Origin of the sequence: Cyanobacterium stanieri LEGE 03274 (genome assembly GCF_015207825.1) — a bacterium.
In the GTDB taxonomy this organism is placed as follows: Bacteria; Cyanobacteriota; Cyanobacteriia; order Cyanobacteriales; family Cyanobacteriaceae; genus Cyanobacterium; species Cyanobacterium stanieri_B.
On record NZ_JADEWC010000019.1, the window covers coordinates 1 to 57671 of the forward strand.

The 57671-nt window shown below is 37.4% G+C and carries 50 protein-coding genes, 4 tRNA genes and 2 pseudogenes (1 of these 56 running past the window's edge); 27 read left to right on the plus strand and 29 right to left on the minus strand.

The genetic code is table 11. The annotated features are described in order from the left end of the window. From IQ215_RS09225 to IQ215_RS09240, 4 genes and pseudogenes are all read left to right on the plus strand, one after another. Window positions 1-470: pseudogene (locus tag IQ215_RS09225) on the plus strand (hypothetical protein); the annotation flags it as partial. Window positions 471-553: 83 nt separating this feature from the next. Further along, window positions 554-925, plus strand: a complete 372-nt coding sequence (locus IQ215_RS09230) for a PilZ domain-containing protein (protein ID WP_193801024.1) — start codon at window positions 554-556, stop codon at window positions 923-925. 16 nt (window positions 926-941) lie between these two features. Then, the gene (locus tag IQ215_RS09235) at window positions 942-1982 is read left to right on the plus strand and encodes a bifunctional heptose 7-phosphate kinase/heptose 1-phosphate adenyltransferase (protein ID WP_241735295.1); all 1041 of its coding nucleotides are present in this window, start codon (window positions 942-944) and stop codon (window positions 1980-1982) included. Between the two features lie 61 nt (window positions 1983-2043). Further along, entirely contained in the window at window positions 2044-3474 is a 1431-nt protein-coding gene (locus tag IQ215_RS09240) for a Ycf66 family protein (RefSeq protein WP_193801025.1), read from the plus strand. 50 nt (window positions 3475-3524) lie between these two features. Here IQ215_RS09240 and IQ215_RS09245 read toward each other — a convergent pair whose 3' ends face one another. Next, a complete protein-coding gene (locus IQ215_RS09245; protein WP_193801026.1) occupies window positions 3525-5675 on the minus strand; it encodes a ComEC/Rec2 family competence protein in 2151 nt (716 codons plus the stop codon). 197 nt (window positions 5676-5872) lie between these two features. Between IQ215_RS09245 and IQ215_RS09250 the strand changes: the two genes are divergently transcribed. After that, window positions 5873-6694: an SWIM zinc finger family protein gene (locus tag IQ215_RS09250; protein ID WP_193801076.1), complete on the plus strand. Its 822-nt coding sequence runs from the start codon at window positions 5873-5875 to the stop codon at window positions 6692-6694. Between the two features lie 27 nt (window positions 6695-6721). Here IQ215_RS09250 and IQ215_RS09255 read toward each other — a convergent pair whose 3' ends face one another. Together IQ215_RS09255 and IQ215_RS09260 are read right to left on the minus strand one after the other, a co-directional pair. Further along, the gene (locus IQ215_RS09255) at window positions 6722-9634 is read right to left on the minus strand and encodes a DEAD/DEAH box helicase (RefSeq protein ID WP_193801027.1); all 2913 of its coding nucleotides are present in this window, start codon (window positions 9632-9634) and stop codon (window positions 6722-6724) included. Between the two features lie 203 nt (window positions 9635-9837). Beyond that, on the minus strand, window positions 9838-10131 hold the full coding sequence (locus IQ215_RS09260; protein WP_193801028.1) for a ferredoxin: 294 nt from the start codon (window positions 10129-10131) through the stop codon (window positions 9838-9840). A gap of 494 nt (window positions 10132-10625) precedes the next feature. Here IQ215_RS09260 and IQ215_RS09265 point away from each other — a divergent pair, with 494 nt between their 5' ends. Then, window positions 10626-11276 (plus strand): phosphatase PAP2 family protein, encoded by a 651-nt coding sequence (locus IQ215_RS09265; protein ID WP_193801029.1) that lies wholly within the window; start codon window positions 10626-10628, stop codon window positions 11274-11276. 52 nt (window positions 11277-11328) lie between these two features. After that, entirely contained in the window at window positions 11329-12330 is a 1002-nt protein-coding gene (locus IQ215_RS09270; protein ID WP_193801030.1) for a DMT family transporter, read from the plus strand. A gap of 409 nt (window positions 12331-12739) precedes the next feature. On the opposite strand, the gene IQ215_RS09275 is transcribed toward IQ215_RS09270, so the two are convergent. The 8 genes from IQ215_RS09275 to IQ215_RS09310 all read right to left on the minus strand — a co-directional run bounded on the left by IQ215_RS09275 (window position 12740) and on the right by IQ215_RS09310 (window position 19755). Continuing rightward, window positions 12740-12812: transfer RNA gene (locus tag IQ215_RS09275), tRNA-Phe, on the minus strand. Window positions 12813-12905: 93 nt separating this feature from the next. Further along, window positions 12906-13361, minus strand: a complete 456-nt coding sequence (locus IQ215_RS09280; RefSeq protein WP_193801031.1) for a J domain-containing protein — start codon at window positions 13359-13361, stop codon at window positions 12906-12908. A gap of 9 nt (window positions 13362-13370) precedes the next feature. Next, window positions 13371-16028, minus strand: a complete 2658-nt coding sequence (locus tag IQ215_RS09285) for a methyl-accepting chemotaxis protein (protein WP_193801032.1) — start codon at window positions 16026-16028, stop codon at window positions 13371-13373. Window positions 16029-16101: 73 nt separating this feature from the next. After that, window positions 16102-16614, minus strand: a complete 513-nt coding sequence (locus tag IQ215_RS09290) for a chemotaxis protein CheW (protein ID WP_193801077.1) — start codon at window positions 16612-16614, stop codon at window positions 16102-16104. A gap of 166 nt (window positions 16615-16780) precedes the next feature. Next, a complete protein-coding gene (locus IQ215_RS09295) occupies window positions 16781-17146 on the minus strand; it encodes a response regulator transcription factor (protein WP_193801033.1) in 366 nt (121 codons plus the stop codon). 118 nt (window positions 17147-17264) lie between these two features. Then, window positions 17265-18485 carry an acetate/propionate family kinase gene (locus IQ215_RS09300; protein WP_193801034.1) on the minus strand — a complete coding sequence of 407 codons (1221 nt, stop codon included), beginning with the start codon at window positions 18483-18485 and terminating at the stop codon, window positions 17265-17267. Between the two features lie 9 nt (window positions 18486-18494). Next, window positions 18495-18866, minus strand: a complete 372-nt coding sequence (locus IQ215_RS09305) for a cyclic nucleotide-binding domain-containing protein (protein WP_193801035.1) — start codon at window positions 18864-18866, stop codon at window positions 18495-18497. Window positions 18867-19266: 400 nt separating this feature from the next. Then, window positions 19267-19755, minus strand: coding sequence for a hypothetical protein (locus tag IQ215_RS09310; protein WP_193801036.1), 489 nt, complete (start codon window positions 19753-19755; stop codon window positions 19267-19269). Between the two features lie 135 nt (window positions 19756-19890). Here IQ215_RS09310 and IQ215_RS09315 point away from each other — a divergent pair. Next, a tRNA-Asn gene (locus IQ215_RS09315) sits at window positions 19891-19962 on the plus strand. 83 nt (window positions 19963-20045) lie between these two features. Continuing rightward, window positions 20046-21182 carry an anhydro-N-acetylmuramic acid kinase gene (locus IQ215_RS09320; RefSeq protein WP_193801037.1) on the plus strand — a complete coding sequence of 379 codons (1137 nt, stop codon included), beginning with the start codon at window positions 20046-20048 and terminating at the stop codon, window positions 21180-21182. Window positions 21183-21187: 5 nt separating this feature from the next. Here IQ215_RS09320 and IQ215_RS09325 read toward each other — a convergent pair whose 3' ends face one another. The 3 genes from IQ215_RS09325 to pyrE all read right to left on the minus strand — a co-directional run bounded on the left by IQ215_RS09325 (window position 21188) and on the right by pyrE (window position 23072). Continuing rightward, the gene (locus tag IQ215_RS09325) at window positions 21188-21406 is read right to left on the minus strand and encodes a DUF4327 family protein (RefSeq protein WP_193801038.1); all 219 of its coding nucleotides are present in this window, start codon (window positions 21404-21406) and stop codon (window positions 21188-21190) included. Window positions 21407-21821: 415 nt separating this feature from the next. Continuing rightward, window positions 21822-22235, minus strand: a complete 414-nt coding sequence (speD, locus tag IQ215_RS09330; protein ID WP_193801039.1) for an adenosylmethionine decarboxylase — start codon at window positions 22233-22235, stop codon at window positions 21822-21824. 267 nt (window positions 22236-22502) lie between these two features. Next, entirely contained in the window at window positions 22503-23072 is a 570-nt protein-coding gene (gene pyrE, locus IQ215_RS09335; RefSeq protein ID WP_193801040.1) for an orotate phosphoribosyltransferase, read from the minus strand. Window positions 23073-23142: 70 nt separating this feature from the next. Here pyrE and IQ215_RS09340 point away from each other — a divergent pair, with 70 nt between their 5' ends. Then, a complete protein-coding gene (locus tag IQ215_RS09340; RefSeq protein ID WP_193801041.1) occupies window positions 23143-23601 on the plus strand; it encodes a hypothetical protein in 459 nt (152 codons plus the stop codon). Between the two features lie 13 nt (window positions 23602-23614). On the opposite strand, the gene IQ215_RS09345 is transcribed toward IQ215_RS09340, so the two are convergent. Further along, a tRNA-Ile gene (locus IQ215_RS09345) sits at window positions 23615-23687 on the minus strand. Window positions 23688-23892: 205 nt separating this feature from the next. On the opposite strand from IQ215_RS09345, the gene IQ215_RS09350 reads away from it, so the two are divergent. From IQ215_RS09350 to IQ215_RS09380, 7 genes and pseudogenes are all read left to right on the plus strand, one after another. Next, the gene (locus IQ215_RS09350) at window positions 23893-24144 is read left to right on the plus strand and encodes a hypothetical protein (RefSeq protein ID WP_193801042.1); all 252 of its coding nucleotides are present in this window, start codon (window positions 23893-23895) and stop codon (window positions 24142-24144) included. A gap of 29 nt (window positions 24145-24173) precedes the next feature. Continuing rightward, window positions 24174-25175: a hypothetical protein gene (locus tag IQ215_RS09355; protein WP_193801043.1), complete on the plus strand. Its 1002-nt coding sequence runs from the start codon at window positions 24174-24176 to the stop codon at window positions 25173-25175. Between the two features lie 6 nt (window positions 25176-25181). Continuing rightward, on the plus strand, window positions 25182-25430 hold the full coding sequence (locus IQ215_RS09360; protein WP_193801044.1) for a 2Fe-2S iron-sulfur cluster-binding protein: 249 nt from the start codon (window positions 25182-25184) through the stop codon (window positions 25428-25430). Between the two features lie 24 nt (window positions 25431-25454). Beyond that, window positions 25455-25910 carry a tRNA (cytidine(34)-2'-O)-methyltransferase gene (locus IQ215_RS09365; protein ID WP_193801045.1) on the plus strand — a complete coding sequence of 152 codons (456 nt, stop codon included), beginning with the start codon at window positions 25455-25457 and terminating at the stop codon, window positions 25908-25910. A gap of 1224 nt (window positions 25911-27134) precedes the next feature. Further along, a pseudogene (locus IQ215_RS14555) lies at window positions 27135-27512 on the plus strand (M23 family metallopeptidase); the annotation flags it as partial. Between the two features lie 206 nt (window positions 27513-27718). Beyond that, window positions 27719-29545 (plus strand): PP2C family protein-serine/threonine phosphatase, encoded by a 1827-nt coding sequence (locus tag IQ215_RS09375; RefSeq protein WP_193801047.1) that lies wholly within the window; start codon window positions 27719-27721, stop codon window positions 29543-29545. Then, window positions 29535-30974, plus strand: a complete 1440-nt coding sequence (locus tag IQ215_RS09380; protein ID WP_193801048.1) for a RecQ family ATP-dependent DNA helicase — start codon at window positions 29535-29537, stop codon at window positions 30972-30974. Before IQ215_RS09375 ends, IQ215_RS09380 begins: the two co-directional genes overlap by 11 nt. Before the next feature lie 70 nt (window positions 30975-31044). Here IQ215_RS09380 and IQ215_RS09385 read toward each other — a convergent pair whose 3' ends face one another. After that, window positions 31045-35106, minus strand: coding sequence for a CBS domain-containing protein (locus tag IQ215_RS09385; RefSeq protein ID WP_193801049.1), 4062 nt, complete (start codon window positions 35104-35106; stop codon window positions 31045-31047). Between the two features lie 144 nt (window positions 35107-35250). Between IQ215_RS09385 and IQ215_RS09390 the strand changes: the two genes are divergently transcribed. Next, window positions 35251-36813, plus strand: a complete 1563-nt coding sequence (locus IQ215_RS09390; RefSeq protein WP_193801050.1) for a cryptochrome/photolyase family protein — start codon at window positions 35251-35253, stop codon at window positions 36811-36813. 466 nt (window positions 36814-37279) lie between these two features. Here IQ215_RS09390 and mtnA read toward each other — a convergent pair whose 3' ends face one another. Further along, the gene (gene mtnA, locus IQ215_RS09395; protein ID WP_193801051.1) at window positions 37280-38419 is read right to left on the minus strand and encodes an S-methyl-5-thioribose-1-phosphate isomerase; all 1140 of its coding nucleotides are present in this window, start codon (window positions 38417-38419) and stop codon (window positions 37280-37282) included. 193 nt (window positions 38420-38612) lie between these two features. On the opposite strand from mtnA, the gene IQ215_RS09400 reads away from it, so the two are divergent. The 3 genes from IQ215_RS09400 to IQ215_RS09410 all read left to right on the plus strand — a co-directional run bounded on the left by IQ215_RS09400 (window position 38613) and on the right by IQ215_RS09410 (window position 41149). Further along, entirely contained in the window at window positions 38613-39932 is a 1320-nt protein-coding gene (locus IQ215_RS09400) for a TIGR03279 family radical SAM protein (protein ID WP_193801052.1), read from the plus strand. 167 nt (window positions 39933-40099) lie between these two features. Then, window positions 40100-40603, plus strand: a complete 504-nt coding sequence (locus IQ215_RS09405) for a TIGR02652 family protein (protein ID WP_193801053.1) — start codon at window positions 40100-40102, stop codon at window positions 40601-40603. Between the two features lie 111 nt (window positions 40604-40714). Next, window positions 40715-41149 carry a VOC family protein gene (locus tag IQ215_RS09410; protein ID WP_206688567.1) on the plus strand — a complete coding sequence of 145 codons (435 nt, stop codon included), beginning with the start codon at window positions 40715-40717 and terminating at the stop codon, window positions 41147-41149. A gap of 287 nt (window positions 41150-41436) precedes the next feature. On the opposite strand, the gene dnaJ is transcribed toward IQ215_RS09410, so the two are convergent. The 3 genes from dnaJ to IQ215_RS09425 form a co-directional block, all read right to left on the minus strand. Next, the gene (gene dnaJ, locus IQ215_RS09415) at window positions 41437-42567 is read right to left on the minus strand and encodes a molecular chaperone DnaJ (protein ID WP_193801055.1); all 1131 of its coding nucleotides are present in this window, start codon (window positions 42565-42567) and stop codon (window positions 41437-41439) included. A gap of 111 nt (window positions 42568-42678) precedes the next feature. After that, a tRNA-Leu gene (locus tag IQ215_RS09420) sits at window positions 42679-42762 on the minus strand. Window positions 42763-42848: 86 nt separating this feature from the next. Further along, complete coding sequence (locus tag IQ215_RS09425) at window positions 42849-44135, minus strand: proton extrusion protein PcxA (RefSeq protein ID WP_193801056.1); 1287 nt, start codon at window positions 44133-44135, stop codon at window positions 42849-42851. A 127-nt stretch (window positions 44136-44262) separates the two neighbouring features. Between IQ215_RS09425 and hisD the strand changes: the two genes are divergently transcribed. Next, window positions 44263-45573, plus strand: coding sequence for a histidinol dehydrogenase (gene hisD / locus IQ215_RS09430; RefSeq protein ID WP_193801057.1), 1311 nt, complete (start codon window positions 44263-44265; stop codon window positions 45571-45573). Between the two features lie 45 nt (window positions 45574-45618). Here the strand turns inward: hisD and IQ215_RS09435 are convergent, their stop codons facing one another. The 3 genes from IQ215_RS09435 to larE all read right to left on the minus strand — a co-directional run bounded on the left by IQ215_RS09435 (window position 45619) and on the right by larE (window position 48108). Further along, window positions 45619-46350, minus strand: coding sequence for a DUF1868 domain-containing protein (locus tag IQ215_RS09435; protein WP_241735296.1), 732 nt, complete (start codon window positions 46348-46350; stop codon window positions 45619-45621). A 372-nt stretch (window positions 46351-46722) separates the two neighbouring features. Continuing rightward, window positions 46723-47229, minus strand: a complete 507-nt coding sequence (locus tag IQ215_RS09440) for a cupin domain-containing protein (RefSeq protein WP_193801059.1) — start codon at window positions 47227-47229, stop codon at window positions 46723-46725. Between the two features lie 45 nt (window positions 47230-47274). Then, window positions 47275-48108, minus strand: coding sequence for an ATP-dependent sacrificial sulfur transferase LarE (gene larE, locus IQ215_RS09445; protein WP_193801060.1), 834 nt, complete (start codon window positions 48106-48108; stop codon window positions 47275-47277). Between the two features lie 212 nt (window positions 48109-48320). Between larE and IQ215_RS09450 the strand changes: the two genes are divergently transcribed. From IQ215_RS09450 to IQ215_RS09460, 3 genes are all read left to right on the plus strand, one after another. Then, complete coding sequence (locus tag IQ215_RS09450; RefSeq protein ID WP_193801061.1) at window positions 48321-48716, plus strand: hypothetical protein; 396 nt, start codon at window positions 48321-48323, stop codon at window positions 48714-48716. A 176-nt stretch (window positions 48717-48892) separates the two neighbouring features. Then, window positions 48893-49762 carry a carbohydrate ABC transporter permease gene (locus IQ215_RS09455; protein WP_193801062.1) on the plus strand — a complete coding sequence of 290 codons (870 nt, stop codon included), beginning with the start codon at window positions 48893-48895 and terminating at the stop codon, window positions 49760-49762. Between the two features lie 271 nt (window positions 49763-50033). Continuing rightward, a complete protein-coding gene (locus tag IQ215_RS09460) occupies window positions 50034-51335 on the plus strand; it encodes a phospholipase D-like domain-containing protein (RefSeq protein WP_193801063.1) in 1302 nt (433 codons plus the stop codon). A 74-nt stretch (window positions 51336-51409) separates the two neighbouring features. Here the strand turns inward: IQ215_RS09460 and IQ215_RS09465 are convergent, their stop codons facing one another. The 5 genes from IQ215_RS09465 to IQ215_RS09485 all read right to left on the minus strand — a co-directional run bounded on the left by IQ215_RS09465 (window position 51410) and on the right by IQ215_RS09485 (window position 54950). Next, window positions 51410-51835 (minus strand): hypothetical protein, encoded by a 426-nt coding sequence (locus tag IQ215_RS09465; RefSeq protein ID WP_193801064.1) that lies wholly within the window; start codon window positions 51833-51835, stop codon window positions 51410-51412. Between the two features lie 70 nt (window positions 51836-51905). Then, complete coding sequence (gene lipB / locus IQ215_RS09470; RefSeq protein ID WP_193801065.1) at window positions 51906-52559, minus strand: lipoyl(octanoyl) transferase LipB; 654 nt, start codon at window positions 52557-52559, stop codon at window positions 51906-51908. 81 nt (window positions 52560-52640) lie between these two features. Further along, window positions 52641-52976: a ribulose bisphosphate carboxylase small subunit gene (locus tag IQ215_RS09475; protein ID WP_015221422.1), complete on the minus strand. Its 336-nt coding sequence runs from the start codon at window positions 52974-52976 to the stop codon at window positions 52641-52643. 3 nt (window positions 52977-52979) lie between these two features. Then, a complete protein-coding gene (locus IQ215_RS09480; RefSeq protein ID WP_193801066.1) occupies window positions 52980-53384 on the minus strand; it encodes a chaperonin family protein RbcX in 405 nt (134 codons plus the stop codon). A 159-nt stretch (window positions 53385-53543) separates the two neighbouring features. Then, complete coding sequence (locus IQ215_RS09485) at window positions 53544-54950, minus strand: form I ribulose bisphosphate carboxylase large subunit (protein ID WP_015221420.1); 1407 nt, start codon at window positions 54948-54950, stop codon at window positions 53544-53546. Window positions 54951-55457: 507 nt separating this feature from the next. On the opposite strand from IQ215_RS09485, the gene IQ215_RS09490 reads away from it, so the two are divergent. Further along, window positions 55458-56333, plus strand: coding sequence for an MBL fold metallo-hydrolase (locus IQ215_RS09490; RefSeq protein WP_193801067.1), 876 nt, complete (start codon window positions 55458-55460; stop codon window positions 56331-56333). Here the strand turns inward: IQ215_RS09490 and IQ215_RS09495 are convergent. Next, window positions 56295-57596 (minus strand): mechanosensitive ion channel family protein, encoded by a 1302-nt coding sequence (locus IQ215_RS09495; protein ID WP_193801068.1) that lies wholly within the window; start codon window positions 57594-57596, stop codon window positions 56295-56297. The genes IQ215_RS09490 and IQ215_RS09495 overlap by 39 nt on opposite strands. Window positions 57597-57626: 30 nt before the next feature. Between IQ215_RS09495 and IQ215_RS09500 the strand changes: the two genes are divergently transcribed. Continuing rightward, window positions 57627-57671, plus strand: partial view of a hypothetical protein gene (locus IQ215_RS09500; RefSeq protein ID WP_193801069.1) — the 5' end (the start) only. The gene runs 267 nt beyond the window's last position; 45 of the gene's 312 nt are visible here — the first part of the coding sequence; the start codon lies at window positions 57627-57629; its stop codon lies beyond the right edge, outside the window.

Here is a 57671-nt window from a genome sequence, read left to right on the forward strand (position 1 = left end):
TCCATGTATATGTGGAGTTTAAGCCTAATAATGAAGTCTGCACCCCTACCCCTATCAATAACAATCAACCCACTAACAATAACCCTACCCCCACCAATAACAATCAACCCACTAACAATAACCCTACCCCCACCAATAACAATCAACCCACTAACAATAACCCTACCCCCACCAATAACAATCAACCCACTAACAATAACCCTCCCGAAATCAACTCATCAGGGGCAACAACTCCAGCCCAAATCAATATCAATCCTCCTTCAAACCCTCCTCAAAACCCCGAATCCGTGCGAAATATTCTTTCTAATTCCCAATCTCAAAATCCTAACCCTAATAATTCCCCTGAAAATAATTCGCCCACAAACCCTAACAACCAAGCCCGTGAAGAAATCGAAAACAGTGCAGATATTTTAGGAAATGAGCCAATTACCCCAGAAAATACGGAATTAGAATTAGAATTTGTAGATTAATTTTCATTAAAAAATTAATTTATTCATTCATAAAAAAGATACACTAACATTAAACATAAAAATAATAAAAAAAGGTATTTTTGATGACGGGAATTAATGAGCAAAGAAGTAGCCGTCGAGTTTTAGCAGTATGTCGGGCTTTAGACAGTGACGGAAAATTTGTCGGCTTTACCCTCGATATTACAAAAGAGGGTATCCATTTAATCGTTGAAAAATCTTTCAATCCACCAACCACCTTTGATTTAATCCTCAATTATCATACTGATTTAGATAAACAATTATCTGATGTAGCTATCACCATAGAAAAGATGTGGCGTAAATCAACCAACGACGAGTACGATCAAATAGGTGGTAAAATCATTACCACAAAACATCCAGAGGCTTTAAATGAATTAATCACTTTTTGTGATCAAAAAGCCAAAAATAAATATGAATTTTCCCTTGAATTAGTATAATTAATCCCGTTTATTTATGATGTGTGATGAGTCTAAATTTATCTCTCAATTAAGAGAGAAGCAACATCAATTAAACAACATTTTAGACAGTTTTAAAAACCTTAATTTGTTGGTAGTAGGAGATTTAACCCTCGATGAATTTTTAACCGGAGAAGTGGAGAGATTATCGAGGGAAGCCCCTGTATTAATATTACGCCATGAAGAAACCAGACAAATTCCGGGAGGCGGTGCCAATGCAGTCTATAATTTGGCAAAGTTAGGGGCTAATATTAAAGTAGCGGGATATGTGGGTGATGATATTCAGGGGGAAGCCCTCATCAAAATTTTTCATTCAGCAAATATCGATACCACGGGCATCATTAAAGATTGTACTCGCCCAACGGTGACAAAAACCCGCATTGCAGGCCACGCTAGACAGTCTGTTACTCAGCAAATAGTTAGGGTTGACCGTAAATCCGATGATTTTCCTTGCCCAGAATTACAATCACAATTATCCCATTATATTGAGAGTCAATTATACCACGTAGATGGGGTGGTTTGTTCTGATTATGGTGATGGGGTATTTACTCAATCTGTTATTAAATCATCATTAAATCATCATTTAGTGGTGGTAGATAGTCAAAAAGATTTGCCACGGTTTACAGGGGCAACTTTATTTACCCCTAATTTACCTGAAGCAGAATTAGCAGTAGGTTATGCCATTAATGATGAGGCTACGTTGTGGAGGGCAGGGGAGGATTTATTAGGGAAAACGGGGGCTAAGTATATGTTAATCACTAGGGGTGAGGAAGGAATGAGTTTGTTTTCTCGGAAAGATAATAAACTAGAAGTAGAGCATATACCTGCCTTTAATCGTACAGATGTTTTTGATGTTACGGGGGCAGGTGATACGGTGGTGGCGGCGCTATCCTTGGCTTTGTGTAGTGGTGCAAATCCTTGGGAAGCGGCAGTTTTAGGAAATTTGGCAGCTAGTATTGTGGTAAGGGTATTTGGCACGGCTACAACTTCGGTGACGGAAATGAAAGAAGCCCTTAATATATATTTGGAGGAAAACTAGCGTTACCTCGTCCATTATAATAAAATGGTACAGCACAGCATAGCCATCAGGGAAATTCGTGATGTTAAGTTATTTTCTAGCTATTATTATTGCCATTGCCAGTTTAAATTTATATTTAAGTGCTTTTGTGCGCCCCAAGATTCATCGTCGAGATGATTTTCTTTGGAGTGCGTTGGGCTTGTTTTATGGTTTAACTTTATGGATTTGTGCGGGGAGAGTGACGGGGGCTATTTTACTTTCTCAATTAGCTATTGTAACCGTTGCGATCGCCTTTATGTGGGAAAATATAAGTTTGCGTAAGGCATGGTTAAGCAATGAAAATAATACCCTAGAGGGTTTCTCTGTGCTTAGTTTTGTATTAAGTATTTTAAGTAAATTTTCTAAACCTAGTGAGAAAAAAGAAACGGTTTCTTCAAAAATAAAAGAAGAGGAAAAAGCAAAAACTTCTGAGGATGATAATTTTCCAGAAATTACCCCAGAAATCAAAGAAGCCTTAGAGAAAGTAGAGGAAGAAGAAATTATTCCATCTTCTGATGTTAGTCTTTCTGAAATAAGTGAGTCAGAAACTTCAGACAATCAAGCCAATAAGGTATCTGATGATTTACAAGAGGTAGAAGAAGACAATCTTTCACCCCCCCTTGGGCAAGAAGAAAAAGATTTATCTATGGTAAATCAAGCAGAAAATAATTCAGAAGAATCTTTGGTTGTTAATGGGCAAGATGAATCGCCACAATCACAGCAGAAAAAAGGTTTCTTTACTAAGATTTTTGGCGGTATTTTAGGCGGTAAAAAGAAAAAAGTAGCCCCAGAAAATAAAGTTAATCAGGAAAATGAGGAAATCGGTGATAATTTTATTGATAACCCCGATGAAGATAGTAACAATGGCTTTTTTGACGAAGAAGAAAGTAAATCCAATCCTCCCCAAGACATTCCCACGGTTATAGAAGAAGATTCAGATTTACCCATTGATGAAGCCACTTTAGCAGAATCTTCCCCTGATGAACAAAATATTTTAGACAATGACTCCCCTGGGGGCGCTGATGATGAAACAATTTTGGAGAAGTCATCCCCTGATGATGAAACAGTTTTGGAAGAAGGGGGCGCTGATGATGATGAAACCCGATTTTTAGAAGCATCTTCCGATGATGAAACCTTGTTAGAGGATGATAGTTTTAATGATGGGCAAGATATTATTTCTAGTCAAGAAGTAGAAGAAGAGATAAACCCCATTATGGCTTCTGAGATAGAAGAAAAACAGGAAGAAGAAGAAAATATCATGACAGGGGAAGATGTTGCCATGGAAATTCCTAGTGAGGATATTGTTAATTCCTTTGATGATGTTACCGATAAGTTAAAGGTAGATAATGTTAATGAGTCTGATAATTGGGATTTTCTGGATGAGGAGGAAGAAAAAGACAAGCAGGATGATTCAGAGGATGAAACTGTTGATGATATTTTAGAGGAATTGGATAAGAATGATGGGATTAGTTAATTAATTTGGTGTTGGTGAATTATTTTCTACCTTAATTAAAAACAACGTCATTAATATATACTTTCTTGGTATGGTAAAAAACCTTTATTTGGTTGCCATTGAATGGCATTTTCTTGGGGGAGAGAATAGATATTAATTTTTGGAGATTTTAATAACTTTTCTTGATTAAAATTGTTATAGTTAATGATTGTAGAAGGATTAATTTTTTCTATATCTGAGATGGAAAGATTATTCCCAGACCATATTAAGGTGTCAATGTTACCTATACTGGCAGTATCTAGGTTAATGGTTTTCTCTGTGTTAATAAACATCCATTTTTTATCTTCTATTTCCCATGTGATAATGTCTAAGTCATGGGATAGGGGATGTAGATTTAGGGGATTTTTTTGGTTTTGATAAATATTTTTTATGTTGGTTTTTTGATTGAGATAATTAAGAGATAGGTTATTTTCTAGGTTAGGTTTAGCTAGAATTAAGTCAATATTATTGATTCCTTGATGATTGAGAAAGTTAGTTAGGGTATAGTTAAGATTATTTTTGTCAGGCAGATTGATTAGGTAATTATGAAGATTATTTTCAATGATGATGATAGGTTGTGGATTATTTCTAATGATTGTTACTTGGGTTAGGTTAATTTTTTGATAGATAATGGGAATGATAATTAGACAAATTATAAATAGGCTTAATTCTCTCCATCGTTTTTGTAGGGTTGGATGAAAACAAATTCCAATGTAAATAGCATAGGTAATTGATATTACTGTTAGGGAAATATTTCCCATGGCTAAAGATGAAAACGGTAAATTATTACTTATTTTCACTATTTCAATCATTAACCTAATAAAAGGATACAACATAAGGGCGATCGCACTGGCTACCATGGGCAAAAATAAACCAATAAAACCACTAATAATACCCCCGAGAGTAAGAATTAAAGCCAGAGGAGAAACCACAATATTAGTCAAAATACTATAAACAGGAAGACGATGAAAAATATAACCCTGTAAAGGTATAATCCAAATAGTAGCCGCTAAAGGCACAGCCACTAATCTGGCAATGGTAGTCGGTAAAAAATCTAAGCGGGAAACAATGGGTTGAAAAGTCATAATCAAGCCAAAAGTAGCCAAAAAACTCAGCTGAAAACCTAAATCCCATATCCACAAAGGATTAATCAATAATAAAATCAAAGCAGTTAACCATAAACTAGCAACAACATTCACCCGACGACTATCATCCCAGAGGGCAACCAATACCGCCAATCCCATAAAACTAGCCCTTAACACTGAAGGATAAAACCCCGTGAGGGTAAGATAAAACAAAAGACTAACCATACCACAACCCAAACGCCACCCCGAAGAAAACCTCGCGCTTAACCATAAAACAAAACCCAACAAAATTGAGACATGAAAACCAGAAGCAGCCAAAATATGGGCTAACCCTGCATCCCGAAAAGAATCTTGAATCTCAAAGGATAAATCAACTCCCCGACTACCAATCACCATGGCACTAACTAAAGTACCATAGGGAATATTAAGATAACGTACATGAGATTGAATCACCCTTTTTCTCAACTCATATACCGATTGCTGATAAATATTGCCAAACTTATTTAACTCAACTCCTTGGGCGCTAAAACCTGCCCAAATGCCCTGCCGTGATAAAAAACTAGCAAAATCAAATCCCCCTGGTTGATTTGCCACCGGTGGTTGATATAATCTTCCTGTTAAAGTGACTTCCATGGAGGGAAATAAATTGATAGTTTCTAACAAAGGGGCAGTAACATATAATTTGCCATTAACCTTTTTACCTTCAAATTCTTTGGCTTCTAAAATAAATCTTGCCCGTTGATTACGATTTACTTGCAGGGGGGTAATAATTTTTCCTTTTATCTGTAAACTATTATCAAAACTATCCTCGATGGTAGTTAACTGATGACTTATATCAATGGGAGAGGGTTTAGGTAGTTTCCATTGATAATAATAATAACTACTAATAATAACTAAACCTGCTATTAACCACCATGGTTTTTTGGGGGCAAAATACCATTTTAAAGGAATAGTAAAAGCAAGAATTAAGCTAATAATTATTATTATTAAAACTAAAAATATTTCATTGCCTTTAATAATACTTAAACCAGTTAGTAACAATCCTAATATATAGGATATAATCAGCAAATATATTTTATAACTATCTCTATTCGGCATTATTTTTTTTAGCCACAGTGCTACCTTTTTGCTTCAAATAATTTTAACTGAAAGTAACAATTATCAACCATTCAAATTAATTACCATATATCCCTATGGGCTTATTGCTGTATTTTTTGAGAGTCCTAAAACTGATAAAATATAAAAAACCCCTCAAACTAGACATATTTTTTTTTGGATAAAAATCGATGAATCAAATGATTAATAGACAGTGGTGGGTAGAAAAATGGCTAGAATTATTAGACTCCTATCGCTTCAAAAAAAGATTAGAAAGGGCGCGTAACTACGCCAGAGAAGGAAACGTACTCAATATAGAATTTAAACAAAATCATCTTATCTCCGAAGTACAAGGAAGCGAATCCCAACCCTATCGAGTCACCCTTTCCCTAGAGGCATTTTCTGATGAAGATTGGGGATATGTCATCGAAACAATGTCGGAAAAAGCCCTGTTAGCGGCTCAACTGTTGGTGGGGGAGATGCCTTCAGAAATCGAACAGGTATTTATTAAAAATGGCTTGAGTTTATTTCCTTTTAATCTTACTGATGTTAAATCCCGTTGTACTTGTCCTGATAAAGCCAATCCATGTAAACACATTGGGGCAGTTTACTATCAACTAGCAGATCGTTTTAGTGAAGACCCTTTTATCATATTCCAGTTGAGGGGAAGAAGTAAAGAACAAATTTTAGAAGCCTTGAGGGTTTGTCGTGGTATTAAGTTATCGGGCAAAACTCCACAACCAGAAATGTTAGGTAAAATTAAATCCTTACCCAAGAGAAAGGCTAAGGCTAATAAAACTTCTGTACCTCTTAGTATTGATAGTTTTTGGGAATATGATGAGCCATTGGATTCTTCTTTGGTGGTGATTACTCCTCCTACGGATAATAAAAATATTCTTGATGTTTTGGGGGATATTCCTTTGCCCTATAACGATGCTCAAGCCCTGATGCAATATTTACAACAGGTTTATAATATTCTCCCCGTGAAGGTGATGGAAATTGCCCTAACGGATAATGGTTAGGGTGCGCTGTATCATGATTCTTGTGAATTAAATGGGAAAACGTTTCATTTTAGCAAAGGCATCCCTAGCGGTGTCTGCTAATCGAGCATTAATCCCAGGCACTTGGGGAATTTGCCATAATACATCCACGGTGCGCCGTAAAATACGGACAATATCTCCTTCATCAAGGGTAGTGTTAGAACAAAGTTCGTCCCATGTTACCCCTAAACACCAAGCCTCGGATAAGCCAATAACATCTCTTTCGAGGTAAACGGGCATGGTAATATCTCTTTTATTTTGCGCCTGATATAGTTTACGTCGAGTTTCTGGCAATTGTTCTTCTGGGTTATATTCATCGGCTATTTTAACTAATCCTAAAGCGTCTAATACTTGGGGGGAAGGTTGGTAGGCTACCCATGTATCAAATCTGGGGGGATCTGTAATTAGGGCTGTAATAGCGGGGGCGAGGTGATGGGGTGGTAAAAAGTCTAAATGGCCGGAGGTGAGGGCTAGGGCTAACCATAGTTCGTTTTCTCCTCGAATGACGGCGGCGGCTTCGCCGAGAATGGTGGGTTCAAATTCTTTTAATGCTCCAAATTCTCGTAATATTTCCACGAGGGCTAAAAATTCTTGCCAATAGTATGAGCTATTAGACTTTACTTTTTGATATTGGTTTTGGATGGTGGTTAATTCTTGTTTGAGGGTTTGTCTTTTGCTGTTGTTGCGCATCAATTGCCCAATTTTTTCCACTTTGTCGAGGGGGTGTTGTTTGATGAGGTTTTCGACGGCTTCAATGCGTCTTTCTTGGCTGATAATTTCTTCACTAACGGGGGTATATTCTTTTTCATAATCTGCAATGAGGGGAATAATTGCTCCACTGGTGGCATCCCCAGCGCACAGTTGCCCGGCGCTGATATTGTCGATTTCGGGTAGGTAAAGGTTTTCGAGAAGGTTGGGGGGCATTTTGCCTGAGTTGATGTCGATGATGTCACTGATGGAGGCGACATACCAATGGTTGTCTTTTCCTAGGCATAGAAAGAATTCTTGGCTATTGTTGGATATTTTGGCGATTAAGACGGCTTCGATGACGTAGGCGTTTTTTTTGCCTTGGCGATTGAGGCTAAGGATATTGCCGATGGTGAGGTTGGGAATGGAGGGTTTGAGGGTTTGTACTCTTTGTTGACGCCAGTTTTTTTGGAATAGTTTGAGAATTTTTTTCTCTTGTTTTAGTCTTTCTTTTAGTTTTTCGTAGGAGGCTAATTCTTTGCTGTTATATCCTGCTAAACTGACATCTAGCCTGGTTATTTCTCTGGTGTAAGATGCGATCGCCTCTTCTTGGGGATTAAGTTGCTCTTGGGCTAAATATTCGGCGAAACTCAATTCTAATAACTGTTTTGCTTCTTCAATGGTGTGTTTTTGTAATAGGTTTAACACCATGCCATAACTAGGAGTAAACCAACTACGCAACGCTTCTGGTTCAGCTTTTGCCAATTTAGAAGCCACTAATACTCCTTCGTAGGGGGTTTGCACGGTGACAACATAACCCACATCATCCATACCCCTGCGCCCTGCCCTTCCGGCAATCTGTAAAAATTCTGAGGGGGTGAGGGTGCGAATGCCATCATCTCCTCTTTTTTTGAGGGCGGATATAACGGTAGTACGCGCTGGCATATTTATCCCGGCGGCAAGGGTGGCGGTGGCAAAGACTATTTTGATTAAACCTTGTTCAAATAAACGCTCTACCAATTCTTTCCAAGCGGGTAAAATTCCTGCATGGTGGGCGGCAATTCCTCGGGTAAGGGGTTCAATTTGGCTACTTCTTACCAATTCGCTATTATCCCCTAAAAAGCGTAAAATTCTTTCTTTTAAGAGAGGCTTTTCGGTCAAAAATTCTATTAATTCTACTTCGGAATTTTCTTTGTTAGTAATAAAATTAATTACTTTTTCATAGGTGATTTCATGTTCTTTTCTGGCAAAATCTACTATTTTATCTTGTAATTCAATACTTTCTAGTAGTAAAAATTTTAGTAAATAGGATAATATTTTTTTGCTTTCTGCCACGGAAACTAAGTTAACATAATTGAGAGACTCAACGGCTTGATCACAACCTTTCCTACTAAATATAATATAAATAGCAGGGAGCATATTTTGGTTATTTAATTGTTGGGTTAAACCTTTTACGGTGGGGCAAGTTTTGCGATCAAATCTTCCTCTTTTATTCGGTCTTAAAAGGCTTTTTAATTGAGGGTTTATTTTATCGGTTTTATCTTTAAATAAATTTTGTAATCCTTTACTATGGCTAAAGTAAAATTTGAGGGGTACGGGGCGAAAGTCGGAATTAACTAATTCACAACGACTAAAATCCCCCTGTTGGAAATGACAACGCCTGACATGGTTTATCCAGTCGCATAGCTGTTGAGGATTGCCCACGGTGGCAGAAAGGGCTACTAATTGGATATGGGGGGGGCAATAAATAATTGATTCTTCCCACACTGTTCCCCTACCTGGATCATTGATATAATGACATTCATCAAGGACAACACTTTGCACATTACGAACAGATGTACCTACTTCGCCGATGGGGGTACTGTATAGCATATTACGGAAAATTTCCGTTGTCATTACCACGATGGGCGCTTCTGGGTTAATAGATACATCCCCGGTAATTAAGCCGATTTCGGCATATAAACCTGATTCTGGGATGGGAGTTTGACCAAATTTTTCTTGAAAGTCTCTGAATTTTTGGTTTGATAGGGCTTTGAGGGGGGTGGTGTAAAATACCCTTTGCCCACTGTTTAAGGCACGATAAATAGCATACTCCCCAATGAGGGTTTTTCCTGAACCTGTGGGCGCAGTTACTAATACTGATTTTCCTGCGTCGAGAAGTGCGATCGCATCTACCTGAAAATCATCTAATTGGTAAGGAAAAACGGTTTTAAAATCTAAATTCAAGGGAGGCATTATGATTGCTTGACTATGCTGTATATAATGATTCTAACGACTTTTTCTGGTAAAATGGAAAACAATTATTATTTATCCAATTTTAACAGACAAAAAAAATAGCCCTACCATCACCTGGGGGCCTTATAAACAATTGAGAAACAATCAACTGCCCTATCTTAATGACAATCAATTGTTTCCCCAATCAAAAAAATTACTTAGTATTAGTACAAGTCTTCTTCTTTGTGGGTTTCGATTTTACAATCAGAAGTAGGATAAGCAACACAGGTTAAAACATATCCAGCTTCAATTTGATCATCATCTAAGAAAGATTGATCAGATTGATCGATAGTACCAGAAACGATTTTACCAGCACAAGTGGAACAAGCACCAGCACGACAAGAGTAAGGTAAATCAATACCTTGTTCTTCAGCTACATCAAGGATATACTCATCATCGGGTACTTCAATAGTTTGTTCGCCGTCTTCAGTAACTAGGGTTACGTTATAAGTTGCCATGTTTTGTTTCCTTTAATAAATAGTTTGCAAATGCTATTTCTTACTATAAAAGTAAGCCTATTAAGAATAGTAAAGGATAAATGTCAATTATGCTCTACACATTAGCAATGAAATTCTTATCAAGAAAATAAATAAGTTTTTTTTATATTATAAAATGAGTACCAACACTGACATGCAATATATTTGTTTTTCTAATAAAGTACGGTATATAGGGCTTTACAGGTTCGGTTATCTTCAAAAATAGGTTTTTTAGCTGTTAATGTTATATATTAGTTTTTTTTATTTATGTCTGAATGAAGTACATAGCAAGATAGGATTAATTTTCTTTGGATTAATAGATTCTTGATGCTCAATTGTTTACAATAGTGACTTACGATACATCGTTGAACAAAAATAAAGATAAGGTGTTATCAAACAATTATTTTAAAAAATTATCGTCGTATTTAAAACGCTTTTTTTACTCACTTATTCTATTAAATTAATGCCTTTTAAGAATGAAAATAAAATATATTATTAAACCCAAAAATATTACGAACCATTTTAATTTATTACAGGTTACAATTTTTAGCTTTGTATTTATATTTTTTATAATCCTATCCTACTATGTAGCAAAGGGTGACTTAAATTATTTAGACATATACTTACAAGAATTAATTCAAAATAATTTTCCTAGTTGGTTTGAATCAGTAGCTAGATTTTTTTACTTTGTGGGGGAAGCAGAAGTAGCAGTTTTTATAGTATTATTTAGTTTAATTTTTTTAGTCTGGAAACGTTTATGGATTGAAGCTCAAGTGATGGCTTTATCATGTTTATCGGTATTATTATTGATTGATAAAGTATTAAAACCATTATTTGCAATACCTCGTCCTGTGGATAGAATGGTTGATAATGTATATGGTTATAGTTATCCTAGTGGTCATGGATCAGGAAATCTACTTCTATATCTCCTCATCACCTATTTTATAACCGAATATTTTCCCCGTTGGCGATTTACTCTATTTACTCTTGTCAGTATTTTAATGATTTTAATGGGTATTAGTAGTGTATATTTGGGGGTACACTGGGTTACAGATTTTTTTGCTTCCTATTGTGTGGGTTATATCTTGTTTAGTATTTCTGTATTATTGCATAAAAGTTCTGAGTAGGAAAAAGACATTTTGGTTACCATTAAGAAATGTAACAATCTTTGAGTAATCAATGGAAGCACAAAAGAACATTAATTCTAGTTTTTGGAATCCCATCATTTATGTTGCGCCGTTTTTTCTCTGGGGTACGGCCATGGTAGCCATGAAAGGTATCATTTTAGAGACTACCCCTATATTCTTGGGGGCATTGAGAATTTTTCCTGCGGGGATTTTAGTTTTGATGTTTGTGGGTAGGGGGAAAAGTGTACAACCTCAATCCCTAAAAGCATGGGGCTGGATTTTTTTATTTGCTTTGGTGGATGGGGCAATGTTTCAGGGTTTTTTAGCGGAGGGGTTGTTGCGCACAGGGGCCGGATTAGGCTCGGTTATGATTGATTCTCAGCCTTTATTGGTGGCGATTTTGTGTCGTTGGTTATTTAAGGATATGATTGGTTTTTGGGGTTGGTTGGGGCTAGGTGTGGGCATTATGGGCATTAGTTTAATTGGTTTGCCTGACGATTGGATTATGAGTTTGGTTGAGGGTAATTGGGGGGCGTTTTATTTTAGCTGGGAAGGGCTGTTTAATAATGGGGAGTGGTTAATGTTATTGGCTTCTTTATCTATGGCGTTGGGTACTGTTATGATTCCTTATATTGGTCGTCATGTGGATACGGTGTTGGCTACGGGATGGCATATGGTGATTGGCGGTTTAATGTTATTCATCCTCAGTGGGGTTACGGAAACAAATCAGTGGGTTAATATTAGTTTTTCTGGTTGGTTATCTATTAGTTATGCGACCATATTTGGCAGTGCGATCGCTTATGGTGTATTCTTTTATTTGGCATCTAAGGGTAATATTACGAGTCTAAGTGCGCTGACTTTTTTAACTCCTGTGTTTGCCTTAACTTTTGGTGGTTTGATTTTGGGGGAAAAACTCTCTTTCTTACAATGGGGCGGAGTTAGTCTTACTTTGGTTAGTATTTATTTGATTAATCAGCGCACTTTAATTAATCAAAAGTGGCAAAATTTAAAGTCCAACTTTCCTTGGTTAAATGTTAACGAGAAAATTAATTAATTATATTTTGGGTGTTGCTGATGGCTTTATGATTTTATCCCATCAAAAAAGCTGGGGATTAACTTCTTTAGATAAATTCTCAATTTTTTGGTCTAACTTCTCAAGTTTGGATTCTAGCCGTTGCTCAACTTGATCAATTTTCCCGTCTAATTTATCCATCTTGAACTCCAAACGAGCCACAATATCAGCGATACTAACCTATATATTTTGATTCATAAATTACTCCTAAAAGGACTTACTTTAGTTAATCCTTTGAGTCTATATTATGGTTAAACTATGACAAAAAAGCACAAAATGTCATCAATCAGTCATCAAAAAGGGTTAATTTCTTGATTTAGCTATAGTCTGAGTTATTTCAATGTACTATGAGCCTAGGACTTAATTACCTATGTTATGGGTTTTATTTTAATGCCGGGAGGCGGAATTGAACCGCCGACACGAGGATTTTCAGTCCTCTGCTCTACCAACTGAGCTATCCTGGCTTGAATTTGACACTTATATAGTATAACGAATATTTTTTAAGTTGACAAGGTTTTTTTATTTTTAATTTTTATAGTGGGCTATGGTAAAAAGTTTTACGCTCTAAGCCAAGCAAGGGATAATGCGAGAAGAAGACAAGCAAAAAGGGTGATACCCATTAACAACAAGGCAAATAATTCCCCTGATGATAAAGGGCGATCGGTAGGATCTAAATAGGCAGAGCTTTGATAGTTATCTTCGGAATCATCTTCATGAAAATTAAAGGGAGATTGAATCACATTCCAACGGGAGTAACCTATTTGAAGGTCATAGAGCGATCGCCTCTCAGGATTCGCCAACACCCCATAGGCTTCATTCAAACATTGAAACTTAGACCTAGCCTCCTCAAGAGGTAAAGAAGTAGTATCAGGATGATAAAGTTTACTCAACTCCCGATAAGCTCTACGAATATCCAACTCAGAGGCCGAAGGATGTAAACCCAACAAACCATAATGGGTATGGGCAAACAAACCCCCCTGAGCAGAAACCGAGTTTTGCTTATTATTCTCCATATCCTCCGACTATTCCACCTTAAACATATCCACAGAAGACAGTAAATCCCTCGCAATGGTTACTAAATTTTGTAAAGAACCAGCCACCCGTTGAGACTCTTGGGAAGTTTCTTGGGCCGTTAACTCCACATTCTGCATTACTTTAGCTACCCCCTTAGAATTCTCCCTTTGTTCATCGGTATCCGCGGTAATAGAGCGCACCAGGGCATCAATACGATTAGCTACTTGAATAATATCCTCTAGGGATCGTTTAGCATCCTCAGAACGGCGGGTAACATCCATCACCTGTTGAATACCTTCCTCCATGGCCGTCATTACCGAGCCTGTTTCCGTTTGAATCTGTAATACAATTTGTTCAATCTCCTGCAAAGACTTAGCCGATCTATCCGCCAACTGTCGTACCTCCGCCGCTACGATAGAGAAGCCCCTACCTGCTTCCCCCGCCCTAGCAGCCTGCACCGAAGCATTAAGAGCCAAAAGGTTAGTACGGGAAGCAATGTTAGAAATCACCGCCACAATGGTAGAAATTTTTTGGGATGCCTCTGCCAACCGTTTTACCTTACGGGTAGTTTCTGATACCGTCTCCCTAATCTGTAAAATACCCGCCACGGTGCGCTCTACCGCATCTCCCCCCTTCAAAGCTGTCACACTAGAAGAACGGGCAACCTCCTCCGCTTCTCGAGCATTTTCGGCTACCCTCTGAATCGAATCGGTCATCATTTGCACCGAATTAAGAGTTACCGCCAATTCCTCCGCCATTCTCAAAGCGTCGCTCGACTGACTACGGGCAAATACTTCACTATCGGTACTACCTTTATTTACCTGAATAGCCGCTTGTTTTACCTGAATGACGATGGTACGAACGTTTTTAATGATTAAGTTAAAAGCATCTGCCACCGCCCCAAGAACGTCAGAAGTAACCTCCGCTTGAACCGTCAAATCACCCCTTGCCGCTCCTTCCACGTCATCGAGGAATTTAACCACCTGTTTTTGGAAATCTTCCCGAGCTTTTTCGGTATCTTCGGCTCTTTTTTTGGCTTCGGTGGTGGTCATTTTAATCATTTTCGCCATGTGATTAAAACTAGAAGCTAGAGTTCCAAATTCATCTTGGGAGTAAACGCTAGTTTTGACATCGTAATTACCTTGATAAATGGAGTCAAACTGATTTTGAAGATCATTGGTGTAATGTTCTACGTGTTTTGCCATCACTAGGCCTGCCCCTGCGGTAGTACCCCCCGCCGCAATCCCTGTCAATAAACCAAGGATAAATTTATTTCCCCATCCTAAACCCTGTCTTTCCCCTTCCGTGGCGCCTCCTTGGAATGAGGTAATTAATAACACTGCCACGAAGGAAACTACCCCTGTTAGTAAACCATGGAACAATTGTTTGTTGAAGCTGGATAGATTGTAATATTTACTAAATTTATTGGGGTGTACCTCCAATTCAGAGGGCATGGCTTGATAGGCCGGGCTAGTATAAGGGGAAAAAGAAGCACTCGTACCTATGCCATCGTCCCCCCCTAAGTCAATGCTATTAAGGTCTGAGGTGTTAAAGCTAAAGCTACTTTCGTCATCGTCATCAAATTTATCGTTGTTTTGTGGTTGTTGGGGTTGAGGAAAAATAGAGGAGGGAATACTATCGGAGGAGATGTCGGGGATGTCATCGAGATCGTCGGGGGCTAAAAAGAATTTTTCATCATCTCCAAAAGCCAAGGGTTGATCGTCATCATCTTCAATATTGGTGCTTTGATTTTTGGTGGCAAAAGATCCTGAGGGGGTGGTTAGGGGTTCTAGGGCGGAGCTATAGTCGCCGTAGTCGTCGTCGTTGAGGTCGTCAAGAAAGTCTCCCCCTGTGCTGGTGAGCATTTCTTCTAAGTCCACTAGGTCTGATTCTTGGGAGTTGGAGGATTCGTCTTGGGAGGAGACCACAAAAGTGGGGCTACCGGTGATGTCTTCTTCTGATTCTTCTTCCATCTCTAAGGAGGGAAGGTTGTCATAGTCGATGTCGGAGGGGTTAACATCAACGTCTAAGTCTTGAATGTTGGTTACCCCAAATTCAAATTCATCGTCATCTTGGGGGTTTTCAGGATCGAAGTCGAAGGGTTGAGAGAGGGAGTCGAAATTGGTGGCGGTGATGTCATCGTCAAAGTCATTTTCTTGATCCGTGTCAAAGGGATTTTTGAGTTGATCTGATAATTGTTCTTGATTGGTGAAGGAGGGATTTTGTTGGAGGGTGGGATCTTCGATGTCTTCTTCTTCTAAATCTTCGGGGTCCCAATCGAGGTTATCTAAGGAGAGACTATTGGTCCAGTTATCTCCTTCCTCTCTTTCTTCAAATTCTTCTACTTCTTCGCCAAAGTTAGGATTTTCTAATTCTACGGGATAGATGTTGTCTTCTTGTTCGTCTATTTGTTCTAATCCTTGGTTTGCTAAATTAATTAGCTCGGGGCGATCGCTCAGTTGCAAAACTTTTTGATAACTATGTTTAGCATTATCGTAGTCGTCCTGTTGTAAGCAAATATGACCTTTAAGTAATAAGATAGCAGGATCTTCGGGGTAGTCATTAACAAGAATATCGGTAATATCACGAGCCTCTGGCAAATTCCCTTCTAAATAGGCGTTTTGTGCTTGGGTGTATCTTTTTTGATAGTCAGTTTCTGATGCCATCTTTACTTCTCCGTCAGTTGCTAAATTCTAAGTTTAAACTTAATAATGTGTCTATCATATAACTACTCTAAAGTTAGGCTACCCAACGGGCTGAGCGTAAAATCGCAATGTGGTCTAATACCCTTATATGATGATTTCTTCCTTCTACCCATTCCCCTTGAACATAGGGGGCAATGTGGTCGGGAATATTTAGGGGTATTTGTAGTTTATCCACTTCTAGCCAGTGAATTGCTCCTAATGATTTTACTGCTAATCCTAGAACAATGTCTTGTTCTTCGACGGCAATTACGGGAACTTCACCACGATCGGTGTTTAACATGTTAGGATACCCTAAAAATTGCCCTAGATCTGCTACCCAAATAATTTCCCCTCGAAGATTGATTGTCCCGAGCAGTAGGGGGGAGGCGTTGGGTACGGGGGTAATATTTCCCGGTTCTTGTTGCATGATTTCTCTAATACCCATGGCAGAGAGGGCGAATTCGTCTCCTGAGGGGAGAAAAAAACGAAGATGGGATTCCCCTTCTAACGCTTCTACATCTTCGGTAAATTCTGTATCAAGGGTTAGGGAATAGGGTGATTCGTCCATAGATGGGGAATTTTTCTGATTATCTACCATTTTCGATGCTCTTGGGCTGAAATTACAGTGTAACTTCTTTAAAATTTTATGAAAATTAAATAATAAAGATTAGGAGAAGTGTAACTGATCATTAATTATAATGTATTATTTCCATTAGAAAATAAATTATAAATAATTATTTTTTGAGTAGTTGTTTAATCATTTTCATTAGTTCACTGGCTTGAAATGGTTTACTAATGTAAGCGTCTGCTCCTTGTTTCATGCCCCAATAACGATCAAATTCTTCTTTTTTGGAGGAACAAAGAATTACAGGAACTTTTTGGGTTTTTTGTTCTGATTTGATATGCCGACAAACTTCGTATCCGTTCATTTTGGGTAAGATTATATCTAATATAACTAGATCTGGTATGGTGGTTTTCATTACTGTTAAGGCATCCTCACCGTTGGTTACGCTTTGTACTAATAATCCTTGTTTGGTGAGTAAGTTACTAATAATTTCTCTGGTGGTTTTACTGTCTTCTACAAGTAAAATTTTTTTCATAGGAACGTAATAATTGACAATTGATAATTAATATTTATTTATTTTTAACTACTCACTATCCATTATTCATCATTTTGTCTAACTCTCCATGGTTCGGTCTAATTTGTTGGGGGTTATGTTATGATTCTTTGGGGCAAAAGGGAAGGGTTTGAAGGGCGATCGCCCAGTCTTCTTGAGTTTTAATGGTAATGATTGCTACGGAGGAATCGGGGTTTGCAATATTTCGATCAAGACATTTGCCCTGATTTTTTTCTCGATCTAATTTGAGGTTAAGGAAGGAAAATTGAGAACATACTTGCTCACGAATTAAGGGGGAATTTTCTCCTATCCCGGCGGTAAAAATTAAAACGTCTAAGCCTCCTAGCCCCGGAATCATCGAACCAATCACCGATGTAACTCGGTGAGTAAAAATGTCGAGAGCTAGTTGAGCTTGATGGTTACCATTGGCGATCGCACTTATAATACTACGGACATCGGCAGATATTTGAGATACACCCAATAAACCAGATTCTTTATTCAGTAATTGATTCAATTGCCCGTAATCGTAACCATATTCATCCATAAGATGAAGGAGAATAGCCGGATCAATAGAACCACAGCGAGTACCCATCATCAACCCTTCCAGGGGAGTAAAACCCATACTGGTATCGATGCTATGACCATTTTTGATGGCTGTCACCGATGAACCATTACCCAGATGACAGGAAATAATTTTTAAATCCTCCATGGGTTTACCCAAAATTTGAGCTGCTCTTTGGCTCACATAGCCATGGGAAATGCCGTGAAAACCATATCTTTGAATCCCCCTCTCATACCATTGGTAGGGTAATGGATAAATTTTTGCCTTGGGCGGGATACTACTATGAAACGCTGTATCAAATACCGCCACTTGGGGCGTTTGTGGCAGGGTAAGGGCGATCGCCTTTATACCCTCAAGGTGAGCGGGATGATGATTAGGAGCTAAAGGAATCAAATCTTTAATAGTCTGCTCCACCTCAGGGGTAATAATACAAGAACGAGAATAACTACGCCCCCCATGGACAATCCTATGACCAATAATATCAATATCATCAAGACTTGACAAAACTTTTGTATGACCATGGGTAATGGTTTCGAGCATAATCAAAATACCATCCCTTTTATTATCTAAAGGTAAATCGATTTTGCGTTTCTGACCATTGGCAAAAACCTTTAATAACCCATACTCATCACTTACTGTCCAATCAATACTAGCCTCCCAAAGAGGTTCTAAGGGTGTCGATAAATCTGTATGGGGTTGAATTTCATAAAGACAACTTTTTTGACTGCTTGAACCTGCATTGAGAACTAATATTTTCATGATTAAAACCTAAACTTCACCTTTTATTTTACGCAGACGAGTGGAAAGACTGCGAATTACTTCAAGAGCAAATAAAGGGGTTTCTTGTATCAAAAACACAAACTTATCTCGATCTAACTCAGCTACTTGACAATCCGTACGTGCAATGGCGGTAGAAGCCCTTTTATGATCAGGTTGTACTAACGCCCCTTGCCCAAAAACATCATGTTCCAAAATAGTTTCTACTCTTTGATCATTCACCATTAAATCTACTTGCCCTTTAATCAAAGTGTACATCACGCTACCATCTTCCCCTACCCTAAAAATGACATCTCCTGCGGAAACGTTACGGATTTGTAAATTATTAAAAAAACGATTGGCGAGATCTCCTGGTTCTAACATGGTATTTTTCTGTTTATATTGGTCAAATTTTATTATGTCAGGATCTTAGTTTATTTAACATTAAGAACTGTTTAAGTAAGTTATTAACCATCATCCACTTTGATGGAAAACATTTAAATTCTTTTTCTTGATGAGATTCAACAAAATAAATAATGCCTAAAACTTATTCACTGACGTTACGTAATTTTTTTTAACAGGTGGGGTGGTTAAAAATGTGAAAAGTTTTTATGAGGTTATTGAGGAAGTGAAAATAAGACCATTAATTAATGTAGAGTTGTTCTAAATTTTTGAACCTGATACCCGATACCTAACACCTCAAACCAAGAACTAATTATCTTTTTTGCGTAACGTCAGTTATTCATGTTTAGTCTGCGGTATTGGGGTTGTTTTCCAGCGCACCTTAGTTAATTTCCAGATGTAAAATATAATGACCGAGATTAAGATTATTAGTCCATAGCTCATAGTCAATCCTCAGAGATTCGGGAATCTTACCGCCAATCATAGTTAGATTGCGGGTATAGTTGCGTAAATATATTTTATGGTTATTAAACTTTTCCTCTTTAGTATTGAGCCAATACCGACTGACTCCATAAACCCCTTTTTCCCAAAAATGTCTGTAATTTAACTGACTTTGATGTTGTTGAGTCATAATTACCCTATAGGGGGAAATTTCTAACCAAATTAAATTTTTATGATGGGTAGAAGGGTTATTCGATGCTTGATTATTCCCTCTATTTCTTTCAACGCCATGGAAATCAACATTTTTCAGCACTAAATGAAAGGTGTTTTCTTGTCTTTGATAAATGGTAGCAATGGTGGTAAGTTGTGCTAGAAGGTTAAGATTGGTAGATAGGTAAGAAATAGAAACGGGACGATGTTGCGTTAGCATGGGGTGTGTATTGCTTTATAATTCCATTTTTAGCATACGCTAATTTTTAAGTATTTAAATTTACTGGCAAAAAAAATTATTTTTTCCTTGCTTTTTTTTTTGTCACTAGCTATAATAAATAAATGTGAAGAGCAATCCTCGATAGCTCAGCGGTAGAGCGGTCGGCTGTTAACCGATTGGTCGTAGGTTCGAATCCTACTCGGGGAGTTAAAAAAAATAAAATGTAGTGTTACTATCATACCCTATAATAGTCGAAAATTAATTTTAGATTATTATAGGTTTTTTTATACATGATAGTTGTGGGTTTGATGAGTGGTACTTCTGTTGATGGCATTGATGCGGCAGTGGTAAACATAGAGGGTGATGGTTTAGATTTAACCGTCAATTTATTAGCGGGGCAAACTTTTCCTTACCCCGATGATTTACGCTCTCAGATATTGGCTGTATGTGAAGGGGCTAGTATATCTATGGAGGATTTGGCGAAGTTGGACGGTGCGATCGCCTCTTGTTTTGCTGATGCTACTATTAATGTTATTCCCGAAAATCTCAAAGTTGATTTAATCGGCTCTCACGGACAAACAGTTTTCCATCAACCAGCACAGGAACATCAATTGGGTTATAGTTTACAACTAGGTAGAGGAGAGTTAATCGCCCATCTTACCCACATCACCACCGTCAGTAATTTTCGTCAAGGTGACATCGCCATGGGAGGCCATGGAGCGCCTTTAGTGTCTAAAATTGATTTATGCTTATTTGCCCATCCAAAACATAACCGTTGTTTACAAAATCTCGGTGGTATCGGTAATGTTACTTATCTTCCCGCTAACCATCAACCTCAATGGCAAGAAAAAATAATGGGTTGGGATACAGGGCCGGGCAATGCTTTAATAGATTTAGCCGTACAAAAATTTACCCATAATCAAAAAACCTTCGATTTTGACGGGCAATGGAGTCGGCAGGGTAAGCCTTGTATGCCCCTAGTTAAAACATGGCTAAAACAGGATTTCTTTAATCAAAAACCACCCAAATCTACGGGCAGAGAATTATTTGGACATTTATATTTAGAGCAGTGTTTAAAAGATGCTCAATCCTTCGATTTATCCGAGGCAGATTTTTTGGCTACCCTCACTGAGTTAACAGCCGCTTCCGTTGCTCACAACTATAAGAAGTTTTTACCCACATTACCCCATGATTTAATCTTAGGGGGGGGAGGCAGTAGCAACGGTTATTTAAAGGAAAGACTACAGGCAAACTTACCCACTGTAAACCTTTTAACTACCGATGACTTTAACGTTAGCACAGAGTTTAAAGAGGCGATCGCCTTTGCCATTTTAGCTTATTGGCGGGTAAACTCCTTTACGGGAAACTTACCCGTAGTGACAGGGGCGAAAAAAGAAGCCCTCCTCGGGGAGATTCATTATCCCTAAAAAAATTAATCATCCCAAGTTTCTACCACAAGAATATCACTAACAGGATCTTGCATAGAAAAACCATAGGCAACTAATTCCGACTTAAAAAACGACCATTGATCACCAAATAAAAGTGCAATCTTACCAATACTATCATCGGACTTGATAATCTCAGAATTAACCAATGATACTACTTTCTGTTGCAACTTCACCATGGGATGAATTACCTGCTTATTGGGCATAAAATTCCTAATACTTTACTAAAACGATAAAAATGATTTGATTGTTGAGTAATCTATCGAACCAAGGAAAACTATCTATTTTGCTTAGAGAGTAATTTTTAGCTTCCCTACTCCATTATTACCATAATTAAAGACAATTGACAACCCACTAGAATTTTTTTAAATAGATAACTACTGTAACTGTATCGATTGTTACAAGACTTTTTTCACTAATAAATATAGACAAACTATAAAAACATAAAACGAGGGGTTAGGTAAAAAAATAACTATTAATTAAAGTTAAATTATACCTAACCATAACAGTAACTTATCTCGCTTTTACCTGAACTAAATGCCATAAAAATTTGTTGACTAAATCTTGATTTTTTTTGACATTATCAGGAGAGATTGTTTAGACAATGTTACAAGATAAAAACTAACTCACCGCTTGTAAACTAGACGCAAAATCTTGGGCAAGGGTATCAGTCAACTGCTCATGAACTGGTTGCTCAAAACCTCGGTCAATTTCGCGCATGGTGGCTTTTTTTGCTTCTAAGGCAACTTGTAACACTTTCATGGCTTCCCTTGGTTGCCCCGCACCGCAGAAAAATAAATCGGCGGCAAAGTAACCATGTTCTGGCCATGTATGAATAGCAATATGAGATTCCGCTAGGGTAACGGTAGCTGTTACACCGTGGGGACTAAATTGGTGTACACACATATCAATTAATGTCGCTTTTCCTGCACTGATGGCGTCTAATAATGCTTGACGAATTTTTTCAGGATTATTTAAAAGATCAGCCGGTGCTTCCCAAGCGTCTACCACTAAATGTGTACCCACTTTATTCATTCTTGTCAACTCACTCTATACTCTCTTTGATAATTTGCATGGGTGAGAATTTCTTTTTTTTAAGCACATACGGCAACAGATGTCACCCTTCCCGAAGAAGAAGATTTAGTAAAATATGGGTATTTGGTAAAATCCTTTCTTTTTGTGAGGAAAAATGTTCGCTAGATTTTTCTTTCGGTAACGAGCATTTGAAGTGCTTAAAAATCGATTTAACTCACGTAAGATACAATAATATACAAAGTAATCTTTTTTGTCAAGATATTCTGTTTATTTTTCTCGATTTCTTGCTTGAATATCGGCAATGGTGAAAATACTTTCAAATTGCAATCCTTGAGACTGATAAAACTCAGCGCCCCCGGCTTGACGATCTACTAAAGAGATTATTTTATCTACTTTGTATCCTGCGTTAATCAGTCTTTCCACGGCTAACATGGCAGATTTACCAGTGGTGACCACATCTTCTAAAACTGTTATCATAGAGCCTTCTGGGAGACTGGGTCCTTCGATGTAGGCTTTAGTACCGTGACCTTTAGCTTCTTTACGAATAATTAGAGCGGGAATGGGGTTATTTTCGTAGGCCGAAACCACGCTAACGGCACTGACGATGGGATCTGCCCCTAGGGTAAGCCCCGCTATGGCTTTAGTTTGATCGTCAAGCATGGTATAAATTAGTTTACCTACGGCTAAAGCCCCTTGCGCCCTAAGAGTAACTTGTTTGCCGTTGAGATAAAAATTACTTTTTTGTCCTGAAGAAAGGATAAAGTCCCCTTCTTGATAGGCATACTCTACAAACATATCCAATAGTTGTTGTTTGAGAGATAAGCTGTTATTGTCCATAATATTAAAGATATTTAATTCTAGTTTTCGTTACAATTAGAGCAAACATGATTTTAGCAAACAATTAATTATGTTCCCAAAAATTTCTCGTTTTGTCACCATTGCTGCTTTAACTACTCTTACTTGTGTTATTGCCCATCCTTCCGATGCTAGTGCGTCGGATCAAGAATTAATTAGCCAAAATACATATCAAAATCGCTCTAGGGTGAATTCCACAGAGGTTGTGGAGACAACGGTTAGTCCTCTTACTTTTCCTGAGTTACTTGATGAGGCTTTTCATTATCATAGTGGAGATTTTTTTGAAAAGTCTTCGGTGACTGGTTTCCTTGATTCTATGTTGGGCTTAAGACATGGGGGGGAAGGTTCTTATCCTGAAAATAATATCGCTAGGGATGGATTTCTTTTGAATGTGATTATGACTGATTATTTTAAACAACTTCAGCAGGGTTCTCCCCGTGTACGTACAAGGGATATGGATTCTCCTTTTAGGGATTCTTTACGTACGAATCCTGATTATCTTGTTCCTTAGGAGTTCGACAAAATCCAGGGTACAGGAGTTGAACCTGTCTAGGGCGAATTATGAGTTCGCTGCCTCAACCGCTCGGCCAACCCTGGTCACTTTTACTATTATAAAAGGTAGTAGTACCTTTTTGTCAAATGTTGGGTGATGGTTTCTGGGTTTTTTTGCATAATTAAGGCTTTTAAGGCGGATTTGTTAGTTTTTTTGTCTAAATGGTGTAAATTAGAGTTTGTTTTTCTTTTTGGGGCTGGGGTTTTTGTGAAGTTTTTTGTTATTTAAGTAGTGGGGTAATAGTTGATTATGAATAGTGGTGTAATTACTTTTTTGGTGGTTATTTTTGGTAGTGTTTTTGCAGGAGTGGCTACAGGGGCGATCGCCCATTATATGGGTAATGAATCTTTGGCGGGAATCTCGTCACCTCAAGAAAATCCTACGGCTCAATTCGTGGATGAAAATGATAATTCTGGGGAAGGTTTTTCTTTAATTAATGAGCAAGAAATTCTCACGGAAATTAATGATCTTAAGCAAAGACATAAAAGTTCTCAAAAGTAATTAATTGATTTTGAATTGAAGGTTAGCCCATGAATAATGATTCTAATAATAATTTAAATAAATCTTGGTGGAATCGTCCTTTATGGGGCGATCGTACCATGGTAGAAAAGCTAGAATCAATCATCCATAAAGAACAAGAAAAAATTCCTGAAGAAGTAATCAAACATCATGAACAAGTGATGTCAGAATTAAAAATCTTGACCCCCATTGGTAGAGCTTTAGATAACCCTAAATTTGTTGAACCAGAATTTGTCACCTTCTTTAACATAAACAATCTTTTTGCCCAAGAAATCGGCGAATATGAAGGATTAAGAAACTATGTAGCCCTTTTTCGGGTTGCCGTAGAAGCACAACACACCTTTTTAAAAATTGAACAAATCGAACTTTCTCACCGCAGCACCAAACAACAAGCACTCTATGAATTTGTCCTCAAAAAACTAGAAGAAAAACTCAAACCAGAAGAATTTATTGAAGCATTAAACGCAGAAAGAAAAGCAATTCTACCGGATATAAAAACAGAAGAGGGAAAATTTGCTGTTAATTCCTATGTAGAAACTTTGGAAACTGTGGCCCGTCAAGATGAATTAGCCCTCAAATTATTATACCTTTTTAAAAAGTATAATTTAGAGGATTTTTCCTTGTTAAAAACAGTTTCAGACATGGTCAATTATCTCTTAAATAAAAACCTCCAAAATTTTAATGAAATAGTATTATTTGTCAAAATAAATCGAGAAAAATTTATCAAACTAAGTAACATTATCGAAATCCCCCCAGAAAAAACCAAAGATGAGGATTTCGCCAGAATGTTTCAGTATATAGCCCTCAAAAGAAAATACCAAGATATTTACGTTCAATTCCAAAGACTTTTAGAATTACTAACCTTGTGGAATAGTTTTTATCAAACCACCAAAGATATTAGAAGCCATTATCCCTCCACAGAATTTGCCCATCCCGAAGAATTTGAAAAGCCCATTCCGGGGGAAGACTTATACTTTAGATACAAAAACGTTATTAATCAGCTAAAAAATTAAAGGGAAATGACGATCAAAATTAAATTTTTACCAGATAATATAACCACCGAAGCCGAAGCAGGAGAGCCAATATTAGAGGTGGCATCCCGTGCGGGGGTGTTTATTCCTACGGGTTGTTTGATGGGATCTTGTCATGCCTGTGAAGTGGAAATAGGGCCAGAAGGGGAAGAAGATATAATTTGTGCTTGTATTAGTGCAGTACCTGCGGGAGAAAAAGAGTTGATAATTAATGTATACTCTGATCCTGTTTGGTAACACTTTCATGGAGATTTTTTTTAAATGCCTAAAATTGTTTTAGTTCATCCCCAAATTCCCCCCAACACGGGTAATATCGCTAGAACTTGTGCCGCCACTGCCACAGAGCTTCATTTAGTAGGCCCTTTAGGGTTTGAGATTAGCGATCGCTACTTAAAACGAGCAGGATTAGATTATTGGCCCCATGTGAAACTCTCTTACCATAACGACATCACAGAATTTTTGGACGTGGCCAAACAAAGGGGAGGAAGATTAATTGGTTATAGTGTACGGGGAAAAAAAGATTATTTAGAGTGTGAATATTTCCAAGATGATTGGTTATTATTTGGTAGCGAAACCAACGGATTACCCCCTGAACTTCTGGCACAATGTGATTTGACCAGTTTTATTCGGATGGAGGAAGGAACAGTGCGTAGTTTAAATTTATCTGTTAGTGTGTCGGTGGTGTTATTTGAAACCCGTCGTCAATTGAAAAAATGAGGTTAGGGAGATAATATTTTGCTGTCTCAATTTCTAACGTCATTTAATTATATTTCAGACAATAATCAAGCAATGCTAAAGATTAAGAGAGCAACCTATTTGGGGCTTTTTTAAGCAAAATTGCACATTTACTGATAGATTAAGTTAAAATTTACCTTTAACATTTTTTTTAGATTCAATGACTTTGATGGTGACTTGACAGTAATTTTTTTATTTCTGTTTGTAGTTTTCTGTCTATTATTTTGATTAGTATTAAGTAACAGGAACAAAACGATGAATTTTCAACAGACATCTAACCATGTTTATAAGGGAGCATTTGCGATCGCCCTTGGAATCATTGCCATACCAGAATCAGCATCAGCGGTAGTTATCAATGAATCATCCATAAACAGCCCTACTTTGCTAGTGAGCAACCCCGAACAAATCGCCTCCTTAAACCCCAATCAGGGGGAATTGAACCAAAACAGCGAAACATTAGAGAAAACAGAATTCGACATTGCCAGTAACCGTAGATTAAGACAACTACTTAGTGCCAATGATCAACCTGAATTGTCTGCGGTGTTTCAACTAGAGAATCAAGACACAGAAAATATCATCAGCGCCCAAGAAATTAGCACCTATCAAAATAACCCAGAAACCAATAATTCCTCACTAAACTTCACACCCACCCAAGAAACCACCATCGCCCAATCCCAACCCATTCCCATTGCCGTAGAAAACGTTAACCAAGATGTTAACCAAGGGATTCCCATTCAAGTAGTTCCCGCCGTGGAAAATAACTCAGAAAACTTCTCTCAAAATCAACCCGTTTTAATTCCTACCCAAACAGAATTTAGCTTTGAAAATAATACCCCTACACAAGACTTTCAAAGCAACAACCCCAATACCTTCAATGACAATTCTTCTACCTCTGGGGAAGACTTTACCCAAGCCTACGAGCCTGAATATAGAGAAACCGCAGTAGTACCCATTGAGGTGCAAAGTTTTACCCCCAATAATCAACCCACCCTCATCAGTAATCAAGAAACATTTGATTTTAACGTTAGGGAATTAAATAACAATGATCCTACCCAAGTAACGCCTCCCCGAGAAGTGGCATCAATTCCCATTCAGATAGATTTTTATAACCCTGCCAATATGCCGCCCCCGGCTAATATTGATTCCCCTGATATTCCCCCTCAACTTAATTCCCCTGAGCAGTTTTTGCCCGAAACCGAACGACCCTTTAACGGTTATATTTGGCCGGCTAAGGGGGTGTTTACCTCTGGGTATGGCCCTCGTTGGGGTAGGATGCACCGAGGAATAGATATTGCAGGGCCTGTCGGTACTCCCATTGTGGCGGCCGCTGATGGAGAGGTGATTACCTCTGGTTGGAGTACAGGGGGTTATGGTAATTGGGTTCGTATTAGACATAATGATGGTTCTATTACCCTTTATGCACACCATAGCCGTAACCATGTGCGCCGTGGACAGAGGGTAAGACAAGGGCAGTTAATCGCTGATATGGGTAGTACGGGTTTTAGCACGGGGCCCCATCTTCATTTTGAGATTCATCGTGGAGGAAGGGCGGTTAATCCTATGAGTCATTTGGCAAGAAGATAGTTTCTTTTTTGGCGTTGCTGATTTTAGGTATAATTTTTCGTTGAGAAAGGGAACAGTTGTAATATTTAGGGGTCTTAGTTTCTTGTGTCGTTCAACTATATTTCATACCATAATTAAGCAATGCCATTTTTTTTTAAAGTAATCCCTTAGTCATGGGGGGTTACAATGGGGCTATCTTGTTTTTAGTTTTTGTTGTTCAATGAGTTATGGTTCATATTCACTGCATCAATCCTCAATGTAATGCTACTAATTCGCTGGGTGATGGTATTTGTGGGGAGTGTAATAGTCCAACGGTTAGGCGTTATTTGTGGGTGATGGGTGGAGAGGTTCAAGGTTTTGAGGGACAGACTTTGATTGACGATCGCTTTTATGTGATTAATGATCATGTTGTTTTAGATACTAAGCCTCAAAAAGTCCCTAGTTTTCCTGATCATGTTCCCTCGAGTATTGTTCCTTATCAGCGTCTTTTTCCTCAACGATTGCATGTACCTCAAGTTTATGGTGCGATCGCCACGGCAAACAGTGATTATATTTGGTTATTAGAACATCAAACCATTCCCCTTGATGAGTCGGGGGAGTTAAATTATCCTCAAATTTTTCCTACCCTGAGTAGTTGTTGGGTTGAGGCTTCCCCCCTCAGACAGTTAAATTGGTTATGGCAAATGGTACAACTTTGGTACTACTTCAAAAAACAAAAGATTTTATCTAGCTTTTTGGCAAAGGATAACTTACGGGTAGATGGGGGCATTGTCAAGATAATGGAATTGACTACCGATGACCATTACAAGCCAACTTTACAAGACTTAGGCAACATATTAGAGCCTTTGATGGCCGATAGTGCCGATATTGTCCAAGAAATTATTACTAATATAGTCCTCTGTTTACAACAAAAACTAATTACCAGTACAGGAGAACTGATCAAAATTTTAGATCAAGCCCTCTTTATCCTCGGGGAAAATTATTATCAAAGAAAATATCACATCCTCACTAACACTGATGGGGGTAAAAAAAGAGGAAATAATGAAGATGCTTGTTACCCCCCTGCCTTAGAATTAAAAGAAAATGTCACGGGAATTAATACTTTAACCATTGTTTGTGATGGACTAGGGGGACAAAAAGGCGGTGAAATTGCCTCTAATTTAGCCATAGACACCCTCGGGAAAGAATTAAACCAAATTTATCAAAAACAACTCAAAGACACCCTTTATAGCCAAAATTGGACTCCTTTAATTGATAAAGAAAAGATTCTCAAGGCCATATCAACTGCTAATGATCAAATTGCGGAAATTAATAATGAGCAGGGAAGTAAGGATCGGGATAGAATGGGAACAACGGTAGTGTTGACCTTAGCTTTGGATCATGAAGTATATTTAGGTCATGTGGGGGATTCTCGTATTTATTTAGTTACTTCTGGGGGTTGTCATCAATTAACGGTGGATGATGATTTGGCATCGAGGGAGGTGCGTTTAGGTTATAGTTTTTATCGGGAGATGACTAATAATCCTCAAGCTGGGGCTTTAATTCAGGCTTTGGGTACGGATTATGCGAAGAATATTCGTCCTCATATTAAACGTATTATTCCCGATGAGGATTGTATATTGTTGTTATGCTCTGATGGTTTATCGGATTTTGAAAGGGTTGAGCAATATTGGCGTAGGGAAATTTTACCGATTTTGTCGGGGGGGTTGTCTTTATCTGAAAGTGTTGCCCGTTTGATGGATATTGCTTTGACGAAAAATGGTCATGATAATGTAACTGTTGGTTTAGTGTATTGTCAGATAGGGAGGGTGGATGCACCAAAACAGAGGCAATTATCTTGGGCGAGTTTGGGGGCGGTTTTGCCTGATTTACCTCAGCCTGATTTATCGGCGGTGACGGTGGTTAGGAAGAATAATTTTTTTGAGCGTTATAAGTTTGGGATTGCTATTTTGTTGGTGATGGTGGGTATTGTTTTGGGGGTGGTTTATCATCAGTGGAAGTCTAACGAAAGTCCTTCTAATTCTTCTTCTCGGGTTTGGCTATATGATGGATAGGGGCGGTGATTGGTTACGGGGGGAGTTAAATAATATTTGGGGATATGATGATTTTCGTTATCCTCAACGACAGGTGATTGAGTCTTTTTTGGCAAAACGAGATTGTTTGGTGGTGATGCCTACGGGGGCGGGAAAGTCCATTTGTTTTCAGTTACCTGCTTTGGTTTCTGAGGGTTTAACTTTGGTGGTTTCTCCTCTGATTGCTTTGATGGAAAATCAGGTTGGGGAGTTGAAGCATAAGGGGTGGGCGGTGGATTTTTTACATGGGGAGATGGGTAAGGGCGATCGCACCAGGGTAATATATAAATTGGAACAACAAGAATTAAAGTTATTATATCTTTCCCCTGAAACCCTTCTTAGCCCCGTGGTATGGCAAATTATCAGCCGTGAGGATTTCTTGATTAACGGTTTAGTTATTGATGAAGCCCATTGTGTGGTGCAATGGGGCAAAACTTTTCGCCCTAGTTATACTCGTTTGGGGGCAATTCGCCCTAGTTTATTACAAGTAAAGCATAATCACCCCCTAATGGCGATCGCCTGTTTTACCGCCACAGCATCCCTTACTACCCAAAAAATAATCTGCGACACCATAGGTTTAAATAATCCTCAAAAATTTATCATCAGCCCATACCGTCAAAATATACAACTAAAAATTAAACAAATTTGGACTCCAAGGGCAAGAAAAAAACAATTAATTAACTTTTTAAATAATACAAAAAGACAGAGTGGTTTAATCTATATTAGAACGAGAAAAGAAGCTGAAAATATTTCTAATTATCTTAATCAAAATGGTTATGTAAATAAATCATATCATGGGGGCTTACCTAGTATTAAAAGAAGACAAATAGAACAAGATTGGTTAGAAGAAAAAATTAAATTTGTAGTTTGTACCAATGCTTTTGGTATGGGAATTAATAAACAAAATTTACGATGGATAATCCATTATCAAGTCCCCTTATTACTATCGGATTATCTTCAAGAAATAGGTAGAGGTGGACGAGATGGTAAGCTAAGTCAAGCCCTTAGTATAATCAGTGAATCTACAGGTATATTTGATAATACGGATAAAAAAACACGCTCTTTTTTTATGGCTCAAACTCTCCAATATTATCAAGAAACACAAAACTTATTACCAAATTTTTCTCGTCAATCTACTAATTTTGTCTCCAAAGAAAATGAGTTATATTTAGGTATATTAACCACAGCAAAACAACTAAATTGGTTAAATCCTTTTCAGTTTCAGTTAAAATTAAATCAACCTCAAAAAAAAATTAATGAAATGATTAAATATGAAAAACAATTAATCATACAAATGGAACAATATTTAACCACTAAATCTTGTCGTTGGAGTTTTTTAATGGGGGCTTTTAACCATCAAATTAATTCTTCTTTTCGTTGTGGAGTTTGTGACAATTGTACTAAAAATTAGGGCTTAATATGATTAAGGGATAGAATAAAGAAAAGTAAACATAAATAGGTTTTATCCAGCGCACCTTAAATCATAATTTCATTTGTAAAGCCTGTCTTAATTCATCTAAATGAAGAGGTTTGGTAAGATAATCATTCATTCCCGCTTGAAGACAAATATTTTTATCACCTTCCATGGCATTAGCCGTCATAGCAATAATATGAGGTTGACGGATGTTATGTTTGCGAATCCATCGGGTAACCTCTAAACCATCCATTTCTGGCATTTGTATATCCATAAAAATAATGTCATAATCAACATTTTTTACCGCTTCAATGACTTCTAAACCATTGACAACTGTGTCGCATTTATATCCTAATTTTTTGAGACTTAAAATAGCTACTTTTTGATTAACTTTATTATCTTCAGCCAATAGTATTTTATATTGTTTGTTATTAGCTAATCCGTTTTTTTCTACATCCGTATCAAGAGTTGTTATTATTCCACTAGATACAGGTAAAATGACCGTAAAATAAAAGGTAGAACCTATCTTTTCTTCACTCTCAAACCACATTTCACCGCCCATCATTTCAGCTAATCGCTTACTAATTACTAAGCCTAATCCTGTGCCACCATAATGACGACTAATGGAATTATCTATCTGAGAAAAAGGTTTAAATAATTTATTTTGTCTATTTTTAGGAATACCTATTCCCGTATCTTTGATACTAAATTTAAGACGACATTTTTTATCCCTAACCATACTATTACTGAGGGTAACTTTTACCGAACCTTCCTTGGTAAATTTGATAGCATTACTAATTAAGTTTAATAAAATTTGTCTAAGTCTAGTTACATCTCCTCGAAAATATTCACAATTTAAAAATTGATGATGATAAATTAATTGAATGTTTTTAGCACTAGCTTGAAACTTCATTAAATCAATAATACTTTTGATAGAATCTAATAAATTAAATGATTCATTTTCTAACTCTAATTTCCCTGATTCTATTTTAGAAAAATCCAGAATATCATTGATAATAACTAATAAACTTTCTCCACTGTGGCGAATGATTTTTACAAAGTCTTCCTGTTGAGAATTTAAAGGAGTATCCGCCAATAAATTTGTCATCCCTATTACCCCATTCATGGGAGTGCGAATTTCATGACTCATCATGGCTAAAAATTCACTTTTGGCACGGTTTGCCGAATCAGCTTCCTTCCTTGCTTGGGATAATTCATGATTTTTGAAAGCTAGTTGATTTAGTCGTTGTTTTTCCTGTTTTAAGAGGTTTGATTGTGCGATCGCAATTCCTAACTGAGCGGCCACGGATTCAATTAAATCAACCTCTTGGGGCGTCCATTCATGGAAATAATCACAATGATGAAGGATAATCACACCATTAATTTTACCCTGATAAAAAGTACCAATAGTTAAAATAGACTTAAGATGAATGGTACGACAGTAACCAATTATCGAAGCAAAAGCACTATCCTTATAAATATTATTAGAGGCGATCGCCCCTTCTTGATATAAAATCTTATTAAGATGAACATTCCCTTGAATCGGCACAGGAAAAGCCATAATCGAAGGATAATCACCCTTAGAATATTCTGCCCTCAAAGGCATAGAAAAAAAAGGCTCAAACAAACAATCATGAATCAAACAACGATTCACCCCAAAAGCCAAACCAATCTCCTGCGCCGCCGTCGCAAAAATATCATCAGGATTAAGAGTGCGACGAATCTTATCCGTAATACTACCTAACAACAAACTCTTATCCAACTCATCCTTTAACTGCTTCTCCGCCCTTTGTCTTTCCGTAATATCAGAAAGAATAGCCACAAAAACCCTCCTCTTACCCTCATCCACCAATTGTAGATGTACCTCCACAGGATATAAACTATTATCACGGCGACGATGAATAGTCTTAAAAACTAAAATCTTTTCTTCCCCCATCAACAAAGGATGTATTAACCCTTGAAAACTATCCCTATCATACTCAGGCTTAATATCTATGGGAGTCATCTTTTGCAACTCCTCCAAACCATAACCAATATTATTTAAAGCCCCCTGATTCACATACTCAAACAAAAGAGTATCCGCACTAAAAACATAAATTTCATTTAAACTCACCTCCAAATAATGGGCTAACCTTCTCCTCTCCGCCTCCAAAACCGTCTTCTCCGTCACATCCCTTAAAATCACCGTAGAAATAACATCTTCATCCGTAACTAACCGAGAAATAGAAGCCTCAATGGGAAATTCCTCCCCCCCCTTTCTTCTTGCCAAAACAAACCTTTTATCATCACCCATACCACCACAAGAATTTATCTCCCCCCGAGTCTCCAAATTTTTCCCATGACGACGATACCCCACAACAAACCTATCAGGTAACAAAATATCCAACGGTTTACCCAAAACCTCCTCAGGAGTATAACCAAAAATTTGACTTGCCCCCTGATTAAACATAATGATTTTTTGCTCATCATTAATCGAAATAATCCCATCTTGGGCAACATCCAAAATACCAGCCAAAGTTGACTTTGTTTTTTCCAACTCCCTCTGTATTTCATTGGATTTAACCAACTCCTCCTGATATTGCCCATTAAGATTAGTTAACTCCAAGGTGCGCCTAGCCACCTTTTTTTCTAACTCTAAACTATTATCCTTCAACTGATTTAATAAACTTGCCTGTTGAATACCAATAGACAATTGAATCGCCAACTTTTCTAAAAACTCAACCTCCTCAGCTTTCCAAGGGCGAATTTCCTCACAACTATGGGCAATTAATAATCCCCACAAACATTGATTCACCTCCAAACCAATGGCTAAACTACTGCGAATACCAAAACTAACCAACAAATCCCGATAACATTCCCTTAAATCACCACCATCAACATCCCCAATGATTTTAGTAGCAAAAGACTTTCCCGAATTTAACCATAAATCCTTAAAACAATTATCCTCAATTACCCTATCCTTCAAAGAATACTGAGAATCAACAATAGATTCAATCACAAAAAGACTTTTCCCATCCTCCGCCATCCGAAGAATAACCACCCTTTCCACCGATAACAAATTTCTCACCTCATCCACTGCCCCCCGTAAAATCCTATTTAAATCCAAAGATGAGCGAATGCGCAACGATATATCCAGTAATAACCTCTCCCTTTTTTCCGCCTCCTGTAAACTTTCCTGTTGTTGTTTAATTAGTTGCTGTAACAACTCCGTATTTTTACTTTCTAACAACTCCACCTGCTTTTCAAGCACAATGATTACATCTTGTAACTCACGGGGATCAATTCCCTCTAATACGCTACTTTGGGTAATAATACCCTGAAGATAACCTTGACTATCAACCACCACCAGACGGCGAAAACCTTTCCTTTCCATCAATTTATGGGCATCCCAAAGGGAAGAAGTCGCCCGAATCACCCGCAAAGGTTGAGTCATTACCTGTTGCGCCTCCAACTCATCCATATTCAACCTTAAGGCTTGATACCTAACAATATCCTTTTCCGTAATAATCCCGCAGGGTTTAGCCTTATCCCCTTTCTCCTCATCCACCACCACCACACAACTAATACGATTATTGGCCATTAAACGCACCAAATCAATCAGCTTTTGCCCTCGAGAAGCACAAACTATATTACCCCTCATTACTTCTTCTACATGACGATGCTTCAAAAGATCAAGGGGTTGTAAAGTAGCCCGAATGGTTTCGGGAGTCACAATACCCACCACCCTCGATTTTTTATCTACCAAGGGTAAATGTCTAATTCGATGTGTCTTTAAAATATCTACTAATTCTAAAACGCTTCCTACCTTATCTTCCTCAAAAGTAATTACATCCCTTGTCATAATTTGTGCCGCTACAATATTTTCTAAGGAAGAATTTTGAGCCGAAATTTTAACAATATCCCTTTCGGTAATTAAACCAACTAAACGTTCATTATTAACTACTAATGCACAACTAAAATGCCTATTTTTGTGAATGTATCTTGAATTTTTATTCTCTATTAAATTTTCTGATTTTATTTGACTAAGTTGTTCAACAACATCCAATAAGCTAGTATCTAGTTTTACTGTAATATAGTTATTACTTAAGACTTTATTTTTCATTACTTGAGGGCGATTATCAGTGGACATTATTTACGGATTGATAATGGTTAGTGGCGAAAAAAAATAAACATTAGAAAATTATAAAAAATATTGTCATTGTTTGTGGTTGATAACTTCGTCAATTTATTGTATTAACTATCTTATACTAAATAAAATTTTATCTTAATTATTATGGCTGTTGGCATTTGGATTTTAGGTGATCAATTAAATAAAAATAATTCTGCATTATTAAGTCGTTTACAACAAAAAAAAGATACCTACATACTTTTTATAGAGTCTTTTAATCTAGGCTCTTTACAGACTTATCATTGCCAAAAATTGGTTTTAATTTGGTCGGCTATGCGTCATTTTGCCCAAGAATTAAAGGAAGATGATTGGCAAGTGTCTTATGTCATTAATGACAATTTTCAGCAATCTTTCATAAATTGGATAAAAAATTATCAAATTACAGAATTACGCTTGATGAGTCCTAGTGACGATCGCACCGTACTTTTTAATCAAATTAATTCATCTAATAACCATGATAGATCTTTTTTTAGCTTCCTCAAAGAAATAGATATAAATTGTCATATCAAACTTTTTCCGAATAGCAATTTTTTGTGGCAAAAAGAAGAATTTAAACAATGGGCGAAAAAAAGAAAAAAGTTGATTTTAGAAGACTTTTACCGAGAAAGTCGCCAACGATTTAACATCCTACTAACGGAAGACAATAAACCCATCGGTGGAAAATGGAATTTAGATAAAGAAAACCGTCAACCACCAAAAAAAAATCTGCAAACTCCTGTTACCCTATTTTTTAAACCCGATAAAATAACCTTAGAAGTCATTGAAAAAGTAAAAAAAATCAATGATAAAACCTATGGGAAAATAGATAATTTTCAGTGGGCAGTAAAAAGAGAAGAAGCCTTAAAAGTATTAAATCAGTTTGTACAATATAGATTGAATTTTTTTGGTAAATATCAAGATGCCATGATAACAGAAGAAAAATTTATGTGGCATAGTTTAATTTCTCCTTATTTAAATATTGGCTTATTACAACCTTTAGAGGTAATAAAAACTGTAGAAAATGCTTACTATCAAGGAGATTATCCCCTCAATTCCGTAGAAGGATTCATCAGACAAATACTAGGATGGCGAGAATATATGTATAGTTTATATCACTATGTTGATGATAGTTATTTTAGTAGTAATTGGTTTGATCATCAAAACCCTATTCCTGACTTTTTTTGGGATAGTAACAAAACTGATATGAATTGTTTACATCAAGTGTTAAAACAGACGGAAAATACTGGGTATGCCCATCATATTCAACGATTAATGATTTTAAGTAATTATGGTTTGGTGGCTGGTATTTCTCCTCAAGAGTTAAAAAAATGGTTTCATGCGGTTTTTATTGATGCCTATGACTGGGTAATGCAAACTAACGTATTGGGCATGGGGCAGTTTGCTGATGGGGGGATTTTAGCATCAAAACCCTATGCCTCTTCGGCTAATTACATTAATAAAATGAGTGATTATTGTAAGGGATGTTGTTATAATCCTAAGGAAAAGTTCACAGAAAATGCTTGTCCTTTTAATTATTTATATTGGAATTTTTTGGCTAGACATGAGGAAAAGTTACGCACTCAAGGGCGGATGAATTTGGTTTTAAAACATTTGGAAAAAATGTCAGAAAAAGATTTAGAAACTATTAATTTTTTAGCACAAAAAAGAATTAATAATGATGAACATTAAATTAATTTACTATCATTCACCATATAATAATTTGGCGTTTGTGAATTAAGATATGATTTTTAGTGGAGTTTGGCCATAGGAAATGGGTAATAGTAATACTATACATTTACTGCAATTCAATAATGCTTCATACTCAAAATCAGTAATGCCAATAATTTTTGTTGCTTATATGAAATAGAAAAAAGATTGCTATAAATATAATTAACTTCAGTATTTCCCGCCTTGTAATTCATTACAAGGCTACGGATTTTTCGTTCAATAAATTGAACTTTTATGTTTGGAAATAAATGGATTCAGCACCCATAAATCTATACAAGGAATGGTCAAGGGTTTTAACCTAAATTGAGGTTAATTAGGCTGGGATTTTATTTGAGAGGTTTTATTTGTCGTAAACATTTAAGTATTTCATATTACTTGTTTAAAAGCCTTACAAAATAAGCATTATGATATTTTATAACGCTTCATTCTAATTTTGATTAACTATAGAAAAACGACTTAAATCAGGATAAAGATTGGCAATACCTTCGGGGGTAGCAGGGCAAATTCCCCTATCGGTAATTAAACCAGTAATTAGACGGGCAGGGGTAACATCAAAACCATAGTTAACCGCAGGGCTATTTTCAGGGGTTAATAATACCTCGGTAATTTCTCCATCTTTTAATCCTTTAATATATTTTACTTCCCTTGCGTCTCGCTGTTCGATGGGAATTTGTTTTACACCGTCGCTGATTGTCCAATCAAAGGCGGAATAAGTAAGGGCAACGTAAAAAGGGATGTTATTATCCTTGGCGGCTAATGCTTTGAGATAAGTGCCGATTTTATTGGCTACATCTCCAGTATAGCTGGTGCGATCGCTCCCTACAATAACTATATCCACCATACCATGTTGCATGAGATGACCACCCACATTATCAGGGATGACGGTATGGGGGACCCCCTGTTGCCCCAATTCCCACGCTGTCAGTCTTGCCCCTTGGTTACGGGGGCGGGTTTCATCCACCCACACATGGACTTTTAAACCCCGACGATGGGCTTGATAAATGGGAGATGTTGCCGTGCCATTATCCACACAACCAAGCCATCCTGCATTACAGTGGGTAAGAATATTAACCGTGTCGCCCTGTTTTTTGTCACTGATAGCCTTGATTAACTCGAAACCATGTTCACCGATACTCTTACATAATTGTACATCCTCAAGGGCGATCGCCCCTGCCACTTCCAAAGTTTTTGCAATGATTGCGTCTATGTCATTGCCCAAGGGTGCAACGGCTTCTAACTGACGATTTACCGCCCATTCCAAATTTACCGCCGTCGGTCGAGTAGCGCACAATTTCGCCCCCATTGCCCTCAAAAACCCTTGCACCTCAAATTTATCCTGAGCCTTGGCTTCAAGGGAGGCTAAGTACATTCCATACCCCGCAGAAGCACCGATTACCCCTGCTCCCCTAACGTGCATTTCCTTAAGGGCGATCGCCACATCATCCACCGTCCTTAAATCCTCAATGACAAACCGATGGGGTAAATGTCGTTGATCAATTATTTGTATTACCGTAGGTTCATCAGCCTTTAACCAAATAGTACGAAAAGCCTTCCCATTAACATCCATATAACAACTTCCCCATCATGGTCAAAAAAAGCATCCTATCATGACAAGAGGCAATAGGCAATAGGGTGAGAAATAATACTATGCAGACAATCAAACAATGTACAATGGACAATTAGGAGTTAATTAAGTTTCCCTCGGTTTTTTACTGATAAATCTTCCATTATCAACTATCAATTATCCATTATCAATTAATATGAAACCTGCCCGTATTAGTAAGATACTACCCCAATCCATTGCCGAAGAAATCGGCTTTGAAATAGGAGATTCTATCGTTAGCATTAACGGAATGCAACCTAGAGACTTAATCGATTATCAATTTCTCTGTAGCGATGAATACCTCGAACTAGAAGTTATCGACAAATACGGCAAAAATCACCTAGTAGAAATCGAAAAAGACTACGACGAAAACCTAGGCTTAGAATTTGAAGATGCCCTCTTTGATGGGCTAATTCAGTGTAACAACAAATGTCCCTTTTGCTTCATTGACCAACAACCCGACGGCAAAAGAGAAAGCCTCTACCTAAAAGACGATGATTATCGCCTCAGTTTCCTCTATGGTAGTTATCTCACCCTCACCAACCTAACCACTAGAGAATGGAATCGCATCGAACAAATGCGCCTCTCCCCCCTTTATGTTTCCGTCCACGCCACCGAGGCAGATGTTAGAATTAGACTACTAAAAAATCAACGGGCAGGGGAAATCAAGCAAAATTTAGCATGGTTTCAAGAAAAACGTTTACAAGTCCATGCCCAAGTGGTAGTATGCCCCAATATTAATGATGGTAAACACCTAGAAACCACCCTCAACGATTTATTTTCCTTCCACCAAGGGGAAATTCCTGCGGTAATTAGTGCCGCCGTTGTGCCAGTGGGTTTAACCAAATTTCGTCCCCAAGAAGATGAATTGATTCCCGTCAGCCGAGAAAAAGCCAAGGAAGTTATTAAACAAGTCCAAGCCTTACAAGAAAAATTTAGGGAAAAATGTGGCTCTACTTTTGCTTGGTTAGCCGATGAATGGTTTTTAATTGCCCAAGAAGATTTACCCCCAGAGTCTCACTACGAAGATTATCCCCAAATTGGTAATGGTGTAGGCTCAATTCGACAGTTTTTAAAGGAATTTACCACCATTGCTGATGAAAATTTACCCGCCCAAATAGCCCAACCACAAGAATATACTTGGATTGTGGGTAATGCGGTGGAAACAGCCTTTCAACCCCTCGTGGCAAGGTTAAACCAAGTAGAAAATCTCAATGTTAATTTAGTGGCTTTAAATAGTGACTATTGGGGGCAAGAAATCACCGTCACGGGTTTAATTACGGGGCAAGATTTACTGGCGAAATTACCCGATAAGAAGTTAACTAAAAAGATTCTTTTACCTTCGGTGATGCTAAAACATGATGAGGCGAAATTTTTAGATGATGTTACCATCGCACAGTTAGAAGAAAAGCTCAATGTGGAAGTCATTCCCGTTAATGGTATCAAGGAGTTAATGGAGGTAGTTTCTTTATCGTAGGTTTTAGGGGGCAGGTGACAGGTGGCGGGTTAATTTTTTCCATGGGAAGGTTTAAGAAAAATATTTAATTGTTAATTGTCCATTGTCCATTGTTAATTAGAATCGTCCCGTTTTTGGAAGAAAATGTTAGATTTTGGATAGAGGAAATTAAGCACAGTAACTATTCCATGAATCTAAGTTTACAATACCCCATTTTTGGTCCCCATATTCAATGTCCCCATTGTCGTCAACAAATTGAAGCCTTAACCTTAACAGATAGCTATTTATGTCCCCGCCATGGTGCTTTTGAAGCAAATCCTGACACAAAAGTATTAGTTCATTTACAATCAGGACGCCATTGGCGATGGTGGGAGGAAAAGTGGTATCGTCAACATACCCATCCTGATGGTATTCGTTTTGAGATTCATGAAGCCCTTGACAGGTTATATACAGAAGGTTATCGAGCCACTAAGGTGATTATTGCCCAACGCTATTATCGCTTAATTAGCTCCTATTTGGAAAAGGGTCATAGTTGGATGGGGGATGGTAATAAGGTGTATAAACTTTATGGTTTGCCCGTGGAGTTTAGCCCCGAAAATGATGATTCTGAGCAATGGCAGATTATTAATTTTACTTTAGAAAAGGAAAAAGGAAGCCCTTCCCGTTATCCCTACTTCCGTCTTTTTGAATAGACATTTTAGCTAAAATTAATATAAAAGCCAAAAATAAAGAGCAATAGTAGCAGTATCTAATAAATTTCTGTTAATTGTCCATTGTCAATTGTTAATTGTCCATTGCTTATGTTGCATCATGTCTCTATCCGTACTGCTAATATTTTAAGGGCGATCGCCTTTTACGAATTATTGGGATTTTCTGTCAAGGAAAGATTCACCACTGGATATACCCTCGCCTGTTGGATGGAAGGTTTGAATAGTCGCATCGAATTAATGGAAATCCCTGAACCAAAACCAGCACCCGATGCCTTCGGGGATGAACATTATGTGGGTTATTATCACCTTTCTTTTGATGTGGGTAGCTACACCGATAATTTATCCCAGTGGTTGGATAACCTTAAGGAAAAGTTTACCCAAGAAAGCCAAAATAATCCGCAAAACATTAAACCTCTTAAAATTTTGTTACCCCCTCAACAACAAATGATCGAAAATAAAGTATTTGAGGTGGCTTTTATTGCCGATGATGATGGATTACCCATCGAGTTATTACGTCTTTACCATTAAGGGGCGCTGGAAAATTCAAACAACCTCAGTTCTGGATAATGGTTGTCATATCAAGTCCTCTTGATCACTTACAAAGGTTGCAATATCAAAATCTTAGTTCAATTTATTGAACGAACTACCAGTAGCCGTGTAATTCATTACACGGTGCGACAATGGCAAAGATACAATCTATCTTATAACCAATTATCCTAACTTAATATCAGGTGTTAGGTTATAGTTTGTTAATCGCCCATGATTCCCAAAATGATGATGTGGTGGGCAATGCCCACCAGGATTAAAAAAGTTAACTATTTTTTATGGAAAATACTTTCCAAGAAACCCTCAAAACCTCCTTTTGAAGTATGATCTCCCTTAATCTGAGCCAGTTTTTCCAATAACTCTCGCTCCTCCGAATTAATTTTTGTGGGAATTTCCACATGAACAGTTATTAACTGATCGCCACGACTAACAGAATTACCCAACTTAGGAACACCCTTATCACGCAGAGTAATCACCGTATCAGGCTGTAACCCAGCCGAAATAGCAACTTCTTCTTCACCATCAATGGTAGCCACCTTGAGACGACAACCCAAAATTGCCTGTAAATAACTGATGGTAATCTCCGAATAAATATTATTACCCTCTCGCTTAAACTGACTATCAGTTTCCACCGAGAGATAAACATAAAGATCTCCAGCCGGCCCCCCACGAGTACCAGCATCACCTTCCCCCGTCACCCTCAGACGAGTGCCATTATCTACCCCCGCAGGAATAGTAATCTTAAGTTTCTTGTTTTGCTGTTTTCTACCCTGTCCACCGCAAGACTCACATTTTTCCTCAATAATTTGCCCTTCCCCATTACAAGTAGGACATACCGTCACCTGAGCAAAACTCCCAAAAGGAGTACGAGTGGCACGGCGTACTTGCCCAGCCCCATTACAAGTAGGACAGGTTTTTACCCCACTACCCTTTTTCGCTCCACTACCATCACACACTTGACAAGTTTCTAAATGGGGAATTTTAATTTCTTTCTCACCCCCAAAAACGGCTTCACGGAATTTTAATCTTAAATCTAATCTTAAATCATCACCCCTAGCCGGGCCACGACGACGAGCGCCCGTAGTCGCACCACCACCGCCAAAACCACCGCCAAAAAAGGTTTCAAATATATCGGCAAAACCGCCCATATCACTAGGATCAAAGCCTGAAGCCCCAGCTCCGCTTACTCCTGCTTCTCCAAAACGATCATAACGGGCTTTTGTTTCTGGCTCAGAAAGCACTTCATAGGCCTTATTTATCTCCTTGAACTTATCTTCCGCCCCCGGCTCTTTATTAACATCGGGATGATATTTTCTTGCTTGTTGCCGATAAGCTCTCTTTATTTCTTGTTTGGTCGCATCGCGGGAAACTCCGAGGATTTGGTAGTAATCGCCTGACATATTGCTTGATTCTATATTTCCTGATTGGTCTGCTTTTTACACTATTGTTTAACATTCTACTAGATCACCTTAACATTATGTTACTTTGATCCAATTCACCCACAAAAAAAATGCGCAAACCGGGACTTGAACCCGGAAGTTCGTAAGAACACTAGAATCTGAATCTAGCGCGTCTACCAATTCCGCCACTTGCGCTTTCTATGTTCAATAATAAAATATTTTACAACTCCTGATCACTTCTTCGTTATTTTTTTTCAGCTTTCCTGTTGCTTAACTTTTGATTACGACTCATTCATATTCTTATAGGTAGCCACCGCCGAAGGAGAAATACGATTAAGGTAACGGAAAATCCAATACTTTAACACCGTATCAAGAATTACAGGAAAGGTGGCAATAAACAAAAAATTAAAATCCCGATTTTCCGCCAACCCAAAATGATGGGCCACACTTTCCAAGACTATTTCCCAACCATGGGGGGAGTGGAAACCAACAAATATATCAGTAAAAAGAATAATTAAAAATGCCTTAGCCGAATCACTTAAACCATAAATTAATTCGTCCAAAAATGATTTTAAAACCTGTAATTCTTGACGGCTAGACACAAGAATAATGGCAAAAGCTAAAAAAGCAAGTATATCAGAGAAAATATTTTTGATAGCATTAGAACTTTGGCGACGATAACTTTGGGCTACTTCCTGAGCTTTTTCTTGGATAGTGCTTTCCCTTTCTTCAGGAGATAATTGAGGTATTAAACCAATCATGGTTTTAAGTTCGATATTTTCCTCAAAAATTCTTAATTCATTGAGCGCTTCTTCTTGTAAATCTTCATTAATAAAAACTATTTCTTGATGGTTGGCAAAATAAGGATCTACAAATGCTTTACCGATTACTATTTTACTAATATTGTGAACTAAAATTGGAATTATTATTAATAATAAAAGAAACTTAACTGATACAGCTGTTTTATATTTAGAACGACGAAAACGAATAATTAATTCTTCTTCTGTATCCTTAGAATCGGGGTTAATTTCGTCTTTTATTTTACCCAATGTTCTTAAAAAAGAACGGGGCAAAACACTGGTTTTATCTGAGACGGTTTCTAGTTTTTTATCTTCCCCTGCCGCAATATCAATGATGGGATTTTTTGTCTCTTTAACAAGGTTAGATACTTTTTGAGCATTGATGTCTGACTCTTGTTTATATTTACTAACTATTTGGTCAATGAAGTTTAGCTTTTCAATGATTAATGATTGACTAAGGGTAATATAATTATTTTCATGAAGATGATTTTGCTTAGAATTACTAGAAACTAAATTATTAAAATATTGACTGGTTTTAAATTGACTTAATTTGAGATCGATCGCCCTTAAATTACTATGCAATTCCCCTTGAAAATAATCAAAAACTCTTTCACTATGGGTTTTATTTTGGGAAGATATTTTTTTTCCTTGAAAATGCTCAATTTCAATATTTTTAATGGTCAATGCAGCTTGATAAGCTGATTCAAGGGAATTTTCGGCACTACGGGCAAGGGAACGTTTTGTATAGCGAAAAATTTTGTTGAACATGAAAGCTAGACAACAGTTACATGATTTAATATTTTAGGGTGAATTTTTCAGGATGGACGACAAATTGCCCAATAACATTGTTATCATAAGACATATATTGTAAGGTACACCGTTTGATATATTACAAATGCTGAGAATAATCACAGATAAAGGTGAAGCAAAACAAGAGCTAAAAAGAATTGAAAATCGCACCCATAACGATGAAACTCATATCCAAGAGTCCATTGTTAAAGAAATCATTGCGACGGTGAGAAGCCACGGAAATCAAGCCTTGTTTGATTATACTCAGAAGTTTGACCGACAGACTATCAACGAAAGTAACCTTAAGGTTAGCGGTGCGGAAATTGATGCAGCTTATCAACAAATTTCCAGGGGTTTACTCTCAGCCATTAAGTTAGCAGCCAAGCAAATTGAGGCTTTCCACGCCCAAAGACTGCCTAAATCTTGGGTCAGTTTTCCCCGTGATGGGGTGGTTTTAGGGCGACGTTATACCCCCGTGGATAGGGCCGGATTATATGTCCCAGGAGGAAGGGCTTCTTATCCGAGTACGGTGTTAATGAATGCCATTCCTGCCAAGGTGGCAAAAGTGCCTCGCATTGTCATGGTGACTCCCCCCAGTGAAGGAGGCAAAATTAATCCTGCGGTGCTAGTGGCCGCTAGTGAAGCAGGGGTTACGGAAATTTATCGGGTAGGGGGCGCTCAAGCGGTGGCCGCCTTGGCCTATGGCACAGAAACCATTCCTAATGTGGATGTCATCACAGGCCCTGGTAATATATTTGTTACCCTCGCTAAAAAAGAGGTATTTGGCACTGTGGGCATCGATTCCTTAGCCGGGCCTAGTGAGGTGTTAGTTATCGCCGATAAACAGGCAAATCCAGCCCATGTAGCCGCTGATTTACTCGCCCAGGCAGAGCATGATCCTTTGGCGGCCGCTATTTTGATTACCAATTATCTACCCCTAGCCGAAGCGGTACAGGAGGAGGTAGTTAAGCAGTTGGAAAATCACCCCCGTAAGGTATTGACGGAAAAGGCGATCGCCCATTACGGTGTTATCATCGTTACAGACAACCTCGAACAAGCAGCAGAATTTTCTAATCTTTTTGCCCCAGAACACCTAGAATTAGAAGTAGAAGAACCATGGGAATTAATCACCCATATCCGCCATGCAGGGGCTATTTTCTTGGGTAATTCCACCCCCGAAGCGGTGGGAGATTATTTAGCCGGACCAAACCACACCCTACCCACCTCAGGGGCCGCTCGTTACGCTTCTGCCTTGGGGGTTGAAACTTTTATGAAGTATTCGAGCTTAATTGAATATAGTCCAGAAGCCTTGCATGGTGTATCTGATGCCATAATGGCTTTAACACAGGCGGAGGGTTTACCTTCCCACGGAGACTCGGTGGAGTTGAGAATTAACAAGAACAAGGATGACAAATAGTCTTCAAGGCTTGATACAGGTGATGGGAAAATTTACTAATCAGATTTAGTATAGCTTCATCATCGCCCAATCATCTTGACGAATAAAATTAGTCATATCAGTGAATTTTCTGAGTTCAAATTGTTCTACAATAAAATTAGAAGGGGAATTTTCTAACCATTGGTCATTAATTTCTGTCACTACGGATTGGACTTTATGATAGTCGAAATCATCGGACACATCACCAAAATAACCAAGGGTAACGTGGGCGGCAAACTCGTAATTTTGCTCAATGCCTAAATCTACGATTTCTTCATCTTGATAAATGAGTTGACGTAGTTTTATTATTGATTCATAAAACTTCTCTGTAGGTGCTAAACAAACCGCAATAGCACGGGGAAAAATGGATATTCCTAATACATCAAATTCAAAGGGTTTTGATTCCTTATAAACGGTTTTATAATCTTTAAAAATATTCTCAATTTTACTGATTAATAGTTGGTCAAAATTGGGTTTATCTTTGACTGCGTTTAAATAAATATCATCCCAAATTAAATCGGCTAAAGTTATATGAAAACTATCTGCGGGTAAAGCAACAAAAAAATCCGCCCCTAATCCTTCCACTAACTGCCTTTGAGTATGGGCTAACTTTTTATAAAATTCTTGATTATGGTTAGATTCCCCATGGGGGGGAGTGATAATAGTATATCCAGGAAAGTTCACTGGTTTTTGTCCACTAAACTTGGGTGATGATTGAATGTTTTTTATTTGTTGTTCATAATTGATTGGGGCTGTCATTTGCACCACTCTGTTAATATAGCTTTGATAGTTTCCATCCATTTTTTTATCCTCTATTTATCTTAAATTGATAATATTTATACCTTTTCAAAAAGTAAATGTTATTATAAAATTTGATGGCGTTTTTGTCAATGTAAAGTTGTTTTAGTTACTTTTTTTGCTTTTCTTAATAGACAAGGTTTTATGGGTTAAGAGGGTTATTATTATGGATAAAGGAATCTTTTTTATTAATATATTTCCCAGAGGGTTTTTTCATAAGTTGTATTAGCTTTATTTGATTATCTCTCTAAGGTTAAATTTTGAAAATTTTACTTTTTTATCTTACTATTATCCATGAATTAATGTTTAACTTACTTAGAAATTTTTTATATCTTATGTTGAATGAATTGTTAATCGTTTAATTAATTGTTGATGGTGAGGATATTGATTAATTAATTTTTCCGAGGTAGCTAATTCAAAGTCGGTAAAGTCAAATCCTGGAGATACGGTGCAACCTATTAAACTATAAGAGTTAGCTTGACTGACTTCTGAGGCAAACCAATCTCCTTGATTGATAATTAATTGAAAGGTGGGGTTTTCTGCTTCTGTATCTCCTAGGAGTATGGATTTATATGCCCCTGATTGGGTGAGAATATGGACTTGTAATGGTGCGCCACTATAAAAATGGAATATTTCATCACTTTTGAGACGGTGAAAGGCGGAAAATTCTTTTCCTGAGAGGAGATAATAAATGGCGGTTGAACAATTTCTTGGTTGGGTGGCACGATTTGATAAACCGTTATTGCTAATTGTATCGTCGCTACGATAGGTTTCTCGGTAATATCCTCCTTCTGGATGTTTTTGTAGGTTAAGTTTTTTTATCCAATATTCTGCTTTCACTGGCTTGATGATGATAAGGGTGTTTTTTGTCTAGTTGTTTACATACTACCGTAAGGCGAGGTTATCAGATGGAGATTTATTGATAACTTGGTTTAGTTTTCCACTGCGATACCCCTCTAAGTCTAGGGTAACGTAGGTAAAACCTAATTTTTGAAAGTCATTGACTAATGTGGGTAAGTCAACTTCATTAACGAATTTTGCTATTTCTTGGGGTAATAGTTCAATTTTAGCGGTATCTCCTTGGGATCTTACCCTTAAATTGAGATAGCCTAGGTTACGTAAATAAATTTCTGCCCTACCGACACGATGGAGTTTATCAACGGTTATTTCTTCTCCGTAGGGAAACCTTGAGGATAAACAGGGTTGAGACGGTTTATCCCACCATGGTAGGTTGAGTAATTTTGTGATCTCTCTTACTTCTATTTTTGATATACTTATTTCGGCTAATGGCGATCGCACTTTTCTTTCTTTAGCCGCTTCAATACCGGGGCGATAGTCTTGTAAGTCGTCATAGTTTACCCCGTCTATTACATAAGGATAACCCCTTTTAAGGGCGATCGCCCTTAACTTATCATGTAATTCACTTTTACAAAAATAACAACGATTAACAGGATTTGAGGTATAGTTAGGGTTATCCATTTCCTCAGTGATAATCATTTCGTGATTAATACCAATTAACTGGGCTTGGTATTGGGCTTCGTCTAATTCTTCTGGTAACAAAGAAGGAGATACCGCAGTAATAGCAAGGGCTTTGTCTCCTAAGACATCATAAGCAACTTTTGCAACTAAGGTACTATCGATTCCCCCAGAATAAGCAATTAAAGCCCTATCCATGGTGGCGAAAATATTTTTTAGTTTTTCTACTTTTTCTTTGCTCATTCCGTCTTTAACTAAAAACTGTACTATCCCATTATATTCTAATCACCATGCCTTGAAATAATCTTCCCCTAATGTTTAAAATTAAACTTTAAATCAATTTTATGTAAATATTTAGCAATAAATTATCACTAATCTGAGCATTATTTATCAAAAATTGACTCAATTAATGTACATCTCTATTATTTTTTTATTATTAACAATCTATTAAAACTATGACTCAAGAATTAAATCTACAAACCGCAAATCTCTACTTAAACATTCCCGATGAATGGTTAGAAAAACTAGATAACATTGCCGTCGAGAAAGAAAAAAATATCGAACAATTAGTTATAGATATAATCGGTAATTATTTATCTAATACCCAACATCTATCAGAAAATAAGCAAATTTTAGAAAAATATCAAAAACTTAGCCAACGGTTAGAAGTATTAGAAAAAAAAGACCATCAAATTGAAAGAATTACCACCAAACTAGACATATTAGAAAAATTAGTAGCTACCCTACAAACCAAAGTAGTTAAAGAAGATAACACAGAAACCAATAATGATAATTGGGATGATGAATTTGAAGATGAACCTGATGAAGTTTTAACCGACTTTTTATTATAATTAAACATTGTTAAAAATTAATGATTAACCATAAGCATTACAGACAACGTAACATAAAAAATGAAATAGAATAAGCATTTAATCATATTAAAAATTATGATTATTTTCCTTAGCCAACTTCCACTGAAATCATAAATTTAACAACACCTAACATCTAATACCTAATTAGTGAAAATATGATCAACATTGTCGGGCAAAAATTAAAGCCATTTCTGTTTTTAGCCCCAGCCCTTATTATTCTTACCCTTATTGTTTTTTATCCCGCCATTCAAGCCTTTAGTCTTAGTTTTTCTAGCTATGGCTACGACTTAACTCAACCCCCCCAATGGGTTGGCTTAGAAAATTTTCAACTATTAATCCAAGATGAATTATTCAAAAAAACCTTATTGAATAGTCTTCTTTACATGGTAGGGGTAGTACCTGCATTAGTTATTTTACCACTATTCCTGGCGATCGCCGTTAACCAAAAATTAAAAGGCATCAACTGGTTTCGTGCCGCCTACTATACCCCCGTCGTAATATCCATGGTAGTGGCAGGAATTGCTTGGAGGGCATTATATTGGTCAAATGGCATTTTAAACCAGATTTGGTTAGGATTAGGTTTTTCCTCTGGTTTACCATGGTTAACAAGCCCTGATTGGGCGATTTGGAGTGTTATGGTAGTTACTATCTGGAAAGGATTGGGTTATTATATGGTCATTTATCTGGCTGGTTTACAAAGTATATCTCCTGAATTATACGAAGCCGGTGCCATTGATGGCTCAGACGGTTGGCAAAAACATTTTGATATTACCATTCCTCTGATGAAACCTTATATTTTTCTTGTGGCGGTGATTTCTGCTCTCAGTGCTACCAAAGTGTTTGAGGAAGTATTTTTATTAACCCAAGGTGGGCCAAGAAACAGCTCAAAAACTATTGTTTACTATATCTATGAAAAGGCTTTTCAAGATTTAGATATAAATTACGCTAGTGCCATGGGTTTAGTCTTATTTGTGGCTATTCTACTACTTTCTATTGCGAATCTTATTCTTTCTCGCTATCGTTAATTTTTTTCTAATCTTATTAAAAATAATTCCCCTTATTATGATATACTTTTAATATGATGGAGTTTTTTGTGCATATTTTATTTATATAGATTTTGATTATTAACAACCTAATTATATTAAACCCTATGAAGGAGCTTTAGTCAATACAAAATATTTTAAATTTATCATTAATTACGGAAAGCAAATAAAACATCACAACATAGAAAAAGAAACAAAAAAAGATAATCACAAACTATGATTTAATAATGAAAGTATCTCAGCTTTCCATCAGATGAAAATCAACAATATACTGACAGTCATATTACCTTTTTCGTTAATACTTTATGGTTGTCAAAATGAATTATCAATTATACCGATAAATAATTCTTCACCTCTTCCCCAAGATGTTAATATTCAAGTCTATTTTAACCATAATCAACAAGAAGAATATAACGAGCCTTATCGTCCCATTATTCGTGCAGGAGATAATTTAGAAAAGATTTTAATAGAAGCGGTTAATAGTGCAGAAAAAACCATCGATATTGCCGTCCAAGAACTTAACTTACCAGACTTAGCAAGAGCCGTTGTTACACAACACCAAGCAGGAAAACAAGTCAGAATTATTATCGAAAATAACTATAATTTAAATATCAATAATTTAGGACCAGATCATGGTTTAGCTATATTAAAAAAAAATAATGTTGCCATCATAGACGATACAGAAGATGGCAGTAAAGGTAGTGGTTTAATGCACCATAAATTTATGATAATTGATAATAAAAAACTGGTGACAGGATCTGCCAATTTTACTGTTAGTGGTACCCATGGAGACTTAGAAAATGAAAATACAAGGGGTAATGCTAATCATCTATTGGTAATAGATAACGCCCCTTTAGCTATAATTTTCACAGAAGAATTTAATTATATGTGGGGAGATGGAGTTAATAATAAAAAAGATAGTTTATTTGGACTACAAAAGCCTTATCGTCCTAGTCAAAATTTAACCATAGGAGACAGTCAAATAACTGTCAAATTTTCTCCTACTTCCCGTAGTCAACCATGGGAAAACACAACTAATGGATTAATAGATAAAACCTTAAATCAAGCTACTGAATCCATTGATTTAGCTCTCTTTGTTTTCAGCAAACAACCTTTATCTAATAGCCTTGAAAATCAAAATTTAAAAGGTACTCAAATCAGAGCATTAATTGACCCTCTTTTTGCCTATAGATATTATAGTGAAGGACTAGACCTATTAGGGGTAGAATTAAGTAATAATTGTCAGTATTATGATGATAATAACCCATGGAAAAATCCTTTAGATACGGTGGGTATTCCGAACATTGAACGGGGTGACAAATTACATCATAAGTTTGCTTTAATTGATAATAAAATTGTTATTACGGGTTCTCATAATTGGTCAGCAGCCGCTAACTATAATAACGATGAAAGTTTGTTAATTATTGATAATACTATTATTGCTGAACATTTTCGTCGAGAATTTGATCGTCTTTATGAAGATGCTATTTTGGGAATAACTGATAGATTACAACAGCGTATCAACGAAGATAGGAGAGAATGTAGAGTAAATTAAGGGGCGCTGGATTAATGACATGGTAATTGATGCTAATAGAAATCATGTATAAAATCATCCGCAACACCCAAAACCTAAAAAGACTGAGAGGTACGATTTAAACGGCGGTGAATATCTTTTAAGGCTTTACCGTTTTCAATAGGTTGCCTAGGAGAAGGTAACTCATTATTCGGCCAATTATCCAAATCATTACACACACAGCTAGACTCCTGAGATCCAACTTCTATAATTGGCACAGGCATGGTGCAGCGGGCGCAGTCACTAATATTCCATTTTGACGATAACAACTCTTGGATGGTTTGGGTTGTACCTTGTACATAACAATCTCCCGTAGCAGGATCGGAAACTAGATTCCAACACCTCTCAAATTCCACACTGTAGCGATCGCCCATAATCACCTTTTGAGGTAGAATGGCTTTATTTTGACGGGCAATGATTACTGGTTTTTGTAATTGAAACCAATAAGCCAAATATTTTTTTACTGCCTCTGAAGATGCCATAAATATCTACTTTATTTGGTGTTTAATCTTAATCGATCATAACCCCTTCTCTCCCAAAATGCGCAAATCTTTAGCTATTCTCAAGATTTGCATCATAACCAAATACCTGCACAAACATCATCACCATTTCTTTTTTCACCTTCTCAAGCTCCACATCATCCACAAAATCTATCAACCTCGTCACGGATTTATCTCGAATCCCACAGGGAATAATTCTCTCAAACCCCGACAAGTCACAACTCACATTTAACGCCAAACCGTGCATCGTCACCCATCTTTTAACCTTAATACCCATCGCACTTATCTTCTGCCCATCAACCCAAACCCCCGTCAAACCCTCAATTCTCTTACCCTCAATTCCATATAACCTTAATAACCTAATAACTACCTCCTCCAACTGTCGTAAATACCAATGTAAATCCTGTTGATGATGCCGTAAATTTAAAATAGGATAGACCACAACCTGTCCCCTACAATGATATGTCACCTCTCCTCCTCTTTCTGTGCGAAATAACTCCCCTGAAAACTCATTCAAGTCAAATTTGAGGTTATCCACCGTTGACCCCGTCCCCAAGGTGTAAACAGAGGGATGTTCCACCACCAATAAAACATCCTGCAAATTAGGATCATCTAACCTTTCTTGTACCATTTTTTTCTGTAAATTCCATGCGTGTTGATAGGGCATAACACCTAAATTTTGGATTAAAAGTCTCGATTTGCTCATTATAGAAAAGAGAAAAAATAATTAAAAGCACAAAAAAACCCCCGCAAAGGAGGGTTTAAAAATCAATTTGTCATCAACAACCTAGAAACGGGTGGTGTTAGGTTTGTGAACGATGAAACTCATGGTTTGACACTGTTTAAGGTTATCAAAGCCGATAACTCTGATGAAAGAATCAGAATATTGACCTTTACACTCACGAACTTCGTTTAATACATCTTGAGCAGAGAAAGCATTGAATAAAGGCAACTTCCAAAGAGTCCAGTGGTGATCATTGGGTTGAGGATCTTTTTCAAATTCTACCGCAGGAATAAATCCTTGATCTAATAAGTATTGAACTTGTTTAACGATTTGTTGATCGGTTAAAGGGGGTAAATAAGAGAGAGTTTCGTAACGACGCTCTTTAGGTAAAGTTTGCATGGTTTATTCTTCCTTGTTTTCTGATTGATTTGATTCGGTATCTATGATTGTTTCATCCAAAGATGAAGACTGAGTTTGAGTCAAACGTTCTAAAAGATAGCGACGATGTTCCATATTAGATTGCTCCATATTTGTTCTTACCATTTCTGGCAAAAACTCCACCGTTTGTTCGGCAATGTCTTTTCTTACCGTCAAGATACGCAAAACTAACTCTTTATTTTCCTTGACCAAAGCCTGAAGATAATGATCACTATCTTGAATGGAATGACTTGCGGAAAATTCCCTTAACCAAATCGCTAAACAGGGGTTAGTTTCGGTAAGTTGTTCTATAATCAGCTTTAGTGCCTGATAGGTAAGATAGTTTTGCAGAACTTTCGCTGTATCTTTTACCGTTTGTTTATAGGACATAAATTTCTCTGGGATAAATCCCTTAGGTGAATCAGAATCGGGATAATAAATTTTGTTAGTTAGATCAATTACTTAATTATTCCTATTATGCTGAGAATTATTGTTCATTGATTACTGTTTTTTATTTCTCCTCGCATTCTGACCCCAAATTAGTGAAATTTAGAGAGTGTCAACGGTGTCAAACTCGAACTTGATTTCTTTCCAGAGTTCACAAGCCGCAGCAAGTTCAGGACTCCAACGACAAGCCTCACGGATTACGTCATTACCTTCACGGGCGAGAGAACGACCTTCGTTACGGGCTTGAACACAGGCTTCTAAGGCTACACGGTTAGCGGTTGCACCAGGTGCGTTACCCCAAGGGTGTCCTAAGGTACCACCACCGAACTGTAAACAAGAATCATCGCCGAAGATTTCAACGAGGGCGGGCATATGCCATACGTGGATACCACCAGAAGCCACAGGCATGGTTCCGGGTAAAGATGCGTAGTCTTGGGTGAAGAATACACCACGAGAACGATCTTCTTCTACATAGTCTTCGCGCATTAAGTCAACGAAACCTAAAGTACCAGCGCGATCGCCCTCTAATTTACCTACAACAGTACCAGAGTGTAAGTGGTCACCACCAGAAAGACGGAGACACTTAGCTAAAACACGGAAGTGGATACCATGGTTTTTCTGACGGTCGATTACAGCGTGCATCGCACGGTGGATGTGTAATAATACGCCATTGTCACGACACCATTTAGCAAGGGTGGTGTTTGCGGTGAAACCACCAGTTAAGAAGTCGTGCATGATGATAGGAGTACCGATTTCTTTAGCGAATTCAGCACGTTTCATCATCTCTTCACAAGTACCAGCAGTAACGTTGAGGTAGTGACCTTTGATTTCGTTGGTTTCAGCTTGAGCTTTTTCGATCGCCTCTTGAACGAATAAGAAACGATCTCTCCAACGCATGAAAGGCTGAGAGTTGATGTTTTCGTCATCTTTGGTGAAGTCTAAACCACCACGGAGACATTCATAAACCGCACGACCATAGTTTTTAGCAGATAAACCTAATTTAGGCTTAATGGTACAACCTAAGAGAGGACGACCATATTTGTTTAATAAGTCACGCTCTACGGTGATACCGTGAGGAGGACCTTGGTAGGTTTTAATTAAAGCAACGGGGAAACGGATGTCTTCTAAACGTAAAGCACGAAGAGCTTTGAATCCGAATACGTTACCAACCAAAGAGGTTAATACGTTGGTTACAGAACCTTCTTCAAAAAGATCTAAAGGATAAGCAACGAAACAGAAGTATTGATTATCTTCACCAGGTACGGGCTCAACATTGTAGCAACGACCTTTGTAACGATCCAAGTCGGTTAAGCCGTCAGTCCATACGGTGGTCCAAGTACCAGTGGAAGATTCCGCTGCTACCGCAGCCGCACATTCTTCGGGGGGAACTCCTGGTTGGGGAGTCATTCTAAAACAGGCTAATAAATCGGTATCTTTAGGGGTGTAATCAGGGGTATAGTAAGTTAAACGATAGTCCTGAACACCAGCTTTAAATCCAGCTTGTGCCATTAGTGGCATCCTCCAAATATATAAATTTTCTTTATAGCTTTATTCTTAACAACCTCTAAAAATAGAAGTTAGTTTTTAGGTTTTCGCTTTTCGAGTTTCAATCTTATCACGAGAGGGATCATCTGTCTTGACAAAAATTTTTTTTTTTCGATTAATTTTTATTCTTATTTTTATTAATTTAACTAATCTTATTTTTCCCCTTGATTAGTGCTTTATAGGCATTAATACTCCCATAATTACGGCTCATTGATTCTAAAACATTATTTTCTATACATTTCTTTACATTTTTTCCTAAATTTATTTTATGGTTATTACAAATATTAGGTTTACTTATATTATCTGAAGCTCAGAATTACATTTTCTGGTCAAGGCAGGGAATGGGGAACAGGGAACAGGCAATGGTCAGACTATTTTTCATAATCTATTATCCTAGAGGGGGTTTGCACATGGATATGACATTGGATTTGGGTGAGTTAGACTGGAATAGTAGCACTCAAGGCTAAAATTATGGCGTCTTTAACGGAAAAACGAGAAGAAAATGTCTCAGGTAATTTTTATGTAGATAGTAGTTGTATTGATTGTGATACTTGTCGTTGGATGGCAAAATCAACTTTTTCAAGGTTTGGACAACAGTCGGCGGTATATCATCAACCTTCTAATGTGCAGGAAAAAATAAAAGCCCTACAGGCGTTGTTGTCTTGTCCTACTAATTCCATCGGCGTTGTCATGTCTTCGGACAAAATTAAAGAAGCGGAAGATACTTTCCCTATTTTGGTTGATGAAAATGTCTATCATTGTGGTTATCATTCTCCCAAATCTTTTGCGGCGGCTTCCTATTTTATCCAACGGGAGGAGGGTAATATTTTGGTTGATTCCCCTCGTTTTAATCCTGCATTGGTGAAAAAACTAGAAGAGATGGGGGGAGTAAGATATATGTATCTTACCCATAGAGATGATATTGCCGATCATCAAAAGTTTCATGAATATTTTAAGTGCGATCGCCTTTTACACCGTGACGAAATCACCAAAGAAACCAAAAATATAGAGATTCCCTTAGATATAGATCAACCACTACAATTTACCCCAGACATTACCATCATTCCCGTACCAGGGCATACCCAAGGACATACCATCATGTTATACAAAAATAAATTCTTCTTTACAGGAGATCACCTAGCATGGTCAGATCAATTAAATACCATTATCGCCTTTAAAAATCATTGCTGGTACTCTTGGGAAACATTGGTAAAATCCACCGAAACACTAACCGAATACTCCTTTTCATGGCTATTACCAGGCCATGGTAGAAGACATCACGCCTCCCCCGAAATTATGCAACAAGAATTAAGAGACTGTATCCGTTGGATGCAAACCACCATCTAAAATAGAAGGGTTATCCACAGTAATGACATAGCTATTCGTGGGGGTTTCAATGTTTGCCTTTTCCAAGGCTTCCTTAATCCCCTGACAGACATCCGAAGTTACTTGTAAAAAAGATTGACGGCGAGAATTAACCCAAAATAAGACTTCAATATTAACGGTACTAGGGATTAATTCCTTCACCAAAATCATTATTTTTCGCTCTGATTCCACCCCCACAATATTAACTACCGTTTCCCGAATAATTTGCTTTACTAGGTTCAAATCTCCACTGTCATCAACACCAAAAACGATACTGCTACGGCGAAAAGGAGAAGCGGTAATATTAACGATACTACTTTGGAAAACCTGTTGATTAGGAATATAAACCAAGCGCCCATCATAGGTTTGTAAAGTAATCGCCCTCAATTGAATTTGGGTAATGGTACCTTCATAATCACTAATGACAACTTGATCATTGATACGAAATGGACGCGCCGCCAGTAAGATAACCCCCGAAATATAGTTACCCAAAACATCCTTAAGGCTAAAACCAATGGCCACACTGGTTAAACCCAAAGTACCCAATAATAATCCAAAATCTAAGCCTAAAATCCCTAAACTAATCACACTACCGACAATCCATACTCCTCCATAACACAGACGACTTATGAGTATTTCTGTGCTGCGATCGCCCTCAGTCTTTTCCGCCCATACAAAAGCAATATTTTTCACCCCCACAGCCACCAACCAAGTAAAAATAATGACAATCAAAGCCCCCACCAAGGAAGGTAAATTGTTAATGGTATCCCTAACCAAACCTTGAATAGTAACATCTAATCTTTGAGCCACATCCACCACCAAACTAGGCTGACTCAAATTCTCATTCAAATCCTCAGCCCATAACCCTGCCAATTCCGACACCGACACATTAAAATCAAGGGCATCTTGAGTCGTAACAGTCATCAAAACTCGATTATTAACCCTCAATAAAGCACTACTACCATCACCATTAACCGTGACTTCCACCGAATTAAAAGAATTGGATTGACTCAATAAACTGGCAATACGACGATTTATCGTTCTAGCCCTTTCCGTGGCCGTGATATTCGCCAAACCCCCCACCTGAAAGATGGGCTTTCCACGCACCACCACATCAGCAAAAAAAACATTCTCCTCCAAACTCTCCACCGATGATTCTTGTGCCTTTACCGCCCATAAATGAGAGTAAAAAAATGGACTAAAATAAGTTAGGAAAACAAATCCCAAAATATAATATTTTTTCATAAAATAAATCCATCAAAACATAGATATAAAATGTCAAAAAAAATTCATATCGCCATTTCAACAGATAACCTCCCT

What these genes read in the sequence shown, in the direction of transcription:
- IQ215_RS09230 (WP_193801024.1), top strand. Translation starts at nt 554, where the DNA reads ATGACGGGAATTAATGAGCAAAGAAGTAGCCGTCGAGTTTTAGCAGTA.
- IQ215_RS09235 (WP_241735295.1), top strand. Translation starts at nt 942, where the DNA reads ATGATGTGTGATGAGTCTAAATTTATCTCTCAATTAAGAGAGAAGCAA.
- IQ215_RS09240 (WP_193801025.1), top strand. Translation starts at nt 2,044, where the DNA reads ATGTTAAGTTATTTTCTAGCTATTATTATTGCCATTGCCAGTTTAAAT.
- IQ215_RS09245 (WP_193801026.1), bottom strand. Translation starts at nt 5,675, where the DNA reads ATGCCGAATAGAGATAGTTATAAAATATATTTGCTGATTATATCCTAT.
- IQ215_RS09250 (WP_193801076.1), top strand. Translation starts at nt 5,873, where the DNA reads ATGATTAATAGACAGTGGTGGGTAGAAAAATGGCTAGAATTATTAGAC.
- IQ215_RS09255 (WP_193801027.1), bottom strand. Translation starts at nt 9,634, where the DNA reads ATGCCTCCCTTGAATTTAGATTTTAAAACCGTTTTTCCTTACCAATTA.
- IQ215_RS09260 (WP_193801028.1), bottom strand. Translation starts at nt 10,131, where the DNA reads ATGGCAACTTATAACGTAACCCTAGTTACTGAAGACGGCGAACAAACT.
- IQ215_RS09265 (WP_193801029.1), top strand. Translation starts at nt 10,626, where the DNA reads ATGAAAATAAAATATATTATTAAACCCAAAAATATTACGAACCATTTT.
- IQ215_RS09270 (WP_193801030.1), top strand. Translation starts at nt 11,329, where the DNA reads ATGGAAGCACAAAAGAACATTAATTCTAGTTTTTGGAATCCCATCATT.
- IQ215_RS09280 (WP_193801031.1), bottom strand. Translation starts at nt 13,361, where the DNA reads ATGGAGAATAATAAGCAAAACTCGGTTTCTGCTCAGGGGGGTTTGTTT.
- IQ215_RS09285 (WP_193801032.1), bottom strand. Translation starts at nt 16,028, where the DNA reads ATGGCATCAGAAACTGACTATCAAAAAAGATACACCCAAGCACAAAAC.
- IQ215_RS09290 (WP_193801077.1), bottom strand. Translation starts at nt 16,614, where the DNA reads ATGGACGAATCACCCTATTCCCTAACCCTTGATACAGAATTTACCGAA.
- IQ215_RS09295 (WP_193801033.1), bottom strand. Translation starts at nt 17,146, where the DNA reads ATGAAAAAAATTTTACTTGTAGAAGACAGTAAAACCACCAGAGAAATT.
- IQ215_RS09300 (WP_193801034.1), bottom strand. Translation starts at nt 18,485, where the DNA reads ATGAAAATATTAGTTCTCAATGCAGGTTCAAGCAGTCAAAAAAGTTGT.
- IQ215_RS09305 (WP_193801035.1), bottom strand. Translation starts at nt 18,866, where the DNA reads ATGTTAGAACCAGGAGATCTCGCCAATCGTTTTTTTAATAATTTACAA.
- IQ215_RS09310 (WP_193801036.1), bottom strand. Translation starts at nt 19,755, where the DNA reads ATGCTAACGCAACATCGTCCCGTTTCTATTTCTTACCTATCTACCAAT.
- IQ215_RS09320 (WP_193801037.1), top strand. Translation starts at nt 20,046, where the DNA reads ATGATAGTTGTGGGTTTGATGAGTGGTACTTCTGTTGATGGCATTGAT.
- IQ215_RS09325 (WP_193801038.1), bottom strand. Translation starts at nt 21,406, where the DNA reads ATGCCCAATAAGCAGGTAATTCATCCCATGGTGAAGTTGCAACAGAAA.
- speD (WP_193801039.1), bottom strand. Translation starts at nt 22,235, where the DNA reads ATGAATAAAGTGGGTACACATTTAGTGGTAGACGCTTGGGAAGCACCG.
- pyrE (WP_193801040.1), bottom strand. Translation starts at nt 23,072, where the DNA reads ATGGACAATAACAGCTTATCTCTCAAACAACAACTATTGGATATGTTT.
- IQ215_RS09340 (WP_193801041.1), top strand. Translation starts at nt 23,143, where the DNA reads ATGTTCCCAAAAATTTCTCGTTTTGTCACCATTGCTGCTTTAACTACT.
- IQ215_RS09350 (WP_193801042.1), top strand. Translation starts at nt 23,893, where the DNA reads ATGAATAGTGGTGTAATTACTTTTTTGGTGGTTATTTTTGGTAGTGTT.
- IQ215_RS09355 (WP_193801043.1), top strand. Translation starts at nt 24,174, where the DNA reads ATGAATAATGATTCTAATAATAATTTAAATAAATCTTGGTGGAATCGT.
- IQ215_RS09360 (WP_193801044.1), top strand. Translation starts at nt 25,182, where the DNA reads ATGACGATCAAAATTAAATTTTTACCAGATAATATAACCACCGAAGCC.
- IQ215_RS09365 (WP_193801045.1), top strand. Translation starts at nt 25,455, where the DNA reads ATGCCTAAAATTGTTTTAGTTCATCCCCAAATTCCCCCCAACACGGGT.
- IQ215_RS09375 (WP_193801047.1), top strand. Translation starts at nt 27,719, where the DNA reads ATGGTTCATATTCACTGCATCAATCCTCAATGTAATGCTACTAATTCG.
- IQ215_RS09380 (WP_193801048.1), top strand. Translation starts at nt 29,535, where the DNA reads ATGATGGATAGGGGCGGTGATTGGTTACGGGGGGAGTTAAATAATATT.
- IQ215_RS09385 (WP_193801049.1), bottom strand. Translation starts at nt 35,106, where the DNA reads ATGTCCACTGATAATCGCCCTCAAGTAATGAAAAATAAAGTCTTAAGT.
- IQ215_RS09390 (WP_193801050.1), top strand. Translation starts at nt 35,251, where the DNA reads ATGGCTGTTGGCATTTGGATTTTAGGTGATCAATTAAATAAAAATAAT.
- mtnA (WP_193801051.1), bottom strand. Translation starts at nt 38,419, where the DNA reads ATGGATGTTAATGGGAAGGCTTTTCGTACTATTTGGTTAAAGGCTGAT.
- IQ215_RS09400 (WP_193801052.1), top strand. Translation starts at nt 38,613, where the DNA reads ATGAAACCTGCCCGTATTAGTAAGATACTACCCCAATCCATTGCCGAA.
- IQ215_RS09405 (WP_193801053.1), top strand. Translation starts at nt 40,100, where the DNA reads ATGAATCTAAGTTTACAATACCCCATTTTTGGTCCCCATATTCAATGT.
- dnaJ (WP_193801055.1), bottom strand. Translation starts at nt 42,567, where the DNA reads ATGTCAGGCGATTACTACCAAATCCTCGGAGTTTCCCGCGATGCGACC.
- IQ215_RS09425 (WP_193801056.1), bottom strand. Translation starts at nt 44,135, where the DNA reads ATGTTCAACAAAATTTTTCGCTATACAAAACGTTCCCTTGCCCGTAGT.
- hisD (WP_193801057.1), top strand. Translation starts at nt 44,263, where the DNA reads ATGCTGAGAATAATCACAGATAAAGGTGAAGCAAAACAAGAGCTAAAA.
- IQ215_RS09435 (WP_241735296.1), bottom strand. Translation starts at nt 46,350, where the DNA reads ATGACAGCCCCAATCAATTATGAACAACAAATAAAAAACATTCAATCA.
- larE (WP_193801060.1), bottom strand. Translation starts at nt 48,108, where the DNA reads ATGAGCAAAGAAAAAGTAGAAAAACTAAAAAATATTTTCGCCACCATG.
- IQ215_RS09450 (WP_193801061.1), top strand. Translation starts at nt 48,321, where the DNA reads ATGACTCAAGAATTAAATCTACAAACCGCAAATCTCTACTTAAACATT.
- IQ215_RS09455 (WP_193801062.1), top strand. Translation starts at nt 48,893, where the DNA reads ATGATCAACATTGTCGGGCAAAAATTAAAGCCATTTCTGTTTTTAGCC.
- IQ215_RS09460 (WP_193801063.1), top strand. Translation starts at nt 50,034, where the DNA reads ATGAAAATCAACAATATACTGACAGTCATATTACCTTTTTCGTTAATA.
- IQ215_RS09465 (WP_193801064.1), bottom strand. Translation starts at nt 51,835, where the DNA reads ATGGCATCTTCAGAGGCAGTAAAAAAATATTTGGCTTATTGGTTTCAA.
- lipB (WP_193801065.1), bottom strand. Translation starts at nt 52,559, where the DNA reads ATGAGCAAATCGAGACTTTTAATCCAAAATTTAGGTGTTATGCCCTAT.
- IQ215_RS09475 (WP_015221422.1), bottom strand. Translation starts at nt 52,976, where the DNA reads ATGCAAACTTTACCTAAAGAGCGTCGTTACGAAACTCTCTCTTATTTA.
- IQ215_RS09480 (WP_193801066.1), bottom strand. Translation starts at nt 53,384, where the DNA reads ATGTCCTATAAACAAACGGTAAAAGATACAGCGAAAGTTCTGCAAAAC.
- IQ215_RS09485 (WP_015221420.1), bottom strand. Translation starts at nt 54,950, where the DNA reads ATGGCACAAGCTGGATTTAAAGCTGGTGTTCAGGACTATCGTTTAACT.
- IQ215_RS09490 (WP_193801067.1), top strand. Translation starts at nt 55,458, where the DNA reads ATGGCGTCTTTAACGGAAAAACGAGAAGAAAATGTCTCAGGTAATTTT.
- IQ215_RS09495 (WP_193801068.1), bottom strand. Translation starts at nt 57,596, where the DNA reads ATGAAAAAATATTATATTTTGGGATTTGTTTTCCTAACTTATTTTAGT.